General features: G+C 59.7%; 55 protein-coding genes, 1 other RNA gene and 1 riboswitch (2 of these 57 only partly in view). Of the genes, 39 read left to right on the forward strand and 17 right to left on the reverse strand.

Features of this window, described 5'->3' with window-relative positions; translation table 11 throughout:
• On the forward strand, positions 1–384 hold the end of the coding sequence (gene hemH, locus PMI32_RS23460; RefSeq protein WP_008025889.1) for a ferrochelatase. The gene continues 639 nt to the left of window position 1, outside the view; the window shows 384 of its 1,023 coding nt (coding positions 640–1,023); the start codon falls outside the window, past its left edge; it ends in the stop codon at positions 382–384.
• 109 nt (positions 385–493) lie between these two features.
• Here hemH and PMI32_RS23455 read toward each other — a convergent pair whose 3' ends face one another.
• Positions 494–1,768, reverse strand: coding sequence for a uracil-xanthine permease family protein (locus PMI32_RS23455; protein ID WP_008025891.1), 1,275 nt, complete (start codon positions 1,766–1,768; stop codon positions 494–496).
• Between the two features lie 2 nt (positions 1,769–1,770).
• Positions 1,771–2,409, reverse strand: a complete 639-nt coding sequence (upp, locus tag PMI32_RS23450) for a uracil phosphoribosyltransferase (RefSeq protein ID WP_008025893.1) — start codon at positions 2,407–2,409, stop codon at positions 1,771–1,773.
• Between the two features lie 163 nt (positions 2,410–2,572).
• Between upp and PMI32_RS23445 the strand changes: the two genes are divergently transcribed.
• The 4 genes from PMI32_RS23445 to PMI32_RS23430 all read left to right on the forward strand — a co-directional run bounded on the left by PMI32_RS23445 (position 2,573) and on the right by PMI32_RS23430 (position 4,600).
• A complete protein-coding gene (locus tag PMI32_RS23445; protein ID WP_008025895.1) occupies positions 2,573–3,130 on the forward strand; it encodes a hypoxanthine-guanine phosphoribosyltransferase in 558 nt (185 codons plus the stop codon).
• A gap of 4 nt (positions 3,131–3,134) precedes the next feature.
• Entirely contained in the window at positions 3,135–3,608 is a 474-nt protein-coding gene (locus tag PMI32_RS23440; protein ID WP_008025897.1) for a WbuC family cupin fold metalloprotein, read from the forward strand.
• Between the two features lie 155 nt (positions 3,609–3,763).
• Positions 3,764–4,249: a hypothetical protein gene (locus PMI32_RS23435; RefSeq protein WP_008025899.1), complete on the forward strand. Its 486-nt coding sequence runs from the start codon at positions 3,764–3,766 to the stop codon at positions 4,247–4,249.
• Positions 4,250–4,312: 63 nt separating this feature from the next.
• On the forward strand, positions 4,313–4,600 hold the full coding sequence (locus PMI32_RS23430) for a PA4642 family protein (RefSeq protein WP_008025901.1): 288 nt from the start codon (positions 4,313–4,315) through the stop codon (positions 4,598–4,600).
• Positions 4,601–4,753: 153 nt separating this feature from the next.
• Here PMI32_RS23430 and mqo read toward each other — a convergent pair whose 3' ends face one another.
• Both mqo and PMI32_RS23420 read right to left on the reverse strand, forming a co-directional pair.
• Entirely contained in the window at positions 4,754–6,262 is a 1,509-nt protein-coding gene (mqo, locus tag PMI32_RS23425; RefSeq protein WP_008025902.1) for a malate dehydrogenase (quinone), read from the reverse strand.
• Between the two features lie 737 nt (positions 6,263–6,999).
• Positions 7,000–7,233, reverse strand: a complete 234-nt coding sequence (locus PMI32_RS23420; protein WP_008025904.1) for a hypothetical protein — start codon at positions 7,231–7,233, stop codon at positions 7,000–7,002.
• Positions 7,234–7,435: 202 nt separating this feature from the next.
• Between PMI32_RS23420 and PMI32_RS23415 the strand changes: the two genes are divergently transcribed.
• On the forward strand, positions 7,436–8,020 hold the full coding sequence (locus PMI32_RS23415) for a YajG family lipoprotein (RefSeq protein ID WP_008025906.1): 585 nt from the start codon (positions 7,436–7,438) through the stop codon (positions 8,018–8,020).
• Between the two features lie 193 nt (positions 8,021–8,213).
• Here the strand turns inward: PMI32_RS23415 and PMI32_RS23410 are convergent, their stop codons facing one another.
• Entirely contained in the window at positions 8,214–8,420 is a 207-nt protein-coding gene (locus PMI32_RS23410) for a hypothetical protein (RefSeq protein WP_008025908.1), read from the reverse strand.
• A 195-nt stretch (positions 8,421–8,615) separates the two neighbouring features.
• On the opposite strand from PMI32_RS23410, the gene PMI32_RS23405 reads away from it, so the two are divergent.
• Positions 8,616–8,900 (forward strand): hypothetical protein, encoded by a 285-nt coding sequence (locus tag PMI32_RS23405; RefSeq protein ID WP_008025909.1) that lies wholly within the window; start codon positions 8,616–8,618, stop codon positions 8,898–8,900.
• 137 nt (positions 8,901–9,037) lie between these two features.
• Here PMI32_RS23405 and PMI32_RS23400 read toward each other — a convergent pair whose 3' ends face one another.
• Positions 9,038–10,204, reverse strand: a complete 1,167-nt coding sequence (locus PMI32_RS23400; protein ID WP_032828604.1) for a 1-acyl-sn-glycerol-3-phosphate acyltransferase — start codon at positions 10,202–10,204, stop codon at positions 9,038–9,040.
• Positions 10,205–10,343: 139 nt separating this feature from the next.
• Between PMI32_RS23400 and PMI32_RS23395 the strand changes: the two genes are divergently transcribed.
• The 3 genes from PMI32_RS23395 to PMI32_RS23385 are packed head-to-tail and all read left to right on the forward strand — an operon-like array spanning position 10,344 to position 11,454.
• On the forward strand, positions 10,344–10,526 hold the full coding sequence (locus PMI32_RS23395) for a CPXCG motif-containing cysteine-rich protein (protein WP_008025913.1): 183 nt from the start codon (positions 10,344–10,346) through the stop codon (positions 10,524–10,526).
• Between the two features lie 8 nt (positions 10,527–10,534).
• Positions 10,535–10,795: a putative signal transducing protein gene (locus tag PMI32_RS23390; RefSeq protein ID WP_008025915.1), complete on the forward strand. Its 261-nt coding sequence runs from the start codon at positions 10,535–10,537 to the stop codon at positions 10,793–10,795.
• Between the two features lie 35 nt (positions 10,796–10,830).
• Entirely contained in the window at positions 10,831–11,454 is a 624-nt protein-coding gene (locus PMI32_RS23385; protein ID WP_008025916.1) for an SOS response-associated peptidase, read from the forward strand.
• Between the two features lie 141 nt (positions 11,455–11,595).
• Here the strand turns inward: PMI32_RS23385 and PMI32_RS23380 are convergent, their stop codons facing one another.
• A complete protein-coding gene (locus tag PMI32_RS23380; RefSeq protein ID WP_008025918.1) occupies positions 11,596–13,737 on the reverse strand; it encodes a methyl-accepting chemotaxis protein in 2,142 nt (713 codons plus the stop codon).
• 274 nt (positions 13,738–14,011) lie between these two features.
• Between PMI32_RS23380 and PMI32_RS23375 the strand changes: the two genes are divergently transcribed.
• Positions 14,012–14,830: a M48 family metallopeptidase gene (locus PMI32_RS23375; protein ID WP_032828605.1), complete on the forward strand. Its 819-nt coding sequence runs from the start codon at positions 14,012–14,014 to the stop codon at positions 14,828–14,830.
• Positions 14,831–14,953: 123 nt separating this feature from the next.
• Here the strand turns inward: PMI32_RS23375 and PMI32_RS23370 are convergent, their stop codons facing one another.
• From PMI32_RS23370 to PMI32_RS23360, 3 genes are all read right to left on the reverse strand, one after another.
• Positions 14,954–15,538 (reverse strand): TMEM165/GDT1 family protein, encoded by a 585-nt coding sequence (locus PMI32_RS23370; RefSeq protein ID WP_008025922.1) that lies wholly within the window; start codon positions 15,536–15,538, stop codon positions 14,954–14,956.
• 88 nt (positions 15,539–15,626) lie between these two features.
• Positions 15,627–15,752: riboswitch (yybP-ykoY riboswitch) on the reverse strand.
• A 39-nt stretch (positions 15,753–15,791) separates the two neighbouring features.
• Positions 15,792–16,790, reverse strand: coding sequence for a methyltransferase (locus PMI32_RS23365; protein ID WP_008025924.1), 999 nt, complete (start codon positions 16,788–16,790; stop codon positions 15,792–15,794).
• Positions 16,791–16,823: 33 nt separating this feature from the next.
• Complete coding sequence (locus PMI32_RS23360) at positions 16,824–17,789, reverse strand: 2-hydroxyacid dehydrogenase (RefSeq protein WP_008025925.1); 966 nt, start codon at positions 17,787–17,789, stop codon at positions 16,824–16,826.
• Positions 17,790–18,032: 243 nt separating this feature from the next.
• On the opposite strand from PMI32_RS23360, the gene PMI32_RS23355 reads away from it, so the two are divergent.
• From PMI32_RS23355 to PMI32_RS23325, 7 genes are all read left to right on the forward strand, one after another.
• Positions 18,033–18,662, forward strand: coding sequence for a LysE family translocator (locus tag PMI32_RS23355; RefSeq protein ID WP_008025927.1), 630 nt, complete (start codon positions 18,033–18,035; stop codon positions 18,660–18,662).
• 262 nt (positions 18,663–18,924) lie between these two features.
• On the forward strand, positions 18,925–20,607 hold the full coding sequence (locus tag PMI32_RS23350) for a fatty acid--CoA ligase (protein WP_008025929.1): 1,683 nt from the start codon (positions 18,925–18,927) through the stop codon (positions 20,605–20,607).
• Positions 20,608–20,944: 337 nt separating this feature from the next.
• A complete protein-coding gene (locus PMI32_RS23345) occupies positions 20,945–22,882 on the forward strand; it encodes a DUF1302 domain-containing protein (protein WP_008025930.1) in 1,938 nt (645 codons plus the stop codon).
• A gap of 28 nt (positions 22,883–22,910) precedes the next feature.
• A complete protein-coding gene (locus PMI32_RS23340; protein WP_008025932.1) occupies positions 22,911–24,275 on the forward strand; it encodes a DUF1329 domain-containing protein in 1,365 nt (454 codons plus the stop codon).
• A 174-nt stretch (positions 24,276–24,449) separates the two neighbouring features.
• Positions 24,450–27,188 carry a winged helix-turn-helix domain-containing protein gene (locus PMI32_RS23335; RefSeq protein ID WP_008025934.1) on the forward strand — a complete coding sequence of 913 codons (2,739 nt, stop codon included), beginning with the start codon at positions 24,450–24,452 and terminating at the stop codon, positions 27,186–27,188.
• An 87-nt stretch (positions 27,189–27,275) separates the two neighbouring features.
• Positions 27,276–27,917 (forward strand): MBL fold metallo-hydrolase, encoded by a 642-nt coding sequence (locus PMI32_RS23330; RefSeq protein ID WP_008025937.1) that lies wholly within the window; start codon positions 27,276–27,278, stop codon positions 27,915–27,917.
• Between the two features lie 102 nt (positions 27,918–28,019).
• Complete coding sequence (locus tag PMI32_RS23325) at positions 28,020–28,724, forward strand: YiaD family glycine zipper/OmpA-like lipoprotein (protein WP_008025938.1); 705 nt, start codon at positions 28,020–28,022, stop codon at positions 28,722–28,724.
• Positions 28,725–29,000: 276 nt separating this feature from the next.
• Here PMI32_RS23325 and PMI32_RS23320 read toward each other — a convergent pair whose 3' ends face one another.
• Positions 29,001–29,435 (reverse strand): Z-ring associated ZapG family protein, encoded by a 435-nt coding sequence (locus PMI32_RS23320; RefSeq protein ID WP_008025941.1) that lies wholly within the window; start codon positions 29,433–29,435, stop codon positions 29,001–29,003.
• A 144-nt stretch (positions 29,436–29,579) separates the two neighbouring features.
• On the opposite strand from PMI32_RS23320, the gene PMI32_RS23315 reads away from it, so the two are divergent.
• The 3 genes from PMI32_RS23315 to zapE all read left to right on the forward strand — a co-directional run bounded on the left by PMI32_RS23315 (position 29,580) and on the right by zapE (position 32,774).
• Positions 29,580–30,209, forward strand: coding sequence for an alpha/beta hydrolase (locus tag PMI32_RS23315; RefSeq protein ID WP_032828606.1), 630 nt, complete (start codon positions 29,580–29,582; stop codon positions 30,207–30,209).
• Between the two features lie 24 nt (positions 30,210–30,233).
• Positions 30,234–31,589 carry a tryptophan--tRNA ligase gene (locus tag PMI32_RS23310; RefSeq protein WP_008025945.1) on the forward strand — a complete coding sequence of 452 codons (1,356 nt, stop codon included), beginning with the start codon at positions 30,234–30,236 and terminating at the stop codon, positions 31,587–31,589.
• Between the two features lie 90 nt (positions 31,590–31,679).
• Positions 31,680–32,774, forward strand: a complete 1,095-nt coding sequence (gene zapE, locus PMI32_RS23305) for a cell division protein ZapE (RefSeq protein WP_008025947.1) — start codon at positions 31,680–31,682, stop codon at positions 32,772–32,774.
• A gap of 183 nt (positions 32,775–32,957) precedes the next feature.
• Here the strand turns inward: zapE and PMI32_RS23300 are convergent, their stop codons facing one another.
• Positions 32,958–33,854 carry a GlxA family transcriptional regulator gene (locus PMI32_RS23300; RefSeq protein ID WP_177318159.1) on the reverse strand — a complete coding sequence of 299 codons (897 nt, stop codon included), beginning with the start codon at positions 33,852–33,854 and terminating at the stop codon, positions 32,958–32,960.
• Positions 33,855–34,098: 244 nt separating this feature from the next.
• On the opposite strand from PMI32_RS23300, the gene PMI32_RS23295 reads away from it, so the two are divergent.
• Positions 34,099–35,235 (forward strand): acyl-CoA dehydrogenase family protein, encoded by a 1,137-nt coding sequence (locus PMI32_RS23295; protein ID WP_008025951.1) that lies wholly within the window; start codon positions 34,099–34,101, stop codon positions 35,233–35,235.
• Between the two features lie 103 nt (positions 35,236–35,338).
• Here PMI32_RS23295 and PMI32_RS23290 read toward each other — a convergent pair whose 3' ends face one another.
• Positions 35,339–36,379: an NADP(H)-dependent aldo-keto reductase gene (locus PMI32_RS23290; protein WP_008025952.1), complete on the reverse strand. Its 1,041-nt coding sequence runs from the start codon at positions 36,377–36,379 to the stop codon at positions 35,339–35,341.
• Positions 36,380–36,624: 245 nt separating this feature from the next.
• Here PMI32_RS23290 and rplM point away from each other — a divergent pair, with 245 nt between their 5' ends.
• The 7 genes from rplM (at position 36,625) to PMI32_RS23255 (ending at position 41,513) form a co-directional block, all read left to right on the forward strand.
• Positions 36,625–37,053 (forward strand): 50S ribosomal protein L13, encoded by a 429-nt coding sequence (rplM, locus tag PMI32_RS23285; protein WP_007905295.1) that lies wholly within the window; start codon positions 36,625–36,627, stop codon positions 37,051–37,053.
• A 14-nt stretch (positions 37,054–37,067) separates the two neighbouring features.
• Positions 37,068–37,460: a 30S ribosomal protein S9 gene (gene rpsI, locus PMI32_RS23280; RefSeq protein ID WP_003228056.1), complete on the forward strand. Its 393-nt coding sequence runs from the start codon at positions 37,068–37,070 to the stop codon at positions 37,458–37,460.
• A 267-nt stretch (positions 37,461–37,727) separates the two neighbouring features.
• The gene (petA, locus tag PMI32_RS23275; RefSeq protein ID WP_008025954.1) at positions 37,728–38,321 is read left to right on the forward strand and encodes a ubiquinol-cytochrome c reductase iron-sulfur subunit; all 594 of its coding nucleotides are present in this window, start codon (positions 37,728–37,730) and stop codon (positions 38,319–38,321) included.
• Positions 38,321–39,532: a cytochrome b gene (locus tag PMI32_RS23270; RefSeq protein WP_007943720.1), complete on the forward strand. Its 1,212-nt coding sequence runs from the start codon at positions 38,321–38,323 to the stop codon at positions 39,530–39,532. The genes petA and PMI32_RS23270 overlap by 1 nt, the downstream gene beginning before the upstream one ends.
• Positions 39,532–40,314, forward strand: coding sequence for a cytochrome c1 (locus PMI32_RS23265; protein WP_008025956.1), 783 nt, complete (start codon positions 39,532–39,534; stop codon positions 40,312–40,314). Before PMI32_RS23270 ends, PMI32_RS23265 begins: the two co-directional genes overlap by 1 nt.
• A gap of 151 nt (positions 40,315–40,465) precedes the next feature.
• The gene (locus PMI32_RS23260; RefSeq protein ID WP_007905304.1) at positions 40,466–41,083 is read left to right on the forward strand and encodes a glutathione S-transferase N-terminal domain-containing protein; all 618 of its coding nucleotides are present in this window, start codon (positions 40,466–40,468) and stop codon (positions 41,081–41,083) included.
• A gap of 16 nt (positions 41,084–41,099) precedes the next feature.
• Positions 41,100–41,513, forward strand: coding sequence for a ClpXP protease specificity-enhancing factor (locus tag PMI32_RS23255; protein ID WP_008025958.1), 414 nt, complete (start codon positions 41,100–41,102; stop codon positions 41,511–41,513).
• 148 nt (positions 41,514–41,661) lie between these two features.
• On the opposite strand, the gene PMI32_RS23250 is transcribed toward PMI32_RS23255, so the two are convergent.
• The 4 genes from PMI32_RS23250 to PMI32_RS23235 form a co-directional block, all read right to left on the reverse strand.
• Positions 41,662–42,240 carry a BON domain-containing protein gene (locus PMI32_RS23250; RefSeq protein ID WP_008025960.1) on the reverse strand — a complete coding sequence of 193 codons (579 nt, stop codon included), beginning with the start codon at positions 42,238–42,240 and terminating at the stop codon, positions 41,662–41,664.
• A complete protein-coding gene (locus PMI32_RS23245) occupies positions 42,237–42,830 on the reverse strand; it encodes a phosphoheptose isomerase (protein ID WP_008025961.1) in 594 nt (197 codons plus the stop codon). The genes PMI32_RS23250 and PMI32_RS23245 overlap by 4 nt, the downstream gene beginning before the upstream one ends.
• Before the next feature lie 104 nt (positions 42,831–42,934).
• On the reverse strand, positions 42,935–43,297 hold the full coding sequence (locus PMI32_RS23240) for a YraN family protein (protein WP_008025963.1): 363 nt from the start codon (positions 43,295–43,297) through the stop codon (positions 42,935–42,937).
• Entirely contained in the window at positions 43,297–45,108 is a 1,812-nt protein-coding gene (locus PMI32_RS23235; protein WP_008025964.1) for a penicillin-binding protein activator, read from the reverse strand. The genes PMI32_RS23240 and PMI32_RS23235 overlap by 1 nt, the downstream gene beginning before the upstream one ends.
• Before the next feature lie 176 nt (positions 45,109–45,284).
• On the opposite strand from PMI32_RS23235, the gene rsmI reads away from it, so the two are divergent.
• The 10 genes from rsmI to murD form a co-directional block, all read left to right on the forward strand.
• Positions 45,285–46,190 (forward strand): 16S rRNA (cytidine(1402)-2'-O)-methyltransferase, encoded by a 906-nt coding sequence (gene rsmI / locus PMI32_RS23230; protein ID WP_162130705.1) that lies wholly within the window; start codon positions 45,285–45,287, stop codon positions 46,188–46,190.
• Positions 46,191–46,265: 75 nt separating this feature from the next.
• Positions 46,266–46,619: RNase P RNA component class A (gene rnpB / locus PMI32_RS29355), an RNA gene on the forward strand.
• A gap of 353 nt (positions 46,620–46,972) precedes the next feature.
• Positions 46,973–47,428, forward strand: coding sequence for a division/cell wall cluster transcriptional repressor MraZ (gene mraZ / locus PMI32_RS23225; RefSeq protein ID WP_008025967.1), 456 nt, complete (start codon positions 46,973–46,975; stop codon positions 47,426–47,428).
• Positions 47,425–48,372 carry a 16S rRNA (cytosine(1402)-N(4))-methyltransferase RsmH gene (gene rsmH, locus PMI32_RS23220; RefSeq protein ID WP_008025969.1) on the forward strand — a complete coding sequence of 316 codons (948 nt, stop codon included), beginning with the start codon at positions 47,425–47,427 and terminating at the stop codon, positions 48,370–48,372. The genes mraZ and rsmH overlap by 4 nt, the downstream gene beginning before the upstream one ends.
• A complete protein-coding gene (gene ftsL / locus PMI32_RS23215; RefSeq protein ID WP_032828607.1) occupies positions 48,369–48,662 on the forward strand; it encodes a cell division protein FtsL in 294 nt (97 codons plus the stop codon). The genes rsmH and ftsL overlap by 4 nt, the downstream gene beginning before the upstream one ends.
• The gene (locus PMI32_RS23210; protein WP_177318160.1) at positions 48,662–50,401 is read left to right on the forward strand and encodes a peptidoglycan D,D-transpeptidase FtsI family protein; all 1,740 of its coding nucleotides are present in this window, start codon (positions 48,662–48,664) and stop codon (positions 50,399–50,401) included. The genes ftsL and PMI32_RS23210 overlap by 1 nt, the downstream gene beginning before the upstream one ends.
• Positions 50,401–51,864: a UDP-N-acetylmuramoyl-L-alanyl-D-glutamate--2,6-diaminopimelate ligase gene (locus PMI32_RS23205; RefSeq protein ID WP_008025973.1), complete on the forward strand. Its 1,464-nt coding sequence runs from the start codon at positions 50,401–50,403 to the stop codon at positions 51,862–51,864. The genes PMI32_RS23210 and PMI32_RS23205 overlap by 1 nt, the downstream gene beginning before the upstream one ends.
• On the forward strand, positions 51,857–53,224 hold the full coding sequence (locus tag PMI32_RS23200; RefSeq protein WP_008025974.1) for a UDP-N-acetylmuramoyl-tripeptide--D-alanyl-D-alanine ligase: 1,368 nt from the start codon (positions 51,857–51,859) through the stop codon (positions 53,222–53,224). Before PMI32_RS23205 ends, PMI32_RS23200 begins: the two co-directional genes overlap by 8 nt.
• Positions 53,224–54,306, forward strand: a complete 1,083-nt coding sequence (gene mraY, locus PMI32_RS23195) for a phospho-N-acetylmuramoyl-pentapeptide-transferase (RefSeq protein WP_008025976.1) — start codon at positions 53,224–53,226, stop codon at positions 54,304–54,306. The genes PMI32_RS23200 and mraY overlap by 1 nt, the downstream gene beginning before the upstream one ends.
• A gap of 6 nt (positions 54,307–54,312) precedes the next feature.
• A protein-coding gene (gene murD, locus PMI32_RS23190; protein ID WP_008025978.1) for a UDP-N-acetylmuramoyl-L-alanine--D-glutamate ligase crosses the window boundary here: on the forward strand, positions 54,313–55,497 show its 5' portion. It continues 162 nt past the right edge of the window; the window shows 1,185 of its 1,347 coding nt (coding positions 1–1,185); it begins with the start codon at positions 54,313–54,315; its stop codon lies beyond the right edge, outside the window.

The raw sequence follows: 55,497 nt of genomic DNA on the forward strand, positions 1-55,497 counted from the left end.
GGTGCGCCACCGGAAGTCGTCGCGACCTGTTATCGCGGCCAGTGCCTGCGCACCGCAGCGGAATTCGCCAAACGCATGGGCCTGCCGGACGGCAAATGGTCGGTGTCGTTTCAGTCGCGGCTGGGTCGGGCGAAATGGATCGAACCCTACACCGAAGCGCGCCTTGATGAGTTGGCGGGAATGGGCGTGAGGAAGGTGCTGGTGATGTGCCCGGCGTTCGTTGCCGATTGCATCGAGACGCTGGAAGAAATCGGTGATCGCGGGAAAGAACAGTTCCGCGAAGCGGGGGGGGAGGAGTTGGTGCTGGTGCCGTGCCTCAACGATGATCCGCAGTGGGCGAAGGCGTTGAACGCATTGTGCGAGCGAGCGCCGTTGGCGCTTTAAAAAGCATCGCCGGCAAGCCGGCTCCTACACAGGTCGCGTGAACAACACAAAACCTGTAGGAGGCGGCTTGCCGGCGATAGCGTCCTGAACCGCGACAAAAATCTACGGTTTACAACAAAGGCTCATCCGCCTTCTTGTGCTTCCAGCTGTCATTCCCCGGCAGCAACAGGTTCAGCGCAATCGCCACCACCGCGCACAGCGCGATGCCTTTGAGGCCGAAGTCGTCCGGGCCGGTGCCGGTGCCCACCAGCACGCCGCCAATCCCGAACACCAGCGTGACCGACACGATCACCAGGTTGCGCGCCTCGCCCAGGTCGATCTTGTGGCGAATCAGCGTGTTCATCCCCACCGCTGCAATCGAACCGAACAACAGGCACAGAATCCCGCCCATTACCGGCACTGGAATGCTTTGTAGCAACGCGCCGAACTTGCCGATGAACGCCAGGCTGATGGCGAAGATCGCCGCCCAGGTCATGATTTTCGGGTTGTAGTTCTTGGTCAGCATCACCGCGCCGGTCACTTCGGCGTACGTGGTGTTGGGCGGGCCGCCAAACAGGCCGGCAGCGGTGGTGGCGATGCCATCGCCAAGCAGCGTGCGATGCAGGCCTGGCTTCTTCAGGTAGTCGCGGCCGGTCACGCTGCCCACGGCGATCACGCCACCGATGTGCTCGATGGCCGGGGCCAATGCCACCGGAACGATGAACAGAATCGCTTGCCAGTTGAATTCCGGCGCAGTGAAGTTCGGGATCGCGAACCACGGTGCAGCGGCAATCTTCGCGGTATCAACCACGCCGAAATAGAACGCCATCGCAAAACCGACCAGCACGCCGGAGATGATCGGTACCAGGCGGAAAATGCCTTTGCCGAACACCGCAACGATCAGCGTGGTCAGCAGCGCGGGCATCGAGATCAGCATGGCTGTCTGGTAATGAATCAGCTCGGAGCCATCGCCAGCCTTGCCCATCGCCATGTTGGCGGCGATTGGCGCCATGGCCAGGCCGATGGAAATGATTACCGGACCAATCACCACCGGTGGCAGCAAACGGTCGATGAAACCGGTGCCTTTGATCTTCACGGCGAGGCCGAGGAAGGTGTAGACAAAACCCGCCGCCATCACGCCGCCCATGGTCGCTGCGAGGCCGAACTGGCCTTTGGCGAGAATGATCGGGGTGATGAAGGCGAAGCTCGACGCCAGGAACACCGGCACCTGACGCCCGGTGACGATCTGGAACAGAATCGTCCCCAAACCGGCGGTGAACAGCGCCACGTTCGGGTCGAGGCCGGTAATCAGCGGCATCAATACCAGCGCGCCAAAGGCCACGAACAGCATCTGTGCACCCGACAGCACCGTGCGCCAGAGCGGATCGTTGAACTCTTGCTGCATGCTCAAGCGTCCTTCTGCTTGGTGCCGAAGATCTTGTCGCCGGCATCGCCCAGGCCCGGGATGATGTAACCGTGTTCGTTGAGTTTCTCGTCAATGGATGCGGTGTAGATGGTCACGTCCGGGTGAGCCTTCTCCACAGCGGCGATGCCTTCCGGCGCGGCGACCAGCACCATGGCGCGGATGTCGCGGCAACCGGCTTTTTTCAACAGGTCGATGGTGGCAACCATGGAACTGCCGGTGGCGAGCATCGGGTCGATGATCATTGCCAGGCGTTCGTTGATTTCCGGAACCAGTTTTTCCAGATACGTGTGGGCTTGCAGCGTCTGTTCGTTGCGGGCCACGCCCACGGCGCTGACTTTGGCGCCCGGGATCAGGCTCAGCACGCCTTCGAGCATGCCGATGCCGGCGCGCAGGATTGGCACTACGGTAATTTTCTTGCCGGCGATTTTCTCGACCGACACGGTGCCGCACCAACCTTCGATGTCGTAGGATTCCAGCGGCAGGTCTTTGGTGGCTTCATAGGTCAAAAGGGCACCGACTTCCTGAGCGAGCTCGCGGAAATTCTTGGTGCTGATGTCTGCGCGGCGCATCAGGCCGAGTTTGTGACGGATCAGCGGATGGCGGATCTCGAGGATGGGCATGGGAAAGGCTCCGGCGGCGGGCAAAAAAACCGGCCTAGATTAATCTATCCGAGGGTGTTGTCCTATAGACAATAGAGTACGTTAGTCCACAAACGCTTGATCTGGCCGTGCGGGATGCGTACCTTTGCCCGCTTTTCCTGAATGCCACCCCTTGGAGAGCGCCATGTCCGCTGATCTCGAGCATATCCGTCAAATCATGCGAGAGGCTGACTGCCTGTACACCGAAGCTGAAGTCGAGGCGGCCATCGCCCGCGTTGGTGCACATATCAACGAACAAATGGCTGACACTAACCCGGTGGTGTTCTGCGTGATGAACGGCGGCCTGATCTTCGCCGGCAAGCTGCTCACCCATCTGCAATTCCCGCTGGAAGCGTCCTACCTGCACGCCACCCGTTATCGCAACGAAACCAGCGGCGGCGACCTGTTCTGGAAAGCCAAGCCTGAAGTGTCGTTTATCGACCGTGACGTGCTGATCATCGACGACATCCTCGACGAAGGTCACACCCTGGGCGCGATCATCGACTTCTGCAAACACGCCGGCGCGCGCAAAGTGCACACCGCCGTGCTGATCGACAAGGACCACGACCGCAAGGCTCGTCCGGACCTGAAAGCCGATTTCGTCGGTTTGCCGTGCATCGACCGCTACATCTTCGGTTACGGCATGGACTACAAAGGCTACTGGCGTAACGCCAACGGGATTTTTGCCGTTAAAGGGATGTAAGCACATGGCCGCGCCGAGCTTTCTTGATCAAGCCCTGTTCACTGAGTTGGCCGATAAAGCAGCAGCCAATCCGCGTGGACGCCAGCACCACAACTTTCATCAGATGGAAGACGCTTGCCATCGCATGGCGGTGGGTTTGCAGCCGGGCACGTACATCCCGCCTCATCGGCATCTGGGGGAGAACAAGGCTGAAACCTTGCTGGTCCTCAAGGGACGGCTTGGCGTGTTGATCTTCGACGAGTCCGGCGCGGTGGTGCGCAAGCAAGTCCTGCAGGCCGGTGGCGACTGCGTCGGCGTGGACCTGCCAACCGGTGTGTTTCATGGCCTGGTGGTGCTGGAAGCCGACAGCCTGATGTTCGAGTGCAAGGCTGGTCCTTATCGTCCTGTGGGTGAAGGTGAGCTGGCTGATTGGGCGCCGCGTGAAGGCGAGCCGGGCGTGGCCGAGTATCAGGCCTGGATGCGCGCGCAGTTCGATTGATACCCGGCCCTTGTAGGAGCGAGGCTTGCCCGCGAAGGCGGTGTGTCAGTCCCTTAGTTATCGACTGACACACCGCCTTCGCGGGCAAGCCACGCTCCTACAGGGACGGTGTGTACCCATGATAAAGTGCCCGGCCCCGCCTTTCGGAGCCCGTCATGAGCCTTTTGATCCGCAGCTGCGCCGCCCTGTTGCTGACCCTCAGCCTGCCGCTGGCCGCCGCGCCGGCGCTGATGCACGGGCAGTTTCTGCCGCCTGACGACCTGACGCTGCGTGATGCCGAACCGGAGCAGCAACAATTGCTGCAGGTCACCGAGTATTCGGTGGTGGTCGGCAGCCAACGGCAGTCCACCCAACAGCCGATCCCGGTAACGTCTCCGCTGCTGATCCGCCTCAAGGGCAAATCCTTGAACAAGGGCGCGACCATCAATCAGGTGCTGGTCAACTTCGATGGCGAAAGCAAAAGCCTGAAAAAGCCGATCTACGACGACAAGAGCAAAACCCTGACGCTGTTTTACCCGATGGCGCAATACCGCGTGGTGATCGACTTGCTGCGCAATGACACGGTGTATTGCCAGTTCCTCAGCTACGCCAACGGTCATGTCTGGGCCGATCTGCACACCGGGGCCGTTCGTCCGCGTTGAGCCCAGCGGCCAGTGAGGGGTAAACTGCCCGCCCCGTGAAATGTCTGCGAGCTGGAGTCGGCAATGCGTAAAGATAAGAAACAAGTGATTGGTGACGAGATCGGCGACGAGCAGATCAAGTTGTTTCTCGATTTCGAACCGGTCGACGCCACTTCGCCGTCCCTGCACAAACTGATCAAGGCCTACCGTGGCCTGCGTATCGACGACTTCGAGCGTTTTCTGACGTTCTTCGTCGAGGCGGGATATGACGTGAATGGCAAGGATGAGCACGGCAATGACTTCATTGCCCTGATCAAGGATCAGCGCAACGCGCCGGACTACATGGAACTGATCGAAAAAGCCCGCGGCTAAACCCGCTTTTGTAGGAGCCGGCTTGCTGGCGATGGCATCAATTCGGTGGACCTGACAGACCGAGGTGATGCCATCGCCAGCAAGCCGGCTCCTACAGGGGGGGAGATGGGCAAAAAAAAACGCCCCGACGGGGCGTTTTTTTATGGGGCCGAATCAAGCGAAGCTTGGTGTCTCGCTGCTTTCTTCAACCAGTTCCAGCGCGATGTTGTTCTGCGCGTTGATCTTGCGATACAGCGCAGCATCGGTTTCCAGAACCTTTTCCCGGGCCGGGAAGATTTCCGCCAGTTTGGCTGCCCACTCGCCGGACGCTTGGGCCGGGAAGCATTTTTCGATCAGTTCCAACATGATCGAAACAGTCACCGACGCGCCTGGCGAAGCACCCAGCAGGGCAGCAAGGGAACCGTCCTTGGCCGCGACCAGTTCGGTACCGAACTGCAGAACGCCGCCCTTTTTCGGGTCTTTCTTGATGATCTGCACCCGTTGGCCGGCCACTTCCAGGCGCCAGTCTTCGGCTTTCGCTTCAGGGTAGAAGCGGCGCAGGGAATCCAGACGCTGCTCCATCGACTGCATCACTTCGCTGACCAGGTACTTGGTCAGGTCCATGTTGTTTTTCGCCACGGCCAGCATCGGGCCGATGTTGCCGGCGCGAACCGACATCGGCAGGTCCATGAAGGAGCCGTGCTTGAGGAACTTGGTGGTGAAACCGGCGTAAGGTCCGAACAGCAGGGACTTCTTGCCATCGACCACGCGAGTGTCCAGGTGCGGCACCGACATCGGTGGCGAACCCACGGCAGCCTGGCTGTACACCTTGGCCTGGTGATGCTTGACCACTTCCGGGTTGTCGCAACGCAGCCACTGGCCGCTGATCGGGAAGCCGCCGAAGCCTTTGCTTTCTTCGATGCCCGAGGCCTGCAACAGCGGCAATGCCGCGCCGCCCGCGCCGAGGAACACGAATTTGGCGTCGACTTCGCGGGTGTTACCGCTGTTGACGTCCTTGATGCTGACGGTCCAGCCGCCGTTGTTGCGCTTCAGGCCGGTCACGCGCTTGCAGTACTTGACCTGGGCATCGGGTGCGCTGGTCAGGTGCTTGAGCAACTGGTTGGTCAGCGCGCCGAAGTTGACGTCGGTGCCATTGATCACACGGGTGGCGGCGAGGGTTTCGCCAGCGTCACGCCCCGGCATCATCAATGGCATCCAGTCGGCCATTTTTGCCTTGTCTTCGGTGTATTCCATGTCCGCGAAGGCGTGGTGCTTGCTCAGCACCTTGAAGCGTTCCTTGAGGAAGGACACGCCGCTGTCGCCCTGGACGAAGCTCAGGTGCGGCACCGGGCTGATGAAGGTCTTGCACGAGCCGAAGGTGCCTTTTTTGGTCAAGTAGGACCAGAACTGCTTCGACACTTCAAACTGAGTGTTGATGTGCACGGCTTTCTTGATGTCGACGGTGCCGTCGGCGGCCTGCGGCGTGTAATTGAGCTCACACAGCCCGGCGTGACCGGTACCGGCGTTGTTCCACGGGTTGGAACTCTCCGCGGCACCGGAATCCATCAGCTCGACGACTTCCAGCTTGATCGCAGGGTCGAGCTCTTTGAGCAGTACAGCGAGGGTGGCACTCATGATGCCGGCCCCAACCAGTACTACGTCGACTGCTTCGTTATGCGCCATTTAACGCGTCTCCAAAATCTGCAGCACCAAATTGTCGGCATGGCTGCCAGGCGTTCAGGGCGTGTCAGTGATGCCCCAGGTACCCATGGCAGTGTCGCCATGTCCGAATCTTCGCAATTTATCGCAACTTCGACGGACGCTACCGGCCGGGTTTATGAGGTCAATGAACTCATTTCAACGCGCGACTGGCAATTCGACTTATGGTCGAGACATCCGTTTGTGCAACCAAATCCGTAGCGGACAGGCTTCAGGCTCCGGTGTTCGAGGAATACTCGGTCCTGTGTCGTTGGGCTGTTTCAGACGCTAATGGTGCATGTTCAGACGCAAAACTATTCATTTGCTCGCCACACTCTTGTGAAGTTGTGAAAACCCGTTTTTTTCACGCTCTTTTGAAGACGTGAACCTCAAAAAAGGGCTGTCCCAGCCTGGCACCGTGCCCGGATGGATCGCCGCCATGGAATACATGACAGGCAAAACGGGCAAACAGCTCAGTGACCGAGCGTAATGACAGCTCTGCAGATTCGCGAAAAGTGGGGTTTTTGCTCAAGGAACAGCAAGCGCGCCAGCTTCACTCGATCTGTGTGGGCGGCTCTCTGTGGGCGGTGCGGGGTGCCAATACCGAAGCATTGACGATTGCTGCGAGGCCCGATCAGGAGACGTCCTTATAATCGGGGGGAGATTGTATCTAAGAAACGCGGGGAAATGGACGTGTTTAATGACTTTTATTAGGCGTCTGGTCAGGTCGCCAGCAGTTGTTGAGCGCGAGCGCGGGGTTGGCGCTGGTTGACACGGGCGCTGGCGGGCAGGGGATGGTGCAGCCAGTTGAGGCGGATTTCTTCGATTTCGACCCAGCCATCGCCCATCGGCTGGAGGCTGCACTGCTTGAATGCCTGGCAATGGCCGTTGCGGTCGAGCAGGGCGAAGCAGCGATGCAACGGGCGCGGTGTGAACAGGGAGACGAGAAGGCGCATGGGAAATACCTCGAGGGATTTACCGCATACGTTGTCAGCAAGTCGTGACGTGCCGGTGAAAGGAGGGTGAACGATGTGTGACAGGAACCGCGGTCCACGGGGTTTGTCTGAGATTCTGGTATTCGTTGCATGACGCTAGTTACCCGCAGTGGCGCACCGCTATACTGCCGGCCTGTTTGTGCCTGATTCTGGAGAGAAGAGCATGTTGCAACGCTTGTTGTTCGGTTTGATCACTGTGACCAGTTTGACCCTGGTCGGCTGCGCCCACAGCCCGCAACAACTGAGTCCGGAGCCGAAGCTGACCACTCAGCTGGCCCCGGTCGGCCATGGCCAGCCAGTCGTGGTGCGTGTGGTGGACGGTCGTCCGTCGCCAACCCTGGGCACCCGTGGCGGTCTGTATCCGGAGACCAGCGCGATCACGGTGCAGGGCGCGCAGATTCTGCCGAAGCTGCAGGCCCAGGCCGAAGCGGCCGTGCGCTTGCTCGGCTTCACCCCGACATCCAATGCAATGAATGCCCCACAACTGACCGTGACCCTGACCGAGCTGAAGTATCAGTCGCCTAAAGAAGGCATGTATGTGACCGAGGCAACCATCGGCGCGACCTTCCGCTCTGACGTGCAGAACGCCAACCGCCGCTACAGCGGTCGTTACGGTGCATCCCTGGACCAGCGTTTCGGCATGGCGCCGAACCAGGAAACCAACACCAAGCTGGTCAGCGATGTGTTGAGCGATGCGTTGACGCGCCTGTTCAAGGACCCGACCGTGGGTCAGATTCTCGGCGAATAAGTTTTCGCTGAAATCAAAAAGCCCGGCGCCAGCAATGGCCCCGGGCTTTTTTGTGCCTGCTTATATCTCGAATTCACCTAGCCCTCTGTAGGAGCGAGGCTTGCCCGCGAAGACGGTGTGTCAGGCGACATCAATGTTGAATGAGAGGCCGCCTTCGCGGGCAAGCCTCGCTCCTACAAGGGGGGCGTTGGTGTCAGGCGGCTTGCGAGTAAAACTCCAGCACACTCACCCCTGTCAGCAAATCCGCCTCCGGCAGGTCCGCATGTTGATGCCCGCCCAGCGCGCAATACACCAGCCAATGGCGATCCTGAACGTTGAAGGCAAGGCTGCCGACCAAAGTTTGTTGTTCGTCGCTTTGAGCAATGAGGTAGAGGCGATCCTGGTTTTCAGCGTGCAGCATGACGGTGTCCATGTCAGTTTTGGTGGGGCGAGAGATTGGCGCATTCAGATGACGAAGCCGTGACGCAGGGCAGGAATCTGCCAAATGGTGAGTTATTTATCGTATAGCGGCGGGCAGGAGGGACGGCTTTCGGTAGAATCCGCGCCGCGGTCGTCGATCTGGCTTCCGCCACACCAGTTTTGTCCGAGGTTCGTGATGTCGCTGCACTTGATGACGCTGTTTACCGCCCATCCCGCCAAATTGATCAACCTGCTCGCCTTGCTGCTGGCCTTTCCGGGCAGCTGGCTGCTGCACGCCACGCGTCGTCGCGAACAACGCGCGTTGGCCAGCCTCGAAGCGCAGAGCCAGAGCCGTCGCATCGATGAGCCGATGTTGACGCTGGATGGCGCGACCTTGCGCATGAACCGGTTTTTCTATCGCTTCGGTTTCGCCTGCCTGGGGTTGGCGCTGCTGGTGTCATGGATCAGCACGCGCGTTTGAACACACCGTAACCCCCTGTAGGAGTGAGCCTGCTCGCGATGGACGTCAACGATAACGCGTGCAGTCTGAATAAACGCGGTGTCTGAACGTTTTTCGCGAGCAGGCTCGCTCCTACAGAATGCGTGCCCAGGCCACTGCTAGAGTGGCAACCCAGCCTTCACACGGTACTGATTACGCACCGGCGTGGCGTATTGCAGCACCAGGAACGGACGATGTTCTTCCGGGCAAGCGTCCAGGCGCTGTTGCCATTCTTCCTGGGCTTTCGCCAGTTCGTCGGCAGCAAACACATCAGACGCTTTCGGCACCTGCAACTGCGGGTCGGCATCCTTCCATTGCGCGTAAGCCAGGTAGTGCACCGGGAACAAGCGGTAGCCGCCGAGAATCTGTTTGTCCATTTCGACCGCCAATTGCTTGGTGTCTTCGAACAGCTCGGTGATCGGCGCGGCGAAATTCACGTGGACACGGCCCTTGTAGCCGGTAATGCCCTTGGCGATGCTCACATCGTCCTCGCCTGGCGCCTTGGTGTAGGTGCCGGTGGTGGCGCGGATGTAGAGTTCGCGGGCCTTGGCCTGGTCGCACGGGTCATATTCGTAGCTGATCGACACCGGGGTGACGTTCAGCGAGCGGATGACTTCGCCGAACGGCTCGTCCTTGCGGCTCATGTGGAACATTTTGAGGATCGCCGATTCGGTGCGGTCGTCGCCGTCCTTGGCCCGGCCTTCGGCCTGCGCGATCCAGATCGAGGCGCAATCGTTGCGGATTGAGTGGTTGATGTACGCCGACAACAGCTGATAAGCCGCCATTTTCTCGCGGCGACCGGTGATCGAACGGTGCACGATGAAGCTCTTGTTCAGGCGCATCAGGTCGCTGACGAAGGGCTTTTGCAGCAGGTTGTCGCCAATCGCGATGCGCGGCGTCGGCAGGCCTGCGTGGTACACGGCATAGTTGACGAAGGCCGGGTCCATCACGATGTCGCGGTGGTTGGCGATGAACAGGTAGGCGCTGCCGGATTTGAATTGCTCGACGCCAGTGTACGTGACACCGTCCGTGGCGCGCTCGATGGTGTGGTCGACGTAATACTCGACTTTGTCCTGCAGCGTGGCCACCGAATCGATGCCGGCGAACTCACGGCGCAGCCGATGAGCTATAAGAGGTTTGAGCATCCAGCCGAAGGCACCGGCAAAACGCGGGAAGCGGAAGTGGGTGAGGATATCTAGAAACGCCTTGTCGCCGAGCAAGCGTGCCAGCACCGCTGGGACTTCGCTGTCGTCGTAAGGTCGGATGGCATCGAATTCGCCCATCATGCTCTCTTGTTAGAAACGGCTAGGGTAAGTAAAGGTTTTGATCGAAAACCAACGGGGCACGGTCTGAAAAGTTAGCCAGACAAAAATAGCCCTGCAAATAGACCGGCGATTATACGCACAAGTCACTTGGGAGACCGCGATGCTGGAAGCTGCAGTGTATGAATGTCCGTATTGTGGTGAAGAGGTCGAGACGACTGTGGATTTGTCGGCGGGCGATCAGACCTATATCGAGGACTGTCAGGTGTGTTGTCGGCCAATTACGTTTGTGTTGCAGGTTCATGGAGAGGAGTGGCATCTCGAAGTGTTCAGCGAGAACGAGTGAGGGCATCCATGCAGCGAATCTACGAACCGGAAAACCTGATGGAAGGCGAGTTGCTGCAAAGCATGTTGGCCAGCGAGGGCGTCGAGGCGCATCTGGTCGGCCGCGATTTGCTCGGCGGCACCGGCGAATTGCCGATCTTCGGCCTGCTGGGCTTGTCGGTGGATAACGACCAAGCCGAATACGCCCGGGAGTTGATCACCGCGTACAATGCCGCGCTGCCGATGCCCGGCGATGAACCGGAAAGCTTTCCCGGCACGCTGGTCTGTTAGGCTGACGTTCGTTTGATCAAGAGTCGTGCTGCCCCATGTGTGGACGTTATGCCCTGTTTCGCTGGAATCCCGCCTTCGCGGCCCTGCCTGGCTTCCCCGCCGATCAGCAGGCCCAGTGGAATATTTCTCCCAATGATTCGGTGTTGATGCTGCGTGCCGGCGCCGACGGCGAGCGTGAATTGGCCCGCGCCCGCTGGGGTTTGACGCCGCCGTGGCTCACCGATCTGTCCCGCACGCCGGCCCATGCCCGCGCCGAAACCGTGGCCGAGCAACCGATGTTTCGCCAAGCCCTGCGCGAGCGCCGCTGCCTGTTGCCGGCCAACGGTTTTTACGAATGGCGCGGCGGCACCCGCAAGCGTCCGTATTGGCTGACGCCGGGGGAGGGCTCGACGCTGTTTTTCGCGGCGATCTGGGAGGCGTATCCGGTGCAGGAGCAGGTGTGGCTGAGCACGGCCGTGATCACGCAACCGGCGGCGAGTCAGCGTCGGCCGTTGATCCTGGATGCGGCGGGGCAGGAGGCGTGGCTCGATCCCGAGACGCCGTTGCATGTATTGCAGGGATTACTGGCCAGTGAACCCGCGGCGTTGCGCGAGCGGGTGTTGGCGAATCTGGTGAATGATCCGAAGTTGAATGGGCCGGAGTGTTTGACCCCCGGCTGATGCGTTGTCTGGGCTGGCCCCATCGCGAGCAGGCTCGCTCCCACAGGAGATCTGGGTGGTACACAAATTTTGTGTCCACTGAAGATCAACTGTGGGAGCGAGCCTGCTCGCGATAAGGTCCGCAGGACCTTCCGGCAATCCTTAAACCTTGAACTGATTGATCAACCGCCGCTGCTGCTCGGCCAGCTTGGTCAACCCCGCACTCGCCGCACTTGATTCATCCGCACCGCCCGCCACTTCATTGGCCACTTGCCCAATGTTGATTACGTTCCGGTTGATGTCATCCGCCACCGCACTCTGTTCCTCGGCCGCGCTGGCAATCTGCGTGTTCATGTCGTTGATCACCGACACCGCCTGAGTGATCGCATCCAGCGCTTCGGCCGCTTTCGCCGCATGCTGCACGCTTTCGTCGGTGCGGTTCTGGCTGTCTTCCATGACCCGTACCACATCGCGCGTGCCTTGTTGCAGCTGCTGGATCATGGTCTGGATTTCTTCGGTGGCCTTCTGGGTTTTCTGCGCGAGGTTGCGCACCTCATCGGCCACCACCGCAAAGCCACGGCCCTGCTCGCCGGCGCGTGCCGCTTCGATGGCGGCGTTCAAGGCCAGCAGGTTGGTCTGCTCGGCGATGCCGCGAATGGCGGTGAGGATCGCGTTGATGTTCTCGCTGTCCTTGGCCAGGTTTTGCACCACACCGACAGCCTTGCCGATTTCCACGGCCAGCACACCGATCGAGTTCGACGTATCCCGCACGATCTGTTTGCCTTGAGAGGCCGCCTGATCCGCATGGCTGGCCGCTTGCGCCGCCTGGGTCGCGTTGCGCGCCACGTCCTGGGCGGTAGCGGTCATTTCATGCACCGCCGTGGCGACCTGATCGATCTCGACCATTTGTTTCTGCACGCCAATGTTGGTGCGGATGGCGATGTCAGCGGTGTGTTCCGACGAATCGCTGACGCTCTGCACCGACGTCACCACTTGGGTGATCATCGCCTGCAACTTGGCGAGGAAAGTGTTGAAGCCTTTGGCGATCGAGCCCAGTTCGTCGGCGCGATCACTGGTCAGACGGCGCGTCAGGTCGCCTTCACCTTTGGCAATGTCGTCGAGCATGGCCACCATTTGTTTCAGCGGGCGAGCAATGCCGTGGCCCACTAGCCAGATCACCAGCAAGCCGACGCTGGCGATCAGCAGACCCACCATGGCCATGCCGAAGGTGTCGGATTTGCGCTGGGTGTTCAGGTCAGCCTGGAGTTTTTGCAGGTCGGCCATCACCGCGTTCAGCGGCAGTTGCAGCATCAGCGTCCAGCGAGCGTCGGTCTGGCCGATGCCGAACGGCAGGTACAACTCGATCCGGCCCTGGGCCTTGTCGACGGTGTAGGTGACTTCGCCGCGCTTCAGATTGGCCATGTTGGCGATCTGCTGGCTGTCGAGGATGTCACTGACCTTCTCGCCGAATTTGCTCGGGTCCTTGGTGTAGGCAACGATCCGGCCATTACCGCCGATCAGCGCCATGACGCCCGAGCCGTTGTACAACTTCTGGTTCGCGCCCAGGAGCATTTCCTGGATGAAGTTCACCGAGAGGTCGGCGCCGACGATGCCCTGGAACGCACCGTTGAGCATGATCGGTTCAATAAAGGACGCGAGCATGACGATTTTGTCGCCGACCTTGTAGGGCGCCGGATCGATCACGCAGGATTTTTTGTTTTCTTTCGAGCACAGGTAGTACTCGCTGGCGCGCACGCCGGTAGACAGGGTTTTCTGGTCGTCGACGTCCACCAGTTTGTCCAGGCCCAGGCTGCCGTCTTCATTGCGGAACCACCACGGCAGGAAGCGCCCGTTGCTGGCGTCGATGCCGATGACCTTGGTGTCGACGTACGCTGCGTCGTTGTGGTCGAGGGCGTTTTTTTCCCAACCGATGTAGGTGCCGAGAATCTTCGGGTTTTTGGCGACGTTTTCCTTGATCAGACTGATCAATTGCTCGCGGCTCAGGTTCAGTTGCGGCTGGCCATCGGCGCCTGGCGTGCCGATCAGGGCGTTGACCCGCACCAGTCCGCCGGCAATCAGCAGCGGCGCTTCGAGTTCACGCTGGATCTGGCTGACCTGGGTTTGCGCCAGGGACGTCAGGCGCTGCTCGATGACTTGCTCGAATTGCGCCTGGGTCCGATCCTGAACCATGTCTTGCGTCCGTGCGCCGGAAAACAGCGCGTACAGCACCAGGGCTGCCACGACACTTAATACGATGGCGCCAGCGAGGGCCGCCACGGAAAACTGGATGGACTTGAATTTCATGGGTGCTCCGCACGCAAGAGGACTTCTGCGGTGCTGTATCGGCAGGGGGCTCGAGGGCCATGAGTGAGGTGCGACGAAATGGCTGTTTTGGAGCCGTCGATGTCGCAAATGAATCATTGCCGGCCGTGACTGGCCGTGGCGGGTGGCGGTATGTGAATTTTTTCCTACCGTTGATGAGAGCTTTGTCCGAAATCCGCGTCTGTATGTCTGTTGTATCTGGCGCCGATACAAATCGACGCCTAGGATACGCGGCATGTTTCGAGGGAGTTTTGTGATGAACAAGCGATTGGTTTTGTGTGCTCTGAGCGCGGGTCTGCTGCTCGCGGGTTGTCAGTCGGTCAACACCACCAGCGGCGGTGCCGTGGGCGTGGAGCGCAAGCAGTACATGTTCAGCATGTTGTCCTCGGATGAGGTCAACCAGATGTACGCCCAGTCTTATCAAAAGACCGTTGGCGAGGCGACCAACAAAGGTGTGCTGGACAAGACCAGCAACGATGCCAAGCGCATCCAGGTGATCGCCGATCGGCTGATCGCCCAGGCGCCGATTTTCCGTCCGGATTCGGCCCAGTGGAAATGGGAAGTCAACCTGATCAAGAGTGACGAGCTCAACGCCAACTGCGGGCCTGGCGGCAAGATCATTTTCTACACCGGGCTGATCGACAGCCTGCAACTGACCGACGATGAAATCGCCGCGATCATGGGCCATGAAATCGCCCACGCCCTGCGTGAGCACGGTCGTGAAGCGATGTCCAAGGCGTACGGCATCGAAATGGCCAAGCAGGGCGCGGGCGCCTTGCTCGGTCTGGGCCAGGACAGCCTGGCTCTGGCGGACACCGTGGCCAACTACGGCATGACGCTGCCCAACAGTCGCGCCAATGAAAACGAAGCGGACCTGATCGGCCTGGAACTGGCGGCCCGTGCCGGTTACAACCCGAACGCCGCGATCACCCTGTGGAACAAGATGAGCAAGGCCTCGGAAAGTTCTCCACCGGAGTTCATGAGCACTCACCCGGCATCGTCCAGTCGGATTGCTTCGTTGCAGGCGGCGATTCCGAAGGTGATGCCGTTGTACGAGAACGCGCGGAAGTCCTGATCGATATGCGTTGATGCCGCTGACGCCTTCGCGGGCAAGCCTCGCTCCTACAGGTCAGTAAAAATCCTGTAGGAGCGAGGCTCGCCCGCGAAGAACGATAACGCGGTCTAACGACCTACGACGTCAAACCCACCCACTGCTCTGCATCGCCTTGTACACCGCGACAATCGCCAGGACGAAGAACGCCGACGCCGCCAGTCGACGAATCAGGGTCAATGGCAATTTGTCCGCCGCAAAGTTACCCGCCAAAACCACCGGCACGTTGGCAATCAACATGCCCAGGGTGGTGCCGATAATCACCAGCCACAGTTCCGGGTATTGCGCGGCCAGCATCACGGTCGCGATCTGGGTCTTGTCACCGATTTCCGCAAGGAAGAACGCGATCAATGTCGTCAGGAACGGCCCGAATTTGCGGGCGGTGCTGGCTTCATCGTCATCCATTTTGTCCGGCACCAGGGTCCACAATGCCGTCGCAGCGAAGCTCGCGGCGAGGATCCAGTGCAACACCGCATCCGAGAAGAAACTGCCGACCCAGGCACCTACCGCACCGGCTGCCGCGTGGTTGGCCAGGGTGGCGGCGACGATGCCGGCGATGATTGGCCACGGTTTGCGAAAGCGGGCAGCAAGGATGAGCGCGAGCAGTTGCGTCTTGTCGCCGATTTCGGCCAAGGCAACGATTGCGGTGGGAACGAGAAGTGAATCCAGCATCAGGGTTTTCCTAAGGGGCGGGTCGACACGGCTATGACACGTACAGCCTTCCCGCCCCGGGTAAGGTGTTCGTGTCATAGGTCTTGTCAAACCCTGGCGATCCGTCTGATGCGGACGCTTGGGTCGCATACGCCATGGTCTGAGGACCAAGTATGTTGACGTATGCCGGACGAGCATGGCGCTCGTGGGAGACTACTCCCCTAGGACGGAGCGGATTCTGCCTAGGCAAATCCGATAGGGCAAGTACAAATTGCTAACCGCGTTTGGCCCGGTAGATTCGGAAACCCTGACCTTCGGCCTTGATTGCGCACACGCCGAGGTGCTCTTCGATCAGCGGTTGGTACTTCAGGAAGCTGTTCGCGACCAGCCGCAGTTCGCCACCGTTTTTCAGATGTTTGGCAGCTTTTCGCAACAAGTTCTCTGTGGCGAAGTAATCGGTGTGCACGCCGACATGGAACGGCGGGTTGCTCAGAATCGCACTCAAACCCATCGGTGCAGCATCGATTCCGTCACCGGTAATGACGTCCGCTTCCAGACCATTGGCAGCCAGGGTCAAACGACTGCTGGCGGCGGCAAACGCATCCACGTCGAGCAGCGTGACCTGATTGTGCGGATAACGACGCTTGACCGCCGCGCCCAAAACACCGGCGCCGCAACCGAAGTCCAGCAAATGGCCGCTTGGCAATTTGTCCAGGTGCTCCAGCAACAACGCGCTACCGCGATCCAGCCGACCATGGCTGAACACGCCAGGCAGGCTGATGACTTTCAGTGGCCCTTCGGCCAGCGGCAATTCGTAGGTCTGGGCCAGGCTTTCCAGGGATTTGGCTTGCGGCGCATCGGCCACGGTGACCAGCCACAGCTGGCAATGACGCGCACTGTCGAGCTTGCGCGGTTTGCCAAATGGGTTCAGTTGCTTGGCCGCGCCTTCGATGCCGCTGCGTTTTTCACCCACCAGGTACAACTCGCGTCCGGCCAGGCGCGAGGCGAGGGCGTTGAGGATGTAATCGGTGAGGTCCTTGGATTTGGGCAGAAACACCACGGCGGTGTCGAATTCGCGCTCGGGCGCGGTCACGCCAAAATGGCTGCGCTCGGTGAAGCGGGCATCCAGCGCGGCCTGATCGCCGGCGTGCCAGCACCAGCCGTGGGCGTCGGGCAGGCGCCCGAGCAAATCATCGGCGGGCAAACCGGCCAGCAGCACCGAACCCTGGAATAACTCGGCCTGACGAAGCAGTACTTCACTGCGCGGATCCATACTCTGCTCCTTGAAAAAAAGTGCCGCAGTTTATCAACTGACGACCCGCAGCGCCTTACCGCTGAAGTATCCCTGCGCGTTTTCGGTCAATTGGCCAACGATCCGCTGCCGCGCCTCGCGACTGCCCCAGGCGTTGTGCGGCGTAACGATCAGGCGTGGAATGTCGGCGGCGAGCAACGGGTTGCCGGCGCTCGGCGGTTCGACGCTCAACACGTCGGTGGCCGCACCGCCGAGGTGGCCGCTACGCAAGGCGTCGGCCAGCGCCTGTTCATCAATCAGGCCGCCACGAGCGGTGTTGACCACGAAAGCGCCGGGTTTCATCGAGGCCAGTTCGCGGGCACCGATGAAGTGGCGAGTGTGTTCGTTGAGCGGGCAGTGCAGCGTCAGCGCGTCGATTTGCGGCAGCAGTTCATCCAGCGGCAAACGGTCCGGTCGGGCGGGGCGCCCCGGAATCTGCCCGAGCAGCACGCGCATGCCGAAGGCTTCGGCCAGTCGTGCGACCGCGCCGCCCAGTTCGCCATGACCGAGCAAGCCGAGGGTTTTGCCTTCCAGTTCGACGATCGGGTAGTCCAGCAGGCAGAACTGTTTCGCCTGTTGCCAGCGACCTTCACCGACGGCTTTCTGATAATCGGCGAGGCGCGTTGCCAGGTTCAGCAGCAGCATGATCGTGTGCTGCGCCACCGATGGCGTGCCGTAACCCTGGCAGTTGCAGACGGTCACGCCATGGGCGCGGGCGGCGGCGAGATCAACGTTATTGGTGCCGGTGGCGGTGATCAGGATCAGCTTCAGCTCGGGGCTGGCGGCGATGGCGGCGGCGTCGATCAGGATTTTGTTGCTGATGGCGACGGTGGCGCCCTTGAGGCGTTCGATTACTTGATCCTGCGTGGTCTGCGCAAACAGTTGCAAATCATCGAAGCAGGCGCGCAATGGACTGAGGTCGAGATCGCCGAGGTCCAGCGATGGATGGTCGAGGAAAACGGCGCGGCGAGAGTTCGTCATCAACTGTACCTTTTGTGCATTGAACTGAAGGCGTAATCTGCCGAGCCTACCAGATGAAACAAATCGTTACGCAATGCCAGGCCTACGCCGAACCTTGTGGGAGCGGGCTTGCTCGCGAAGGCGTTGTGTCAGTCGACATTGATGTTGTCTGACACAACGCCTTCGCGAGCAAGCCCGCTCCCACAGGGACGATGTCAGTCTGCACGTGTTAATTCGACCAATTTGCCCCCCAGAGGAGCCCCCATGTACTGGACAGAGTTCTTGACCGTTGCCCTGATTCACCTGCTGGCCGTCGCCAGCCCCGGCCCGGATTTCGCCGTGGTGGTGCGTGAGAGCGTGACCCACGGTCGTCGCGCCGGCACCTGGACGGCGATGGGTGTCGGTACGGCGATTTTCCTGCACGTCGGTTATTCGCTGCTCGGTATCGGCCTGATCGTGTCCCAGTCGATCGTGCTGTTCAACGCCTTGAAATGGGCGGCGGCCGCGTATCTGCTGTACATCGGTTTCAAGGCCCTGCGCGCGCAACCGGCCAAGCCGGTGACTGACGATCTGCACAAGGAAGCGGGTGAGCGCACCGCTCGCGGCGCCTTCACCTCGGGTTTCGTGACCAACGGTCTGAACCCGAAAGCCACGCTGTTCTTCCTGTCGTTGTTCACCGTGGTGATCAATCCGCATACGCCATTGGCGGTGCAGGCCGGTTACGGGGTTTACCTGGCGGCGGCGACGGCTTTCTGGTTCTGCCTGGTGGCGATGCTGTTCAGCCAGCAGCGTGTACGCGCCGGTTTCGCCCGCATGGGCCACTGGTTCGACCGGACCATGGGCGCCGTGCTGATCGCCATCGGCGTGAAACTCGCGTTTACCGAGATGCACTGATCGACGAACACCACCCTTTGTAGGAGCCGGCTTGCTGGCGATGGTCTTTAACGATGACGCATCTATTCTGGAAAGGATGCGGCGCCTGCAAGACCATCGCCAGCAAGCCGGCTCCTACAGGTCTGGATAGCTGTTAAATGCTGGCGCAACGCTAGCATTTGCTGAATGTTGCAAATCATTCCTTCGGCTGATTTGGTTGTCATGGAAGGGCACTAGAGTGCTTACTTTCAGCCACGACCGTGCAGTCAGAAAAGGGATTCTTATGTTGCAGACTCGCGTTATCCCCCCAGCCGAAGGCGCTTACCAGTATCCGCTGCTGATCAAACGGCTGCTGATGTCCGGCGCGCGCTATGAGAAAACCCGCGAGATCATTTACCGCGATCAATTGCGCTACAGCTATCCGACCCTGATCGAACGGGTCGCACGCCTGGCCAACGTGCTGACGGCGGCCGGCGTCAAGGCCGGCGATACCGTGGCGGTGATGGACTGGGACAGCCATCGTTATCTGGAATGCATGTTTGCCATTCCGATGATCGGCGCGGTGATCCACACCATCAACGTGCGCCTGTCGCCGGAACAGATCCTCTACACCATGAATCACGCCGAGGACCGCTTCGTGCTGGTCAACAGCGAATTCGTCGGGCTGTACAACGCGATTGCCGGGCACCTGACCACGGTCGAGAAAACCCTGCTGCTGACCGACCTGCCGGAAAAAACCGCCGACCTGCCGAACCTCGTCGGTGAATACGAGCAGTTGCTGGCGGCCGCGAGCACGCAGTACGACTTCCAGGATTTCGACGAAAATTCGGTCGCGACCACCTTCTATACCACCGGCACCACCGGCAATCCCAAAGGCGTGTACTTCACTCATCGGCAACTGGTGCTGCACACCATGGGCGTGTCGACCATCATGGGCGCCATCGACAGCGTGCGGCTGTTGGGCACCAACGACGTGTACATGCCGATCACCCCGATGTTCCATGTGCACGCCTGGGGCTTGCCGTATGTGGCGACCATGCTCGGGCTCAAGCAGGTTTATCCGGGGCGCTACGATCCCGAATACCTGGTGGAGCTGTGGCGCAAGGAAAAGGTCACCTTCTCGCATTGCGTACCGACCATCCTGCAGATGGTTCTCAACGCCAAGGCAGCGCAAGGCACCGACTTCGGCGGCTGGAAAATCGTCATCGGCGGCAGTGCATTGAATCGTGCGTTGTACGAAGCCGCCAAAGCCAAAGGCATTCAGCTGACCGCCGCGTACGGCATGTCGGAAACCGGCCCGCTGGTTTCCTGTGCGCACCTCAACGATGAGCTGATGGCGGGCACCGAAGACGAACGCACCACGTACCGGATCAAGGCCGGCGTGCCGGGGCCTTTGGTGGAAGCGGCCATTGTCGACACCGACGGTAACTTCCTGCCCGCCGATGGCGAGACCCAGGGTGAACTGGTGCTGCGTGCGCCGTGGCTCACCGAAGGCTATTTCAATGAACCGCAGAAGGGCGCCGAGCTCTGGGCCGGTGGCTGGCTGCACACCGGGGACGTGGCGACGCTGGACAGCATGGGCGTGATCGACATTCGCGACCGGATCAAGGATGTGATCAAGACCGGCGGCGAATGGATTTCCTCCCTGGACCTGGAAGACCTGATCAGTCGCCATGCAGCGGTACGCGAAGTAGCAGTGGTGGGCATTGCCGATCCGCAGTGGGGCGAACGCCCGTTTGCCTTGCTGGTGATCCGCGAGGGCCATGTAATCGGGGCCAGGGAACTCAAGGAGCACCTCAAGCCATTTGTGGAACTGGGGCACCTGAGCAAGTGGGCCATCCCGAGCCAGATCGCCCTTGTTACTGAAATTCCCAAGACCAGTGTCGGCAAACTCGACAAGAAGCGGATCCGCCTCGACATCACTGAGTGGCAGGCCAACAACAGCACCTTCCTTTCGACGCTTTAAGCGTCTTCCGGCGTGCCCGAAATGGCACGCCAGCCCCACCAAGCAAGCGCTTGGCTTGTGAAATCAGAATTTTCAGCCATCCTTGCCGTGCCGACAGGTGTCGGCCTGGCGAAAGGACTGTTCCAGAGTGGCCGGCAGCTGCAAATCACACTTTAGAGGGATCAAGCAGTACTACCTGCTGGCTATAGTCCGCTCAAGGATTTTTAAGAACGGGGCACACGCACAAAACGGGGCGATGCAACTTTGGAGTGAATTCGGAATGCCTTGGCTTCCGGTCAACCACAGCGTTTTTAAAAGTACTCAATGCCATAACAATAATGCACATGGAGTAGCGTCGATGACATCAGTAAACCAGTTCTGGCGCCGGGCAAAACTGCCTCTGGCTGTCAGTCTTGCCTCTACGCTCGCCGGGCCCGCATTCGGCGTCAGTTTCAACGTTGGTGAAATCGAAGGTCAATTCGACTCATCCCTGTCGATTGGTGCCAGTTGGTCTACCGAGAGTGCCAACAAGAACCTCATCGGCGTCAACAACGGTGGCCGTGGCCTGTCCCAGACCTCCGATGACGGCCACTTGAACTTCAAGAGCGGGGAAACTTTCTCGAAGATCTTCAAAGGCATCCATGACCTTGAATTGAAATACGGCGACACCGGTATCTTCGTCCGGGGCAAATACTGGTATGACTTCGAACTCAAGGACGAAGACCGTCCGTTCAAGGACATCAGCGACAACAACCGCAAGGAAGGCGCCAAGTCCTCCGGCGGGCAAATTCTCGACGCCTTCGTCTACCACAACTACTCGGTTGCCGATCAGCCGGGTTCCGTGCGTCTGGGCAAGCAAGTGGTCAGCTGGGGCGAGAGTACGTTCATCGGTGGCGGCATCAACTCGATCAACCCGATCGACGTTTCCGCGTTCCGCCGTCCAGGTGCCGAGATCAAGGAAGGCCTGATCCCGGTCAACATGTTCTACGTGTCCCAGAGCCTGACCGAGAACCTTTCGACCGAAGCGTTCTATCAAATCGAGTGGGACCAGACCGTTGCCGACAACTGCGGCACATTCTTCTCGCAACCGGACGTGATTGCGGATGGCTGCGACCAAAACCTGGCCGTGCTGCGTACCCGTAACGGCCTCAATAGCGCACTGGCGGGCGCGGGACTGCCGGCCGGGTTGCGTAATGCCGCCATCAACACCCTGGCTGCCCGTGGTGTGTCCTGGGGTAACCCGGATGAAGGTGTCATCGTTCGTCGCGGCCCGGATCGCGATGCACGTGACAGCGGCCAGTTCGGCGTGTCCTTCAAGTACATGTTCGATCCACTGGACACCGAATTCGGTGCCTATTTCATGAACTACCACAGCCGTGCGCCGATTTTCAGCGGCAAGGGTGCCCCGGCGAGCGCTTACAGCGCGGCGGGCCTGGTGGGCTCCCTGGTTGGCGCGGGTGTTCCGTTAGGTGTCGCGGCTGGCCTGGCTCCGACCTTGCTGCCGTTGCAAGTGGCGGGTAACTCCAGCTACTTCGTCGAATACCCGGAAGACATTCGCCTGTATGGCCTGAGCTTCTCCACCACGTTGCCTACGGGTACCGCCTGGAGTGGTGAGTTCAGCTACCGTCCGAACGCACCGGTTCAGCTCAACACCACCGACATTCTCTTTTCCGGCCTGACGCCACTGAACCCTAACGTTTCCGTACTTCAAGGGCGTCCAGGGGAAGATCAACATGGTTATCGCCGCAAGGAAGTGAGCCAGCTGCAAACGACCTTCACGCACTTCTTCGATCAGGTGATGGGCGCTGAGCGACTGACGCTGGTGGGCGAGGTGGGCTGGACTCACGTCGGCGGCCTGGAAAGCACATCGAAAGCACGTTACGGGCGTGACCCGAGCTACGGCCCTGGCCCATTGCCAGGTGGGCAGTGCCAGGCATTGAACGCTTCGACTCTGGCGGGTGGACCACAAAACAACGTCAGTCGTTACTGTGAAAACGATGGCTTCACCACCACAGATTCCTGGGGCTATCGCGCTCGTGCGATCTGGGAATACAACGACGTGATCGCCGGTGTGAACTTCAAGCCGAACATCGCCTGGTCCCATGACGTCGACGGTTACTCGCCTGGCCCTGGCGGCAACTTCGAGGAAGGTCGCAAAGCGGTCAGCCTGGGTCTCGATGCCGAGTACCAGAACACCTACACCGCGTCCCTGGCCTACACCAACTTCTTTGACGGCAAGTACACCACCGTGGATGACCGCGACTTCGTTGCGCTCAGCTTCGGCGTGAACTTCTAAGCACTGCATTTTCAGGACGAACACACCTATGAAAACAACAAAGAGTCTGTTCCACGCCGGATTTCTGGGGCTTACGCTGCTGGCGACCAGCGTGATGGCAGCGGTCCCAGCGGCCGAAGCGGACAAGCTGGGCAAGAGCCTGACGCCAATGGGCGCCGAGATGGCGGGTAATGCCGATGGTTCGATTCCAGCCTGGAAGCCGATGGCGAAAAACGCCGGCACCGCCGACGCCAAAGGTTTCCTGTCCGACCCGTTCGCCAGTGAAAAACCGCTGTTCACCATCACGGCGCAGAACGTCGACCAGTACAAGGACAAGCTCGCTCCGGGCCAGTACGCGATGTTCAAGCGTTACCCGGAAACCTTCAAGATGCCGGTTTACCCGTCCCATCGCGGCGCTACCGTGCCGGATGACGTGTTCGCTGCCATCAAGAAAAACGCCACCGCCACTGAGCTGGTGTCCGGCGGCAACGGGCTGAAAAACTTCGAAACCGCGGTACCGTTTCCGATTCCGAAAACCGGTGTCGAAGTCATCTGGAACCACATCACCCGCTATCGCGGTGGCAGCGTGACCCGTCTGGTGACCCAGGCCACTCCGCAGCCGAATGGCTCGTACAGCCTGGTCTACTTTCAGGACCAGTTCGTATTCCGCGACAAGATGAAGGATTTCGATCCGGCGAACCCGGGCAACATCCTGTTCTACTTCAAGCAGGAAGTGACCGCGCCGGCGCGTCTGGCCGGTGGTGTGCTGCTGGTGCACGAAACCCTCGATCAGGTGGCGGAACCACGTTCGGCGTGGGTCTACAACGCCGGTCAGCGTCGTGTGCGTCGTGCACCGCAAGTGTCCTATGACGGGCCGGGTACCGCGGCGGACGGCCTGCGTACCTCCGACAACCTGGACATGTACAACGGTGCGCCGGATCGTTACGACTGGAAGCTCGAAGGCAAGAAAGAGATGTACATCGCCTCCGACAGCTACAAGCTCGACGATCCGAAGCTGAAGTACGCCGACATCATCAAGGCTGGTCACATTAACCAGGACCTGGCTCGTTACGAGCTGCGTCGGGTCTGGCATGTGGTTGCAACCCTGAAGGAAGGTCAGCGTCACATCTACGCCAAGCGTGACTTCTACATCGACGAAGACACCTGGCAAGCTGCGGTCATCGATCACTACGACGGTCGCAATCAACTCTGGCGTGTAGCGGAAGCTCACTCCCAGAACTACTACAACGTTCAAGTGCCGTGGTACACCCTGGAAGCTCTGTACGACCTGCAGTCCGGCCGTTACCTGGCACTGGGCATGAAGAACGAAGAGAAGTCGGCATACAACTTCGGTTTCACTGCCACCACCAGCGACTTCACGCCTGCGGCATTGCGTCAGACCGGGGTTCGTTAACCTGAACTGAACTGAGGCCGCATCCTCGAAAGAAGCCCCGACTGGTTCGGGGCTTTTTTTTGTTCGTAGACTTTTTGTAGCCATTTGTAGCAATAACCTTCATTACCTCTTCGTTTACCGCTAGTCTGCGGACATCTGCAACGCCGCCAACAGCATTTCAAACAAGAGCCGGCCATGACTGATCTGTCCCCACTCCCGGGCCCTGCAAGCGTTACCGTCGCGACATTGGACGGGCGTTTTTATCGGCCTCCGCTGCCCGACGGCCATGTGCTGCGGCCTCGTTTATGCGAGCGCCTCAGTGCCGGTCTCGGCGGCAGGCTGCTGCTGGTCAGCGCGCCGGCGGGGTTTGGCAAGAGCTCATTGGCTGTGGAGTTCTGCCAGGGGCTGCCGGCGCATTGGCAAAGTCTCTGGCTGGGGTTGAGTCCGCGGGACAACGATCCAGGCCGTTTTCTGGAGCGATTGCTCGAAGGTCTTCAGGACTTTTTTCCGCAGTTGGGCCGCCAGTCTCTGGGGCTGTTGAAAATGCGTCAGCGGCATCAGCCGTTTGCTTTTGAAGAATGGCTGGACGGTTTGCTCGATGAGTTGGCCGTGCACCTGTTGCCGACGGCGCCATTGCTACTGGTCCTCGATGACTATCATCTGGCCCAGGGGCCGGTGCTCGATCGTTGCCTGCAGTTTTTCCTCAATCACCTTCCCGACGGCTTGCTGGTGATGGTCACCAGCCGCCAGCGTCCGGACTGGCATCTGGCACGGCTGCGGTTGTCGCGACAACTGCTCGAGTTGAATGAGCAGGATCTGCGCCTGACCCACGATGAAGCCTTGACCCTGCTCGATCGGCACAGCAGTTCGTTGCGCGGCGAAGCACTGGAAAACCTGATCCAGCGCAGTGAAGGCTGGGTTGCCGGCTTGCGTTTCTGGTTGCTGGCTGCTTCCGAAGCGGGCTCTGACGGTGCGTTACCCCAGTCCCTGCACGGTGGGGAAGGGTTGATTCGCGATTACCTGCTCGAAGAAGTCATCGATTGTCTGCCCGCCGAGGTGCAGTCGTTCCTTTATGACACGGCCCCTCAAGAGCGTTTTTGCAGCGAGCTGTGCGATGCCGTTCGCGAAGCGCATGACAGCGCCGAGATCCTGCGTTTTCTGCTTGCGCACCAAGTGTTCCTCGTACCGCTGGACGAGCATGGCCACTGGTACCGCTATCACCATCTGTTTTCCGACCTGCTGCGTACCCGGCCAACCTCACAGGCGATGGTGCCGGCAGCCAGCCTGCATCTGCGCGCGTGTCGCTGGTTCAATGCCCAGGGCCTGCTCGATGAGGCGGTGGAGCAGGCGTTGCGCGCCGGGCATCTGGATGTCGCGGCCAACCTGGTGCAGAACCTTTCGGAAGAGCAATTGCTGGCGGAACAGAATGTCGGCATGTTGTTGCGCTGGAAAATGGACTTGCCCGACAGCCTGCTGATCAGCACGCCACGCTTGATCGTGCTTTACAGCTGGGCCTTGGGGCTGGCCTGTCAGCTCGACGCCGCCGAAGAGTTGGCCAATCATCTGAGCCGCTTCCTGCCGGCACCGTCGGCCACTGCGCAGAAATCCATGCTGGCGCAATGGTTGGCCTTGAGCGGGATCATTGCCCGCGGGCGCGGCAACCGCGAATTGACGCTGCTGTATTGCACCGAAGCGCTGGAAAGCCTGCCATCGAAACGCTACGGCCAGCGCCTGATGTGTCTCTCGACCCTTTCCAACCTGGCCATTGCCGACGGCGACTTGTGGCGTGCCCGTGGCTTGAACCGCGACTCTCTTGAACTGGCGCAACGGGTGGGTAATCCGTTGTTCGAAGCGCTGGCCCATTACGACCGGGCGCGCGTGTTGCAGGCGCGAGGGGAAATTCTGCGCTCGCTGGACGAAGTCCGTCAGGGGCTGCAACGCCTGCAAGGGTTGTCGCCGCAGCGGCTGTATGCCGTGCGCGCTCGATTGACCTTGTACGAAGGATTTCTTCTGGCCCTGCGTCTGCAACCTCAGACCGCGCGGCTGCGTTTACAGGCCGGTTTGACTGAGGCCCGCGCCTGTCGCGACATCAGTGTTTTGATCGGCCATTGCGTGATCGCCCGGCTCGAAGGCAGCAGCGGTGAGTTCGCCAAGGCCTTTGCCGAACTCGCCGAAGCCGAACGGCTGATGCATATCTGGGACGTCCCGCCGATTTACTATCTGGCGATGATTACCCTGGTCAAATGCGAACTCTGGCTGGCCCAGGGACGCACCGATCTGGCGGAAGCCTGGCTCGCACGACTGGGCCAGACCTACAACGGCGAAACGCCTGCGGCACCTCCGGAATTCCATCCGCAACTGCCACTGCATATCGAGTTGCAGCAGGCCTTGCTTGAGGTCATTCAGGCGCAGCCGATGCTGGCCGAAGGGCGATTGAATGCGTTACTCGAGCATGGTCAGCAAACCGGTCGGCAGTTGCTCAGTGTGATGGCGCTGACACAAAAAACCGAACTGCTCCTTGCGCACAACCGCGAGCCTGAAGCCCGGCAGTCCTTCGCTCAGGCCCTTGAAGCGGCCAGTGGTGGCGCGCTGCAGCCTTTTGATGGCTTGCTGACCAAATGCCCTGACTGGCTTCGCGAGCAACTGCAGAACTGCGCGAAAGCGACGGTATCGCAGAGCCTGTCGGAGCGACTCCCCGTTACCGCTGCACGCCTTGCTCCGGAGCACTCACAAGCCTGTGAGCAACTCAGTTCCCGCGAACTGTCGGTTCTGAAACTCATTGCCCAAGGCTGCTCGAACCAGGAAATCAGCGATCAACTGTTCATTTCCCTGCACACGGTGAAAACCCACGCCAGCCACATCAACAGCAAACTCGGGGTTGAACGGCGCACGCAAGCGGTGGCACGGGCCAAGGCATTGGGGGTGTTGGGCTGACGTAGTGTGACGATACACAGGCGGTCAATGGCTGGACGCAATTGTGTGCGAAAATCCCTCGTCCCCGTTTTTATCGAGCATGCCCCGATGTCCCAACAACCAACCCTCATCCGCGAAACCTTCCCCGTCGGCCCTTTGCAGTGCAACTGCACGATCATCGGCGATCCGGTGACGAAGAAGGCCATCGTGGTCGATCCGGGCGGCAATCACGAATTGATCCTCGCACGGCTCGATGCCCTGGGTCTGAAGGTTGTCAGCATCATCCATACCCATGCGCACCTCGATCACTTCCTGGCCTCCGGTCAGTTGAAGGAGAAAACCGGCGCGACCCTGCACTTGCACAAAGAGGATCAGTTCCTCTGGGACAATCTGGAGATGCAATGCCAGATGTTCGGTGTGCCGTACACGCCGGTTCCATCGCCGGATCGCTGGTTGGCCGACGATGAAGAACTCGCCTGCGGTTGCGGCGTGGCGTTGCACACGCCAGGTCATACGCCGGGTTCCATGAGCTTTTGGTTTTCAGAGGCTAAGCTGCTGATTGCCGGTGACACGTTGTTTCGTCGCGGGGTAGGGCGCACGGATTTGTGGGGTGGCGATCAGGCGACCATCGTGCGGTCGATCAAACAGCGCCTGTACACCCTTGATGAGGACGCAACGGTGGTGACCGGTCATGGTCCGGATACGCGTCTGGGTGATGAAATGCGCGACAACCCTTTTGTGCGGGCTTAAGGGGGGCTACGGAATTTTCTGCGCCCGAAATGATCCAACGCCCGCAAAGAACCAATGCCTAAGTCCCGTTGCATCCCAGAATGCAAAAAGTAGGAGCTCTTCATGTTCACCAAGCAGCGTTTGATTATTGTCGCTACGGCTGTGGCCTTGCTGTCAGGCTGCGCCTCGCCCAACCCATATGACAGCAGCCAGGGGCAGGCCGACGGTGGTTCCACGGGCATGAGCAAAACCGCCAAGTACGGCGGCCTCGGCGCTCTGGCGGGTGCGTTGGCCGGTGCCGCCATCAGCCACGATAACCGTGGCAAGGGTGCGCTGATCGGCGCCGCCGTAGTGGGTGCTTCGGCTGCCGGTTACGGTTACTACGCCGACCAGCAAGAGAAAAAGCTGCGCGCCAGCATGGCCAACACCGGTGTTGAAGTGCAGCGCCAGGGCGATCAGATCAAGCTGATCATGCCGGGCAACATCACGTTCGCCACCGATTCGGCGAACATCGCTTCCAGCTTCTATCAGCCACTGAACAACCTGGCCGGTTCGCTCAAAGAGTTCAACCAGAACCAGATCGAAATCGTTGGCTACACCGACAGCACCGGCAGCCGTCAGCACAACATGGACCTGTCCCAGCGTCGTGCGCAGAGCGTGGCGACTTACCTGACGTCCCAAGGTGTCAGTGGTGCCAACCTGTCGGCACGTGGCGCCGGCCCGGATAGCCCGGTTGCCAGCAATGCCGATGCCAATGGCCGGGCACAGAACCGTCGCGTCGAGGTCAACCTCAAGGCGATTCCGGGTCAAGAGTATCCACAGCAGTAAACGCAGCCCCTTTACCCACCTGACTGAACCCCAGGCGTAAAAAAAACTGCCCGATCCTAAACAGATCGGGCGGTTTTTTTTGTGTCGAAAGTTCTGGCCCCTTCGCGGGCAAGCCCGCTCCCACAGTGACCGAGTCGCTTGATAGGTACGCGATCCCTGTGGGAGCGGGCTTGCCCGCGAAGGGGCCGAGTCGGCACCAAAGGTATTGGATCAGCAACAAAAAAGCCCCCGGACAATCACTCGTCCGAGGGCTTTTGTGTATCGCGCGAAACCTGATTACTTCTTCAGGCCGTAATGCTCATCAAGCATGCCCGGCGCATTCGGGGCTTTGGGGGCGTAGTCGCGAGGCGGCTCCTGATTGCGCGGTGGCGTCAGGCGTTCCCGTGGGGCCGCTGCCGCGTCGGCGTGCAGCGAAGCCAGCAGGCGTTGGCGGGTCTGCTCGTCCAGGGCCAGGCGGTTGGCACCCTCGGCGAGGTGATCCTGCACTTCCTGATAGCTCTGAGTCAGTTTCTTGACCAGGTTTGCAGTGCTGTTGAAGTGGGTAACCACCTCGTTCTGATAACTGTCAAAACGTTCCTGAATGTCATCCAGCTGACGTTGGGTACTGCTCGGCGCGGCGTTCGGCACCAGGCGAGCGATCAGGAATCCAATGGCGACACCCACAACCAGGGCAAGAGTCGGCAACAACCAAACTAAGAGCGAGTGTTCCACGAGTCCTTCCTCTATAAACGGCTTTGCTTTACGTTAACGGCTCGAACCTGCGCTGTATACCGCGATTCACTCGCAATACATCGGCACAGACAATTTGCTAGACGAGTCGACCCGATTCGAGGTCACGGAGTTCCTTCCTTGCTTATGCGCGAAACCCCTGTAGTGATTGACGGCCCGGTCGGGCAATTGGAAGCACTTTACCTGGATATCGAGCAGCCGCGCGGCATCGCGCTGATCTGCCACCCGAACCCGGTGCAGGGCGGCACCATGCTCAACAAAGTGGTTTCGACCCTGCAGCGCACCGCGCGCGATGCCGGTTTGATTACCTTGCGCTTCAACTACCGTGGCGTCGGTGCCAGCGAAGGCTCGCACGACATGGGAACCGGCGAAGTCGACGATGCCCAGGCAGCAGCAGCATGGTTGCGGGCGAAACATCCTGATTTGCCGCTGACGTTGTTCGGTTTTTCCTTCGGCGGTTTTGTTGCAGCAAGTCTCGGCGGACGACTGGAGGCCAAGGGCGAACAGCTCAAGCATTTGTTCATGGTGGCCGCCGCTGTCACCCGGCTCAATGGTTACGACCTGCTGCCGGTGAACTGCCCGCTGACCCTGATCCAGCCGGAAACCGATGAAGTCATTGCCCCGCAAGCCGTCTACGACTGGTCCGAGAAACTCGATCGTCCCCATGAGCTGCTGAAAGTGGCAGAATGCGGACACTTTTTTCATGGCAAGCTGACCGATCTCAAGGATCTGATCCTGCCGCGTCTTTCGAATTGATTGCAGTCTGACAAGCGATTACCCATGACGACTCGTACCCGTATCCTCACCGGCATCACCACCACCGGCACGCCGCACCTGGGCAACTACGCCGGCGCCATCCGCCCGGCGATCCTTGCCAGCCGCGACAGCAATGCCGATTCGTTCTACTTCCTGGCCGACTACCACGCCCTGATCAAATGCGATGACCCGCTGCGCATCCAGCGCTCGCGTCTGGAAATCGCCGCGACCTGGCTGGCCGGTGGCCTGGATGTGGATCGCGTGACGTTCTATCGCCAGTCCGACATCCCGGAAATCCCGGAGCTGACCTGGCTGCTGACCTGCGTTGCCGCCAAGGGGCTGCTCAACCGCGCCCACGCCTACAAGGCTTCGGTGGACAAGAACGTCGAAACCGGCGAAGACCCGGATGCCGGTATCACCATGGGTCTGTACAGCTATCCGGTGCTGATGGCCGCGGACATTCTGATGTTCAACGCACACAAGGTGCCGGTCGGTCGTGACCAGATCCAGCACGTGGAAATGGCCCGGGATATCGGTCAGCGCTTCAACCATCTGTTTGGCCAGGGCAAAGAGTTCTTCACCATGCCCGAGGCGCTGATCGAAGAAAGCGTCGCGACGCTGCCTGGCCTCGACGGTCGCAAGATGTCGAAGAGCTACGACAACACCATTCCGTTGTTCAGCAGCGCTAAAGAGATGAAAGACGCGATTTCGCGGATCGTCACTGACTCCCGCGCGCCGGGTGAAGCCAAAGATCCAGACAATTCGCACCTGTTCACGCTGTTCCAGGCCTTTGCCACCCCGGCACAGTCCGACGAATTCCGCAGCGAATTGTTGCAGGGCCTGGGTTGGGGAGAAGCGAAGAATCGTCTGTTCCAGCTGCTCGACAGCGAACTGGGCGAGTCCCGCGAGCGTTATCACCAACTGATCGAACGCCCGGCTGATCTGGAAGACATCCTGCAAATCGGTGCGAAAAAGGCCCGTGCCGTAGCGACGCCTTTCCTTAACGAATTGCGCGAAGCGGTCGGCTTGCGTTCTTTCGTGGCCCAGACGCAAGTCGCGGCGACCACCAAGAAGAAAGCCGCGAAAGCTGCACGTTTTGTCAGCTTCCGCGAAGACGACGGCAGTTTCCGCTTCCGCCTGCTGGCGGCCGATGGCGAGCAACTGCTGTTGTCGCGCAACTTCGCCGACGGTAAAACCGCTGGTCAGGTGACCAAGCAACTGCAAGCGGGCCAGCCTCTGGACGTGCGCAATGAAGACCTGAGCTTCAGCGTCTGGCTGGAAGGCGAGTGCGTGGCCGATAGCCCGGCGTTCGCCGACACGGCGGCCCGTGACGTTGCCATCGGCGCTCTGCGGATTGCGCTGACGCCGGTTCAGGAATAATCAACGGCTCGGTCCGACCAAGGGCCGATTGCCATTCCCACGGGCCATCGCTACAGTGACGGCCCGTTTTTGTTGCCTTGCTAACGAATTATGACGCCCCTAGAACGATACCAAGCTGATCTGAAACGCCCGGAATTCTTCCATGACGCCGCGCAGGAAACCGCCGTGCGCCATTTGCAGCGCCTGTACGACGATCTGGTCGCGGCCTCGCAGAACAAACCGGGCCTGCTCGGCAAACTGTTTGGCAAGAAAGAACAGGCGCCGGTCAAGGGCCTGTATTTCTGGGGCGGCGTAGGCCGTGGCAAGACTTACCTGGTCGACACCTTCTTCGAAGCGCTGCCGTTCAAGGAAAAGACCCGGACTCACTTCCACCGCTTCATGAAGCGTGTGCACGAAGAGATGAAGACCCTCGGCGGCGAGAAAAACCCGCTGACCATCATCGCCAAGCGTTTCTCCGACGAGTCGCGAGTGATCTGTTTCGATGAATTCTTCGTCTCCGACATCACCGACGCGATGATCCTCGGCACGCTGATGGAAGAGCTGTTCAAGAACGGCGTGACCCTGGTTGCCACTTCGAACATCGTCCCGGACGGTTTGTACAAGGATGGCTTGCAGCGTGCGCGCTTCCTGCCGGCCATCGCGCTGATCAAGCAGAACACCGAGATCGTCAACGTCGACAGCGGCGTCGATTATCGTCTGCGTCACCTCGAGCAAGCGGAACTGTTCCACTTCCCGCTTGATGAGGCGTCTCACGAAAGCCTGCGCAAGAGCTTCCGTGCGCTGACGCCGGAATGCACGGCGGCCATCGAGAACGATGTGCTGATCATCGAGAACCGCGAAATCCGTGCCTTGCGCACCTGCGATGACGTGGCCTGGTTTGACTTCCGCGAACTCTGCGACGGCCCACGCAGCCAGAACGATTACATCGAACTGGGCAAGATCTTCCACGCCGTGCTGCTCAGCGGTGTCGAGCAGATGAGCGTCACCACCGACGACATCGCCCGACGCTTTATCAACATGGTCGACGAGTTCTACGACCGTAACGTGAAGCTGATCATTTCCGCCGAAGTCGAGCTCAAAGACCTCTACACCGGCGGTCGCCTGAACTTCGAATTCCAGCGCACCCTCAGCCGTCTGCTGGAAATGCAATCCCACGAATTCCTGTCCCGGGCTCACAAGCCGTAGGAAATTTCGGAAAATGAAAAAGGCCTGCAATTGCAGGCCTTTTTTATGCGCCCAAGATCCCATGTAGGAGCGAGCTTGCTCGCGATGAACCCGAGGTCGCCGCGGGGCGTCAGATTTTACGCGTCATCGTTGACGACCATCGCGAGCAGGCTCGCTCCCACATTGGATTTGTGTGCCTCGTCCTTACGCCGCTTGCTGAAACTGCTGGCGATACTGGTTCGGCGACAACTCGGTGTGCTGGCGGAACAGCCGCGCGAAGAAGCTCGCATCGTCGTAACCGACTTCATAACTGATGGTCTTGATGCTCTTGCGACTGCCGGACAGCAAGCCCTTTGCCGTTTCAATGCGCAGGCGTTGCAGGTAATGCAGCGGCTTGTCGCCGGTGGCGGTCTGGAAGCGGCGCATGAAGTTGCGGATGCTCATGCCGTGCTCGCGTGCAACGTCCTCGAAGCGGAACTTGTCGGCGAAGTGCTCTTCGAGCCAGTGCTGGATCTGCAGGATGATCACGTCCTGGTGCAGCTTCTGGCCACCGAAACCGATGCGTCCCGGGGAGTAGCTGCGCTGCACTTCATAGAGAATATCGCGGGCCACGGCCTGGGCCACGTTGGCGCCGCAGAAGCGCTCGATCAGGTAGATATAGAGGTCGCACGCCGACGTGGTGCCGCCAGCACAATACAGGTTGTCGGCGTCGGTCAGGTGCTTGTCCTGATTGAGATAAACCCTCGGGAAACGCTCGGCAAACGCGTTGAAGAAGCGCCAGTAAGTGGTCGCTTCCTTGCCGTCGAGCAACCCGGCTTCGGCGAGCCAGAACACCCCGGTGGCCTCGCCGCACAGTACCGCGCCGCGCGCATGCTGCTGGCGCAACCACGGCAGGATTTGTGGGTAACGTTGGCAAAGGGTTTCGAAATCGTCCCAGAACGCCGGGAGGATGATGACGTCAGCGTTTTCCAGGCCGCCGTCCACCGGCATGATCACGTCGCTGAAGCTGTTGACCGGTTTGCCGTCTGGGCTGACCAGGCGCGTTTCGAACGCCGGTGTCAGGCCCTGGCCCAGTTGTTTGCCGTAACGCAGGCTGGCCAGGTGGAAGAAATCCTTGGCTTGCATGAGGGTGGAAGCGAAAACCCGGTCGATAGCCAGGATGCTGACGCGCCGCAAGGGCGTGGAGACTTGGTTAGACATAATTCAACTTTATTCTTATAGGGGAAAGTGGTCACCAGACGGCTGGATCGTCTTATTTTTTGTCGGATGTGTCCAGTGTCCTGTATCGGAAGCGAGGCTTAGTCTCTGAAGGTCTATTCCTTCTAACAATAACGACAGGTGCCGCATGATCCCCAGAACCTTGTTCAGTTCCGAGCACGAACTTTTTCGCGACAGCGTGCGAACCTTCCTCGAAAAAGAGGCCGTGCCGTTTCATGGGCAATGGGAAAAACAAGGCTATATCGACCGCCAACTCTGGAACAAGGCAGGGGAGGCGGGGATGCTCTGTTCGCACCTGCCGGAAGAGTACGGCGGGCTGGGAGCGGATTTTCTCTACAGTGCGGTGGTGATCGAAGAGGTGGGTCGTCTGGGGCTGACCGGGATCGGTTTTTCCCTGCATTCCGACATCGTCGCGCCGTACATCCTGCATTACGGCAGCGAAACGCTGAAACACAAATACCTGCCAAAACTGGTGTCCGGCGAAATGGTCACCGCGATTGCCATGACCGAGCCGGGTGCCGGTTCCGACCTGCAAGGGGTGAAAACCACGGCGGTGCTCGATGGCGATGAATATGTGATCAACGGTTCGAAGACGTTCATCACCAACGGCTATCTCGCGGACCTGGTGATTGTCGTGGCCAAGACCGATCCGAAGGCAGGCGCGAAAGGCACCAGCCTGTTTCTGGTCGAGGCCGACACGCCGGGCTTTGCCAAGGGCAAGCGCCTGGAAAAAGTCGGCATGAAAGCGCAGGACACCTCGGAGCTGTTCTTCCAGGATGTTCGCGTGCCGAAAGAAAACCTGCTGGGCCAGGCCGGGATGGGCTTCGCGTATCTGATGCAGGAATTGCCGCAAGAGCGTCTGACGGTTGCTGTTGGCGGACTGGCGTCGGCTGAGGCTGCGCTGCAATGGACGCTGGAATACACCCGCGAGCGCAAGGCGTTCGGCAAGGCGATTGCCGACTTCCAGAACACCCGTTTCAAGCTGGCGGAGATGGCGACCGAGATCCAGATTGGCCGGGTCTTCGTCGATCGCTGCCTGGAGTTGCACCTGCAAGGCAAGCTCGATGTGCCGACGGCGGCGATGGCCAAGTATTGGGGCACGGACCTGCAATGCAAGGTGCTCGACGAGTGCGTGCAGTTGCATGGCGGCTACGGGTTCATGTGGGAATACCCGATCGCCCGGGCGTGGGCGGATGCGCGGGTGCAGCGGATTTATGCCGGCACCAACGAAATCATGAAGGAGATTATTGCCAGATCCTTGTAGGAGCGAGCTTGCTCGCGATGAATTTGAGGACGACACGTCTTTCCAGGTTGCACGCGTTATCGTTCACGTCCATCGCGAGCAAGCTCGCTCCTGCATGTGCGAGTTACGGTGCTGGATTCGGGTGATCCTTGTGGATCGCCTCGATCCCCGCCAGCACTTCATCGGAAAGTTTCAGCTCGAAGCTGGCAATGTTGCTGTCCAGCTGTTCCAGCGTCGTCGCGCCGATGATGTTGCTGGTCACGAACGGCTGCTGCGTCACAAACGCCAAGGCCATTTGCGCCGGGTCCAGACCGTGCTCGCGGGCCAGCGCCACATAACGGCTGCAGGCGGCTTCCGACTGTGGATTGAAATAGCGGCTGAAGCGGCTGTAGAGGCTCAGGCGACCTTTCGGCGGACGCGCGCCACCTTCGTACTTGCCCGACAGGAAACCGAACGCCAGCGGCGAATAGGCCAGCAAGCCGCACTGTTCGCGGATGGCGATTTCCGCCAGGCCGACTTCGAAGCTGCGGTTGAGCAGGTTGTACGGGTTCTGGATCGACACTGCACGCGGCCAGCCACGGGCTTCGGCCAGTGCCAGGAAACGCATCGTGCCCCACGGCGTTTCGTTGGACAGGCCGATGTGGCGGATCTTGCCGGCCTTGACCTGTTCGTCCAGCGCTTCGAGGGTGTCCTCCAGCGGGGTCAGGTTCGCTTCGCTCTTGTGTTTGTAGCCAAGTTGACCGAAGAAGTTGGTGCTGCGCTCCGGCCAGTGCAATTGATAGAGGTCGATATAGTCGGTCTGCAGGCGCTTGAGGCTCGCATCCACGGCTTCGGTGATGTGCTGGCGGTTGTGGCGCAGGTTTTTGTCACGGATGTAGTCGATGGTGTTGCCGGGGCCGGCGATCTTGCTGGCCAGGATCCAGTCGGCACGATCACCGCGGCTTTTGAAGTAATTGCCGATGTAGCGCTCGGTGGTGGCATAGGTTTCAGCTTTCGGTGGTACCGGGTACATCTCGGCGGTGTCGATGAAATTGATCCCGGCGCTTTTGGCCCGTTCAATCTGTGCGAAGGCTTCAGCTTCACTGTTTTGCTCGCCCCAGGTCATGGTTCCGAGGCAGATGGCGCTCACGTTCAGATTGGTTCGGCCTAGCTGTCGATAATCCATCAGGTGCTCCTTGGGCAAAACAATCATAAAAGCAGGTTGAAATATTTTTCGCAATCTGCATAATTGCGCACCTCTTTCTGCAGTGGAAGTGATGCGCCGCCGCCGAAGAATCTTGCCGTTGAACGGACGCGCCGACCCGAGCCCCCGAAAGCGTCTGTATCCGGCTGCCTTTGACTTGTCAAAGTACGCACTATTCAGTAAGATCCGCCGTCTAATTTACAGGGCGGCCCCTGAGGCTATAAAGAATGAAAACTTTTACTGCTAAACCGGAAACAGTACAGCGCGACTGGTTTGTCGTCGACGCTGCAGGTCAGACCCTGGGTCGTCTGGCCACCGAAATCGCGAGCCGTCTGCGTGGCAAGCATAAAGCTGAGTACACTCCTCACGTTGACACCGGCGATTACATCGTCGTTATCAATGCCGAGCAGATTCGTGTAACCGGTGCTAAAACCACCGACAAAATCTACTACTCCCACTCCGGTTTCCCGGGCGGCATCAAGTCGATCAACTTCGAAAAGCTGATCGCTAAAGCCCCTGAGCGCGTGATCGAGACCGCGGTCAAAGGCATGCTGCCTAAGAACCCGCTGGGTCGCGACATGTATCGTAAGCTGAAAGTCTATGCGGGCGCTGTACACCCTCATACTGCTCAGCAGCCCCAAGAACTGAAGTTTTAACGGAATAGTTCATTATGTCGGCGACTCAAAATTACGGCACTGGCCGTCGCAAGACCGCAACCGCACGCGTTTTCCTGCGTCCGGGTACTGGTAACATCTCCATCAACAACCGTTCGCTGGATAATTTCTTCGGCCGCGAAACTGCCCGCATGGTAGTTCGTCAGCCGCTGGAATTGACTGAGACTGTCGAGAAGTTCGACATCTACGTCACCGTGATCGGCGGTGGTGTAAGTGGTCAAGCTGGCGCAATCCGCCACGGCATCACTCGCGCTCTGATGGACTACGACGAAACCCTGCGTAGCGCTCTGCGCAAAGCTGGCTTCGTTACCCGCGACGCCCGTGAAGTTGAACGTAAGAAAGTCGGTCTGCGTAAAGCGCGTAAGCGTCCGCAGTACTCGAAGCGTTAATTCGCTTTCACGTTCAAAAAGAACGCCCAGTTTCCTCACGGAGCTGGGCGTTTTTTTATGGGTGCGATTTATCAAAGAATTGCTCTGTGACAACTTGCCACATCCGCAGAGCCCCTATACTACAAGGCTTGGCAGTGGAGCCCTTCGGTAATTACCTTGTCAGAATTGGGGCTTTTCATTACCATTCGGCAAAATTTTTATAAGTACATAGTTTTACTTAGTAGATGCCTGATTTAACAGGCCACAAAGCTGATGGGAGAGGACTGAATGAGCAATGACGGCGTGAATGCAGGCCGGCGTCGCTTCTTGGTAGCAGCCACATCCGTGGTGGGTGCTGCAGGAGCGGTGGGGGCTGCGGTCCCGTTCGTGGGGTCATGGTTTCCCAGTGCCAAGGCGAAAGCCGCAGGTGCACCGGTGAAAGTGAATGTCAGCAAAATCGAGCCAGGCCAGCAGATGATTGCTGAGTGGCGCGGTCAGCCGGTGTTCATTGTCCGCCGTACCGAGGAAATCCTGGGGAATCTGAAAAAGATCGAGGGCCAGCTGGCTGACCCGACCTCCAAGAACTCGACACAACCGACCTATGTCGACCCGGTAACGCGTTCGATCAAGCCAGAGGTTCTGCTGCTGATCGGTATCTGTACGCACCTGGGGTGCTCGCCGACCTTCCGTCCCGAAGTGGCACCTGCTGATCTGGGCAAGGACTGGGTAGGCGGCTATTTCTGCCCGTGCCACGGTTCCCACTACGATCTGGCTGGCCGCGTCTACAAGTCGCAACCTGCGCCTTTGAACCTGCCAGTTCCCCCGCATTCCTATGAGACCAATGAGATTATTGTCATTGGCGTCGATACGGAGAAAGCGTGATGAGCAAGTTCATGGATTGGGTTGATGCGCGCTTTCCCGCGACCAAAATGTGGGAAGACCATCTCAGCAAGTACTACGCCCCGAAGAACTTCAACTTCTTCTACTTCTTTGGTTCCCTGGCGCTGCTCGTTCTGGTCAACCAGATCGTTACCGGTGTCTGGCTGACCATGAGCTACACCCCGTCGGCGGAAGAAGCGTTTGCTTCCGTCGAATACATCATGCGCGACGTCGAGTACGGCTCGATCCTGCGTCTGCTGCACTCCACCGGCGCTTCGGCGTTCTTCATTGTGGTTTATCTGCACATGTTCCGTGGCTTGCTCTACGGTTCGTACCAGAAGCCGCGTGAGCTGGTGTGGGTCTTCGGCATGCTGATCTACCTGGCGCTGATGGCGGAAGCCTTCATGGGTTACCTGCTGCCGTGGGGCCAGATGTCCTACTGGGGTGCCCAGGTGATCATCTCGCTGTTCGGTGCGATCCCGGTTATCGGTAACGACCTGACTCAGTGGATCCGTGGTGACTACCTGATTTCCGGTATCACGCTGAACCGCTTCTTCGCCCTGCACGTTGTTGCCCTGCCGATCGTGATTCTCGGTCTGGTGGTGCTGCACGTTCTGGCGCTGCACGAAGTCGGCTCGAACAACCCGGACGGCGTGGACATCAAGAAATACAAAGACGAAAACGGCGTACCGCTGGACGGCATTGCCTTCCACCCGTACTACACCGTGAAAGATATCGTCGGCGTGGTGGTGTTCCTGTTCATCTTCTGCTCGATCGTGTTCTTCTTCCCGGAAATGGGCGGCTACTTCCTCGAGAAGCCGAACTTTGAAGTGGCGAACGCGTTCAAGACCCCAGAGCACATTGCTCCGGTCTGGTACTTCACACCGTTCTACGCGATTCTGCGGGCGGTTCCGGACAAGCTCCTGGGCGTTATCGCCATGGGTGCGGCCATCGCTGTACTGTTCGTCCTGCCATGGCTGGACCGTAGCCCGGTCAAGTCGATGCGCTACAAAGGCTGGTTGAGCAAAATCTGGCTCTGGGTGTTCTGCATCTCGTTCGTGATTCTGGGCGTGCTGGGTGTTCTGGCGCCGACTCCAGGCCGTACGTTGCTGTCGCAGGTGTGTACTTTCCTGTACTTCGCCTACTTCATTCTGATGCCTTTCTACACCAGGCTCGAGAAGACCAAACCGGTTCCGGAAAGGGTGACTGGCTGATGAAAAAGCTATTTGCTGTACTGATTCTTGCTGCTTTGCCTGTACTGTCCTTCGCTGCCGAGCACGGTGGTCCTGAGTTGGAAAAGGTCGACATCGACGTTTCCGACAAGGCCGCCATGCAAGATGGCGCGCGTACATTCGCCAACTACTGCATGGGCTGCCACAGCGCCAAGTTCCAGCGCTACGAGCGTGTTGCCGACGATCTGGGCATTCCTCACGATCTGATGCTGTCGAAGCTGGTGTTCACTGGCGCCAAGATCGGCGACCACATGAGCATCGGCATGCAGCCGGCTGACGCCAAGACCTGGTTCGGTGCTGCACCGCCTGACCTGACCCTGGTGGCTCGTGTTCGCGGTACGGACTGGCTCTACGGCTACCTGAAGTCGTTCTACGAAGATCCGTCGCGTCCTTGGGGCGTGAACAACAAGGTCTTCCCGAACGTGGGCATGCCGAACGTCCTGGTGGGCCTGCAAGGTCGTCAGGTCGTCGGTTGCAAACAGGTCCAGATCGTCGAAGACGGCAAGAAGCAATATGATCCGCTGACCGGTACCGCGCTGACTCATGAAGCGTGCGATCAGCTGACCATCGTGCCGAAGAGCGGTGCTCTGACCGAAGAGCAGTTCGATGAGAAGGTCAAGAATCTGGTAACCTTCCTCGCTTACTCGGCTAACCCGGTTAAGCTGCAGCATCAGCGCATTGGTACCTACGTCTTGCTGTACCTGGCGTTCTTCTTCGTATTCGCCTACTTGCTCAAGCGCGAATACTGGAAAGATGTGCACTGATAAAGTTTCAAGCAATTGCTGTTAATCGCGCGCGCCCAAGGGCGTCTCTGAAGGTGTAACGAGTCTGGTTTATCCAGGCGTTACGGGAGACGCCCTCTGGGCGCGCTCGTTTTTCCGCTTCCGATAATTTCAACAAGCGAGGAGGACCGCCATGGGCGTGACCAATCGGTTGGCCTGTTACTCCGACCCCGCCGACCACTATTCCCACCGAGTGCGCATCGTACTTGCAGAGAAGGGTGTCAGCGCCGAGATCATTTACGTGGAAGCTGGCCGCCAGCCGCCTAAACTGATTGAGGTGAACCCTTACGGAAGCCTGCCCACCCTGGTCGATCGTGACCTGGCGTTGTGGGAGTCGACCGTGGTGATGGAATATCTGGATGAGCGTTACCCGCATCCGCCTTTGCTGCCGGTTTATCCAGTGGCGCGTGCCAACAGCCGTTTGCTGATTCATCGTATTCAGCGTGACTGGTGTGGTCTGGTGGATCTGATTCTGGATTCGCGGACCAAGGAAGCTGCCCGTGTCGTTGCTCGTAAAGAGCTGCGCGAAAGCCTGACTGGCGTGTCGCCGCTGTTCGCCGACAAGCCGTTTTTCCTCAGCGAGGAACAAAGTCTGGTGGATTGCTGCCTACTACCAATACTCTGGCGTTTGCCGATTTTGGGTATTGAACTGCCACGGCCCGCCAAGCCGTTGCTTGATTATATGGAGCGCTCGTTTGCGCGTGAGGCTTTCCAGGCAAGTCTGTCTGGCGTCGAACGCGATATGCGCTAAGGCTTAAGGAGCCGCTATGAACTCCAGTCGACCTTATCTGGTCCGCGCGCTCTACGAGTGGATTGTGGACAACGATTGCACCCCGCACATGCTGGTCAATTCCGAGTATCCGTCGGTGCAGGTGCCTCAGGGTTTTGCCAGTGACGGACAGATTGTCCTGAACGTGTCACCGGCCGCCGTGCGTCATCTGCACATGGACAACGAAGCGGTCAGCTTCGAAGGGCGCTTCGGTGGCGTGCCGCACACTCTGTACGTGCCTATCGCAGCGATCCTGGGTATTTACGCCCGGGAGAACGGTCAGGGCATGGTGTTCGATCTGGAATCGCCTATGGAAGACGAGGAAGAGATCGAGCCGGATGATGATCTTCCGCCGCCGGACAGTGAGCCGCCGCGCCCAAGCGGTCGGCCAAGTTTGAAAGTGGTGAAGTAATAAAAAAGGCGATCCGAATGGATCGCCTTTTTTATTACCTGTAGGAGCCGGCTTGCCGGCGATGGCGATTTCGAGGACGCCATCGCCGGCAAGCCGGCTCCTACAGGGTGATGGCGTTTTAAAGAGAGCCGTCACCAATCAACAGGTATCAGTCGATGTACTCAAACAGCTTCACAATCTTCTGTACCCCGGAAACACCCTGCACCAGATTGGTCGCCTGGGCGGCTTCCTGCTTGGTCAGCAGACCCAGCAAATAGACGATGCCGTTTTCAGTGACAACCTTGATGCGCGAGCCCGGGATGTTCGGATCGGTGAGCATCTGGGTCTTGATCTTGGAGGTCAGCCAGGTGTCGTTCTGGCGGGCGAGGAAACCGGAAGGCGGCAGCACCTGCAGTTCGTTGTGCACCGTTTTCACGCGCTGCACGGCGGCAGCGGCCTGTTCGGCCTTGGCCTTGAGGTCGGCGCGTGGCGTTTGCCCGGCGAGCAGTACGACGCCGTTGAAGCTGGTGACGACGATGTGCGAATCGTTGTCCAGGGCTGGATCGGCCTTGGCGATGTTCACACCGACTTTGGTGTCGATCAGAGAGTCGTCGATCTTGCTGCCTAAGGTGCGTGTGCCGCGATCATCATCGATCGGCGCTTCACGGCTGGCATTCACCACCGAGGTGCAGCCGCTGATGCCGAGGCACAGGGTCAAGGCCAGAAGGCCTAGGCGATTAGGGGTCATTCTTCACTCCCGAACAGTTGGCTGTCGATCAAGTCGCAAAGGCAATGGATCGCCAGCAGGTGGACTTCCTGAATACGTGCGGTGACGTTGGCCGGTACGCGAATCTCGACGTCCTCGGGCAATAGCAGCGACGCCATGCCGCCGCCATCGCGACCGGTCAATGCTACGACAATCATTTCGCGATCATGTGCGGCCTGGATCGCTTGAATAATGTTCGCCGAGTTGCCGCTGGTGGAAATCGCCAGCAGTACGTCGCCCGGCTGGCCGAGCGCGCGGATCTGCTTGGAGAAGATTTCGTTGTAGCTGTAGTCGTTGGCGATCGAGGTGATCGTCGAACTGTCGGTGGTCAGCGCGATGGCCGGCAGGCTCGGACGCTCACGTTCAAAGCGGTTGAGCAGCTCGGACGAGAAATGCTGGGCATCGCCCGCAGAACCGCCGTTGCCGCAGGAGAGCATTTTGCCCTCGTTGAGCAGGGCGTTGACCATCACTTGGCTGGCTTGCTCGATGTGCGGTGCAAGTACGTCCATCGCCATTTGCTTGGTGTCGATACTGGCCTGAAAAAGCTGGCGAATTCGGGATTGCATGTCCATCTGTGTGACCTTAATTAGCGCGGCTACTCGGCACATGAATGTGCAGCCCGCAAAGCAAAGAGCAAAATTGTCGGGTGAAAGTGTCCGGTTCGGGACGCACGCGATCAGCTGTCGAAGGCATTCTGCAGCCAGTTCAACTGATCGAGGCTGCTGTCGATGGCAACCACGTCGAAACGGCAAGGGGAATTGGCCCAACGCGACTCGCGCTGAAGAAAATACTGCGCGGCAAAAATCAGTTTCTGCCGTTTGCGCTCATCGATGCTATCGAGCGCGCCACCCCATTGAGTGTTTTTTCTGTAGCGAACTTCAACGAATACTACTGTATCGCCATCAAGCATGACCAGATCAAGCTCGCCGCGTTTACACAACCAGTTCTGCGCCAGCAGGCGCAGCCCCTGTTGTTGCAGATGCTCGAGCGCATGGCGCTCGGCATCTTTACCGCTTTGCTGGCGTGACCGGTCAGGCATCAGCGCGGGGTGTCCGGCAGGCGTTGAACCTGGCCGTTGGCGAACTGTGCCCACGGCAACTGGCGCACGACGCGCTGGTTCTGAGTCATGCCCAGGCTACCCGATTGACCTTCGATGCGGCTGTCCGGCAGCGCCTTGAGTTGCCCCAGGCGCGGAGCCAGGCGGTAGGCGTCGACGCCCATCGCATACAAACGACCCAGGCTGCCGGCGGCTTGTGGCCATTGTGTGGTCACTTGCTTGCGCAGCGGGTCGTTGGCGTCCAGCAACCATGGGGTTTCGCAGAAGCGAATGCCGTTCATGTCGTTGTACTGGTTCACGTCGCCGCTGGCACTGAATACGTGGGACGTGGCGTAAACCGGCACATCGCCTGCGTATTGGAAGTTCAGGGTCGGTTTGATCTGCTGGGCTTGCTGAGGTGTGGCGGCCAGGAAGATGAACTCGATGTCCTGGCGGCGCGAAGGCTGGGCGGCAACCTGCGAACCGACGGTGCTTTGCAGGCTCTTGGCACGACCTTCGCTCTGGCGCAGCTGGAACATGTCGGCAATCTGCTGGGCCAGTTGCACTGGCTGATCAACGCGCTCGGTGGCAACGATGCTGCCGCCGTTTGCCTGCCAGTCCTGGCTGAACGCCCGGAGTACGCGGTCGCCCCATTCGCCTTTCGGCACCATGATCGCGGCGCGATGCAGGCCATCGGCGCGAGCGCGACGGGACACTTCGCGGGCTTCGTCTTCAGCGGCAAGACCGAACTGGAACAACTGGGCCGGGCCTTGTTCGCCTTCGCTGTAGTTCAGCGCCAGGGTCGTGATCGGCAGTTGTGGGCGAGTGCTGAGCTGTTTGACCAGTGGTTTTTCCAGCGGGCCGACAACCAGTTGCACGCCATCGGCCTGAGCCTTGCGATAGAACTCGTCAAGGGAAGTCAGGCGTGAGCTGTCATAGAACTCGATGGCAGGCGGCTTCTGGCCGGCCTGTTGAGCCTGGTAGTGCGCTGCCATGAAACCTTCGCGAAGCGCTTTGCCGACCGATGCCAGCGGGCCGTCTTGCGGCAGCAGCAGGGCGATCTTGCTCAGAGGCTGGCTGGCCAGTTCCTTGAGTTTGGTCAGTGACAGCGGCAACTGAATGGCGGCCGGGTGTTTAGGGTTCTGGGCGCGCCAGTTGTCGATTGCAGCTTGTTGCTGCTCAAGCGTGCCGGCCGTTTTAACCGCCAGCGCCAGGCCCATCCAGCCACCGAGGTCGTCCTTGGTGGCTGGCTGCAATTGGTCGGTTGGCAGCGAAGCGATCAGGGTCCAGATCGCTTCGTGGTTTTTGCCTGCCGCTTCACCGCTCAACATCGGCGCGATGAAAATACGCTCCCGTGCTGCGGCGAGGGTCTGGCCATCGGCCTCAAGGGCGCGAGCGTGCACGGTGCCGGTGCGAATCTGTTGTTCCTCCGGCAATTCACCCAGGCGTTGCAGGCTTGGATGGCTCAAAGCGGTCAGCGCCGCTTTCGGCTGATTGCGGGTCATGGCCAGTTCAGCCGCCAGCGTGTTGGCGAAGACCTGTTGGCCTGGCTTGAGTTGCTCGACCGGCACTTGTTGCAGGATTTGCGCGGACTGGCCGGCATTGCCCTGGCGATAAGCGAGGTCGGCCGCGCTCAGGCGAAACAGCGCGGCTTGTTCCGGCGTTTTGCTTTTGGCGGCCTGATCGAGCAGTTGCTCGATACTGGCATCCGGGGTCCGTGGAAGTTCGCCAAGGCTGGAAGAGGGCGAGCTGGCGCAAGCCGCCAGCAAGGCAGCGAGGCAGAGGGCAGTGAACAGCCGCAGGCAAGCGATCATGTAGTGTTCCTGATACTCGATCAAATAAGCGTGGAATTGTACCCAAGCACTGGCCGGGGCGCGATGTTACTGGCGTGAATCGATCAATTTAGCTCGTACAAATGTTGCAGCACTGCACCGTAGCCTGAAAAACCCGGGGTTGCTTGCGCGTATCGCAATCGTCGCTACGCGCTACAATGGCGGCTTTTACCGATCATGAGGTGTGCGCTTTGACTGCTCCAGGTGCTTTGAATTCCGCTGCTGGCTCGCTTTATGTGGTGGCGACGCCCATCGGCAACCTGGACGACATCAGTGCGCGTGCGCTGAAGATCCTGCGCGAAGTGGCACTGATCGCTGCCGAAGACACCCGTCACTCTCAGCGGTTGATGCAGCATTTCGGCATCCCCACGCCGCTGGCGGCTTGCCACGAGCACAACGAGCGGGATGAAGGTAGTCGCTTTATTACCCGCCTGCTTGCCGGTGACGATGTGGCGCTGATCTCCGACGCCGGGACGCCGCTGATCTCTGATCCGGGTTATCACCTGGTGCGTCAGGCTCGTGCGGCCGGAATCAATGTCGTGCCGGTCCCGGGGGCTTGTGCATTGATTGCGGCGCTGTCGGCGGCGGGTTTGCCGTCGGACCGTTTTATCTTCGAAGGCTTCCTGCCGGCCAAGGCGGTCGGTCGTCGGGCTCGTCTGGAGTTGGTAAAGGAAGAGCCGCGCACGCTGATTTTCTACGAGGCCCCGCACCGGATCCTGGAATGCCTGCAAGACATGGAGCTGGTCTTCGGTGGCGAGCGTCTGGCGTTGCTGGCGCGCGAACTGACCAAAACCTTCGAAACCCTGAAAGGCCTGCCATTGGCCGAGCTGCGCGAGTTTGTCGAGTCGGACAGCAATCAGCAGCGCGGTGAGTGTGTGGTGTTGGTGGCGGGCTGGTCCGCCCCCGAGACGGAAGATGCCGTCAGCAGTGAAGCCATGCGCATCCTCAATCTGTTGCTCGAAGAAATGCCACTCAAGCGGGCCGCAGCATTGGCCGCGCAAATTACCGGCGAGCGCAAGAACGTCCTGTATCAGGTCGCGCTGGATAAGCAGAAGGGCGAGTAAAACCCGACGTGCAGGCGTGGCTGATGGCGTTTAACGCTTGTTCTTCGGCCGCTCTGCCGTTAACCTTCGCGGCGGAGAGTCGATCGGACAGTCGCTGCCCTCTATGAAAATTAGGGGGGGGAGGAAAGTCCGGGCTCCATAGGGCGAAGTGCCAGGTAATGCCTGGGAGGCGTGAGCCTACGGAAAGTGCCACAGAAAATAACCGCCTAAGCGCTTCGGCGCCGGTAAGGGTGAAAAGGTGCGGTAAGAGCGCACCGCACGTCTGGCAACAGTTCGTGGCTAGGTAAACCCCACTTGGAGCAAGACCAAATAGGGTCCCAAGGCGTGGCCCGCGCTGGGACCGGGTAGGTTGCTAAAGATGTCCAGTGATGGCCATCGTAGACGAATGACTGTTCAAGACAGAACCCGGCTTACAGATCGACTCTCCACCTTTTTCCCCCCCTGTTTGAATCGTTGAGCAGGGCGCTCGTAATGGCAATTTCCCTCCTGCACAATCAATCGCATAACCTCTTTTGTAATACCGAAAAAATCTTACTCTTAACAAACTACTTTAACTTCTGAACGCAGCCTTCTGTGCTGATTCAAGTTATCGAGCAAATTCATCCGCCAGATTGCCGTTACCCCTCCCAATACGCTCCTAAATCTCAGTTCTGTAAGGGTTTTCCTTTAATCCGCGCCTTGACGGTGCGGTGGCCGCATTCCTATAGTGTGCGCAAGTGGTGGAAAGTGGCATGAAGTGGGTTTTTTGAACGCAAAACGCTAATATTTGGAGAAACGCTGACGTGTTTCGCGGAGCTAACGCTATCAGTCTCGACGCAAAGGGCCGTCTCGCCATGCCGAGCCGGTACCGTGACGAGCTCGTTTCGCGTAGTTCCGGTCAGTTAATCGTCACAATTGATGCCGTTGATCCGTGTTTGTGTGTTTACCCCCTCGATGAGTGGGAAATTATTGAAACCAAACTGCGCGCACTGCCTTCGCTTCGCGAAGAGAACCGCCGCCTGCAACGTTTACTGATTGGTAATGCCGTCGACCTCGAGCTCGATGGCAGTGGTCGTTTCCTGGTTCCGCCGCGTCTTCGTGAATATGCCCGGCTGGATAAGCGCGCGATGCTGGTAGGCCAACTGAACAAGTTCCAATTGTGGGACGAGGATGCCTGGGATGCGGTTTCTGCCGCTGACCTGGCTGCTATTCAACAACCGGGCGCCATGCCTGATGAACTGCGTGATTTGATCCTGTGACTATTGATAGCGGCTTTAACCACATCACCGTACTGCTTGACGAAGCCGTCGAGGCTCTCGCCGTACGTCTTGATGGCTGCTATCTGGACGGCACGTTCGGGCGCGGTGGACACAGCCGGTTGATCCTCAGCCAGCTCGGTCCCGAGGGTCGGTTGCTGGGATTCGACAAGGATCCTCAAGCGATTGCCACCGGGCAGACGCTAGCGGCCGAAGACGGCCGCTTTGTCGTTGTGCAGCGCAGCTTTGCCGAGCTCGGTTCGGAAGTCGCCGAACGCGGTCTGGCCGGCAAGGTCAGCGGCGTTCTGCTTGACCTGGGCGTGTCTTCGCCACAGCTCGACGACCCTGAGCGCGGTTTCAGTTTCCTCAATGATGGCCCGCTGGACATGCGCATGGACCCGTCCCGCGGGATCAGCGCTGCCGAATTCGTCAACACCGCGCCGGTGGAAGAAATCGCCCGGGTGTTCAAGGAGTACGGCGAAGAACGTTTCTCCGGGCGCATGGCTCGTGCCGTGGCCGAGCGTCGCGACATCAAGCCATTCGAACGCACCGGCGATCTGGCTGAAGTCCTGAAAGTCGCCAACCCGGCATGGGAAAAGGGCAAGAACCCTGCGACCCGTGCATTCCAGGGTCTGCGTATTCACGTCAACAACGAGCTGGGTGATCTGGAAGCCGGTCTTGAAGCCGCGCTGGAATCCCTGGAAATCGGTGGCCGCCTGGTGGTCATCAGTTTTCACTCGCTGGAAGACCGCATCGTCAAACTGTTCATGCGCAAGCTGGTAAAAGGCGAAGCCGACAACCTGCCGCGCAACCTGCCGGTACGTCACGTCGCGTTCGAACCGAAAATCAAAATCCATGGCAAAGCGCAGTCCGCCTCCGAGGCCGAACTCAAAGCCAACCCACGTTCCCGTAGCGCCGTCATGCGCGTGGCGGAGAAGCTGCGGTGAGCAAGCTTTTCGCCAAGCCACTTCCCGGCGGAAGCTTTTTCATGCTGCTGCTGTTTGTTGGCGTGCTCGTGTCGGCCATCGGCGTGTCGTACAGCGCCCACTGGAACCGTCAGCTGTTGAACTCGCTTTACAACGAGTTGAGCGTGCGCGACAAGGCGCAGGCGGAATGGGGCCGGTTGATTCTCGAGCAGAGCACCTGGACTGCGCACAGCCGCATCGAAGTCCTGGCCACCGAGCAACTGAAGATGCACATTCCTGGCGCCGCTGACGTGCAGATGGTGGCGCCATGATGAAACTCGAAGGCGCACTTTTTCCATGGCGGTTTCGCCTGGTGGTGGGTTTGCTCGGCGTCATGGTCGCGGCAATTTGCTGGCGCATCATTGACCTGCAAGTGGTCGACCGTGCCTTCCTGAAAGGCCAAGGCGACGCGCGCAGCGTTCGTCACATTCCGATTCCGGCTCACCGTGGTCTGATCACCGACCGTAACGGCGAGCCTTTGGCTGTCAGTACCCCGGTCACCACGCTGTGGGCCAACGCCAAGGAAATGCAAACGGCCAAAGAGAAGTGGCCAGCATTGGCGGCCGCGTTGGGTCAGGATCCGAAAGCCCTCGCCGAACGTCTCGAAGCGCAGGCTAATAAAGAATTTATCTATCTGGTGCGCGGGCTGACGCCTGAGCAAGGCCAGTCCGTGCTCGACCTGAAAGTGCCGGGCGTCTACGGCATCGAAGAATTCCGCCGTTTCTACCCGGCCGGTGAAGTGACTGCTCATATGGTCGGCTTTACAGACATTGATGACCACGGTCGTGAAGGTGTCGAGTTGGCCTATGACGAATGGCTCGCCGGTGTCCCTGGCAAGCGGCAGGTCATCAAGGACCGGCGCGGTCGACTTATCAAAGATGTTCAGGTGACCAAAAACGCCAAGGCCGGTAAGCCCTTGGCGTTGTCCATTGACCTGCGTCTGCAATACCTGGCCAACCGCGAACTGCGCAACGCGATCATCGAGAACGGCGCGAAAGCCGGCAGCCTGGTGATCATGGACGTGAAGACCGGCGAGATCCTCGCCATGGTCAACCAGCCGACCTACAACCCGAACAACCGTCGCAACCTGCAACCGGCGATGATGCGTAACCGCGCAATGATCGACGTGTTCGAACCGGGTTCGACCATGAAAGCGATCTCCATGAGTGCCGCGATCGAAACCGGCCGCTGGAAACCGACCGACACCGTCGAGGTGTACCCGGGCAGTCTGCAGATTGGCAAGTACACCATCAAGGACGTATCCAAGACTGAAGGTCCGGTACTCGACCTGACCGGCATTCTGATCAACTCCAGTAACGTCGGCATGAGTAAGGTCGCGTTCGATATCGGCGGCGAAACCATTTTCCGTCTGGCGCAGAAAGTCGGCCTCGGCCAGGACACCGGCCTCGGCTTCCCGGGCGAGCGCGTGGGCAACCTGCCGAACTACCGCGAATGGCGCAAGGCTGAAACCGCCACGCTGTCCTATGGCTACGGTATTTCCGTGACTGCGATCCAGTTGGTCCACGCCTTCTCGGCCCTGGCCAACAACGGTCGCCTCGCGCCACTGACCCTGATTAAAACCGACAAGGCGCCGCAAACCACGCAAGTGCTGCCGGAAGCCGTGGCGAAAACCATGCAGACCATGCTGCAACAAGTGATCGAAGCACCGCGCGGTGTATTCCGTGCGCAAGTGCCGGCGTATCACGTCGGCGGCAAGTCCGGTACGGCGCGTAAAACGTCGGTCGGCACCAAAGGCTATGCCGAGAATTCCTACCGCTCGCTGTTCGCAGGCTTCGGCCCGATGAGTGATCCGCGATACGCCATCGTGGTGGTGATCGATGAACCGACCAAAGCCGGCTATTTCGGTGGCCTGGTATCGGCGCCGGTGTTCAGCAAAGTGATGTCCGGGACCCTGCGCCTGATGAACGTCACGCCGGACAACCTGCCGCCGGTGCAACAAGCCAACGCAACACCGGTCGTTCCGCTGAAAGCCAATGGAGGGCGCGGCTGATGTCTCTAAGCCTGAACAAGATTTTCGCCCACGCCGGCCGCGATCTGTTGATCCGCGAACTGACACTGGACAGCCGTAATGTACGGGCTGGCGATCTGTTTCTTGCCGTTCCTGGTGGCAAGTTTGACGGTCGCGCGCACATTGCCGACGCCTTGCAGCGCGGTGCTGCAGCCGTGGCGTATGAAGTCGAAGGCGCAACCGTGCTGCCGATCACCGACGTGCCACTGATTCCGGTCAAAGGCCTGGCGGCACAGCTGTCCGATATCGCCGGGCGTTTCTACGGCGAACCGAGCCGCCACCTGAACCTGGTCGGCGTGACCGGCACCAACGGCAAAACCAGCGTGACCCAATTGGTGGCGCAAGCACTGGATTTGCTCGGCCAGCATTGCGGCATTGTCGGGACACTGGGCACCGGTTTCTACGGCGCGCTGGAAAGCGGCCTGCACACCACGCCGAACCCGATCGCCGTGCAAGCGACCCTCGCCGACCTGAAAAAGGCCGGTGCCAAAGCCGTGGCCATGGAAGTGTCTTCCCATGGTCTGGATCAGGGCCGCGTAACGGCATTGGCGTTTGATGTGGCGGTGATGACTAATCTGTCCCGCGATCATCTGGATTACCACGGCACCATGCAGGCCTACGGCGAAGCCAAGGCCAAGCTGTTCGACTGGAACGACCTGAAATGCCGGGTGGTGAACCTCGACGACGATTTCGGCCGGCAACTGGCTGCTGAAAAACGTGAGTCGCGCTTGATCACCTATAGCTTGCTCGACAGCAGCGCCTACCTGTTTTGCCGCGAAGCGCAGTTCGATGACGAAGGCGTGCGCGCCACGTTGGTCACGCCGCAAGGCGAGCATCATCTGCGCAGCACCTTGCTCGGTCGCTTCAACCTGAGCAACGTCCTGGCAGCGGTCGGCGCCTTGCTCGGTCTCGACTACGCGCTGGACGAAATCCTCAAGGTCCTGCCGAAACTCGAAGGCCCGGCCGGCCGCATGCAGCGCCTGGGCGGCGGTACTCAACCGCTGGTGGTGGTCGATTACGCCCACACCCCGGATGCGCTGGAAAAAGTATTGATGGCCCTGCGTCCGCACGCCAAAGGTCGCTTGCTGTGTCTGTTCGGCTGCGGCGGTGATCGCGATCGCGGCAAGCGCCCGCTGATGGCTGAAGTGGTCGAACGTCTTGCTGACGGCGTGCTGGTCACCGATGACAATCCGCGCACCGAAGACCCAGCAGTGATTTTCGATGACATCCGCGCCGGTTTCACCAACGTGGATAAGGTGACGTTCGTCGCCGGTCGTGGTCAGGCCATTGCGCAATTGATCGCCAGTGCTTCGGTGGATGACGTGATTGTCCTGGCCGGTAAAGGTCACGAGGACTATCAGGAAATCAACGGCCAGCGTCATGACTTCTCTGATCTGGTCGAGGCTGATCGCGCACTGACCGCGTGGGAGGTGGCTCATGCTTAAACACTTGAAACTGAGCGAACTGACCGGCGCGCTGAATGGCCGCATGATCATCGCCGATGCCACGTTCGATGGCGTCAGCATCGACAGCCGTGCGATCAAGCCGGGCCAACTGTTTATTGCCTTGACCGGCCCGCGTTTCGACGGCCATGACTATCTGAACGACGTGGCGAACAAAGGCGCGGTGGCTGCCCTGGTCGAGCGCGAAGTGCCTGACAGTGGGCTGCCGCAATTGCTGGTCAAGGACGCCCGTCAGGCCCTTGGGCAACTGGGGGCGATGAACCGTGCTGCGTTTACTCACCCAGTCGCCGCCATCACCGGCTCCAGCGGCAAGACCACGGTCAAGGAAATGCTTGCGAGCATCCTGCGCACACGCGGTCCGGTGTTGGCGACCCGTGGCAACCTGAACAATGACCTCGGCGTACCGCTGACCTTGCTTGAACTCGCGCCGGAACATACCGCCGCCGTGATCGAGCTGGGTGCTTCGCGGCTCGGCGAAATTGCCTACACCGTTGGCATGACCAAGCCCCACGTGGCCGTGCTCAACAACGCCGGGACCGCCCACGTTGGCGAATTCGGCGGGCCGGAAAAAATCGTGGAAGCCAAGGGCGAGATTATTGAAGGGCTGGCGGCTGATGGCATCGCCGTGCTCAATCTTGACGACAAGGCCTTCGACATCTGGAAGACCCGCGCCGCCGGTCGCAAAGTGCTGACCTTTGCCCTGAGCAACGTCAGCGCCGACTTCTACGCCAGCGATCTGGACCGCGATGCGCGCGGTTGCCCGGCGTTCAATCTGCACAGTCCTGACGGTGTGGAGCGCGTTCAACTGAACCTGCTCGGCACCCATAACGTCGCCAATGCCATGGCCGCCGCCGCTGCCGCGCACGCCTTGGGCGTGTCGCTGTCCGGCATCGCCACCGGCCTCGGCGCGGTGCAGCCGGTCAAGGGGCGCACCGTCGCGCAACTGGCCAGCAATGGCATGCGCGTGATCGATGACACTTACAACGCGAACCCCACCTCGATGTGCGCGGCCGTTGATATACTCGCCGGCTTTTCCGGCCGCACCGTTCTGGTGCTCGGGGATATCGGCGAGTTGGGCGATTGGGCGGAGCAGGGGCACCGCGACGTGGGCGAGTATGCCCGTGGCAAGGTTTCTGCGCTTTACGCGGTCGGGCCATTGATGACTCACGCCGTAAACGCTTTTGGCGAGCAGGCTTATCACTTCACCACTCAGGCTGAACTGATCAAGGCCCTCGGCGCCGAGCAAGACACAAACACCACCATTTTGATCAAGGGCTCGCGCAGCGCTGCGATGGAAAACATCGTTGCCGCTTTGTGCGGGTCCAGTCTGGAGAAACATTAATGCTGCTGCTGCTAGCGGAGTATCTGCAACAGTTCTACAAAGGCTTCGCGGTCTTTCAGTACCTGACCCTGCGCGGGATTCTCGGTGTGCTGACCGCGCTGGTTTTGTCGCTGTGCTATGGCCCGTGGATGATCCGCACGTTGCAGAACCGTCAGATCGGTCAATCCGTTCGTAACGACGGCCCGCAATCGCACCTGTCCAAATCCGGCACGCCGACCATGGGTGGCGCGCTGATCCTGTCGTCCATCGGCGTCAGCACCTTGCTCTGGGCTGACCTGAGCAACCGCTATGTGTGGACCGTGTTGCTGGTGACGTTGCTGTTCGGTGCCATCGGATGGGTCGATGACTATCGCAAGGTCATCGAGAAAAACTCCAAAGGCCTGCCGAGCCGCTGGAAGTATTTCTGGCAGTCGGTGTTTGGCCTCGGCGCGGCGATCTTCCTCTATATGACCGCCGCGACGCCGGTCGAAACCACCCTGATCCTGCCAATGCTCAAGGACTACAGCATTCCGCTGGGCGCAGGTTTCATCGTGCTGACTTACTTCGTGATCGTAGGTTCGAGCAACGCGGTCAACCTGACCGACGGCCTCGACGGCCTGGCGATCATGCCGACCGTGATGGTCGGTGGTGGCCTGGGGATCTTCTGCTACCTGTCGGGTAACGTGAAATTCGCCGAATACCTGCTGATCCCGTACGTACCCGGCGCCGGTGAACTGATCGTGTTCTGCGGTGCGTTGATCGGTGCGGGCCTCGGCTTCCTCTGGTTCAACACCTACCCGGCACAAGTCTTCATGGGCGACGTTGGCGCGCTGGCGCTGGGCGCGGCCCTGGGCACCATCGCGGTGATCGTCCGTCAGGAAATCGTCCTGTTCATCATGGGCGGCGTGTTCGTGATGGAGACCCTGTCCGTCGTCATTCAGGTTGCCTCTTTCAAGTTGACCGGTCGCCGCGTATTCCGCATGGCGCCGATTCACCACCACTTTGAACTCAAGGGCTGGCCCGAGCCGCGTGTGATCGTCCGTTTCTGGATCATCACCGTGATTCTCGTGCTGATCGGCCTTGCCACCCTGAAGCTGAGGTAGAAACTCGTGTCTCTGATCGCTTCTGACCACTTCCGCATCGTTGTCGGCCTCGGCAAGAGCGGCATGTCCCTGGTTCGCTTCCTGGCGAACCGGGGCACGTCGTTTGCCGTGGCCGATACGCGGGAAAATCCACCGGAACTGGCCACGCTCAAGCGTGACTATCCGCACGTGGAAGTGCGTTGTGGCGAGCTGGACGTCGAATTCCTGTGCCGCGCCGACGAGCTCTACGTGAGCCCCGGCCTGGCGCTGGCGACCCCGGCCCTGCAGGCGGCCGCCGCTCGTGGCGTGAAGCTGTCCGGCGACATCGAGCTGTTCGCGCGTAACGCGAAGGCGCCGATTGTCGCCATCAGCGGCTCCAATGCGAAAAGCACCGTGACCACGCTGGTGGGCGAGATGGCGGCTGCGGCCGGCAAGCGCGTCGCTGTCGGCGGCAACCTCGGCACGCCGGCGCTGGACCTGCTTCGCGATGACATCGAGTTGTACGTGATGGAACTGTCGAGCTTCCAGCTCGAAACCACCGACCAGCTCAACGCCGAAGTGGCGACCGTGCTCAACGTCAGCGAAGACCACATGGACCGCTACAGCGGTCTGCCGGCCTATCACCTGGCCAAACACCGGATTTTCCGTGGTGCCAGGCAGTTCGTGGTCAACCGTCAGGACGCCCTGAGCCGTCCGTTGATGGGCGAAGGTCAGCCCTGCTGGACCTTCGGTTTGAGCAAACCCGATTTCAAGGCGTTTGGTATCCGCGAAGAAGACGGCGAGAAATACCTCGCCTTCGAATTCCAGAACCTGATGCCGGTGCGCGAGCTGAAAATTCGCGGCGCCCACAATCAGTCCAATGCCCTGGCGGCACTGGCCCTGGGCCACGCGGTTGGCCTGCCGTTCGACGCCATGCTGTCGAGCCTGCGCACGTTCGCCGGTCTCGAACATCGCTGCCAGTGGGTTCGTGACCTGGACGGCGTGAGCTACTACAACGATTCCAAAGCCACCAACGTCGGCGCCGCATTGGCCGCCATCGAAGGGCTGGGCGCGGACATCGACGGCAAGGTCGTGCTGATCGCCGGTGGCGACGGCAAGGGTGCCGAGTTCAATGATCTGCGTGATCCGGTGGCGGCCAACTGCCGCGCCGTGATCCTGATGGGCCGCGACTCCGACAAGATCGGTGAGGCCATTGGCGACGCCGTGCCGCTG

It is taken from the genome of Pseudomonas sp. GM60 (genome assembly GCF_000282415.1).
Classification (GTDB): Bacteria; Pseudomonadota; Gammaproteobacteria; order Pseudomonadales; family Pseudomonadaceae; genus Aquipseudomonas; species Aquipseudomonas migulae.

Excerpts from the sequence above, each read along its gene's own strand:
- PMI32_RS23270 (WP_007943720.1), top strand. The coding sequence starts at position 38,321 with ATGAGCAAGTTCATGGATTGGGTTGATGCGCGCTTTCCCGCGACCAAA.
- PMI32_RS23405 (WP_008025909.1), top strand. The coding sequence starts at position 8,616 with ATGTCGCTGCACTTGATGACGCTGTTTACCGCCCATCCCGCCAAATTG.
- PMI32_RS23200 (WP_008025974.1), top strand. The coding sequence starts at position 51,857 with ATGCTTAAACACTTGAAACTGAGCGAACTGACCGGCGCGCTGAATGGC.
- PMI32_RS23240 (WP_008025963.1), bottom strand. The coding sequence starts at position 43,297 with ATGCCTGACCGGTCACGCCAGCAAAGCGGTAAAGATGCCGAGCGCCAT.
- PMI32_RS23235 (WP_008025964.1), bottom strand. The coding sequence starts at position 45,108 with ATGATCGCTTGCCTGCGGCTGTTCACTGCCCTCTGCCTCGCTGCCTTG.
- PMI32_RS23415 (WP_008025906.1), top strand. The coding sequence starts at position 7,436 with ATGTTGCAACGCTTGTTGTTCGGTTTGATCACTGTGACCAGTTTGACC.
- PMI32_RS23380 (WP_008025918.1), bottom strand. The coding sequence starts at position 13,737 with ATGAAATTCAAGTCCATCCAGTTTTCCGTGGCGGCCCTCGCTGGCGCC.
- PMI32_RS23365 (WP_008025924.1), bottom strand. The coding sequence starts at position 16,790 with ATGGATCCGCGCAGTGAAGTACTGCTTCGTCAGGCCGAGTTATTCCAG.
- PMI32_RS23400 (WP_032828604.1), bottom strand. The coding sequence starts at position 10,204 with ATGATGGGCGAATTCGATGCCATCCGACCTTACGACGACAGCGAAGTC.
- rpsI (WP_003228056.1), top strand. The coding sequence starts at position 37,068 with ATGTCGGCGACTCAAAATTACGGCACTGGCCGTCGCAAGACCGCAACC.
- PMI32_RS23455 (WP_008025891.1), bottom strand. The coding sequence starts at position 1,768 with ATGCAGCAAGAGTTCAACGATCCGCTCTGGCGCACGGTGCTGTCGGGT.
- PMI32_RS23260 (WP_007905304.1), top strand. The coding sequence starts at position 40,466 with ATGGGCGTGACCAATCGGTTGGCCTGTTACTCCGACCCCGCCGACCAC.
- PMI32_RS23335 (WP_008025934.1), top strand. The coding sequence starts at position 24,450 with ATGACTGATCTGTCCCCACTCCCGGGCCCTGCAAGCGTTACCGTCGCG.
- PMI32_RS23310 (WP_008025945.1), top strand. The coding sequence starts at position 30,234 with ATGACGACTCGTACCCGTATCCTCACCGGCATCACCACCACCGGCACG.
- rplM (WP_007905295.1), top strand. The coding sequence starts at position 36,625 with ATGAAAACTTTTACTGCTAAACCGGAAACAGTACAGCGCGACTGGTTT.
- PMI32_RS23340 (WP_008025932.1), top strand. The coding sequence starts at position 22,911 with ATGAAAACAACAAAGAGTCTGTTCCACGCCGGATTTCTGGGGCTTACG.
- PMI32_RS23435 (WP_008025899.1), top strand. The coding sequence starts at position 3,764 with ATGAGCCTTTTGATCCGCAGCTGCGCCGCCCTGTTGCTGACCCTCAGC.
- PMI32_RS23360 (WP_008025925.1), bottom strand. The coding sequence starts at position 17,789 with ATGACGAACTCTCGCCGCGCCGTTTTCCTCGACCATCCATCGCTGGAC.
- PMI32_RS23350 (WP_008025929.1), top strand. The coding sequence starts at position 18,925 with ATGTTGCAGACTCGCGTTATCCCCCCAGCCGAAGGCGCTTACCAGTAT.
- PMI32_RS23330 (WP_008025937.1), top strand. The coding sequence starts at position 27,276 with ATGTCCCAACAACCAACCCTCATCCGCGAAACCTTCCCCGTCGGCCCT.
- PMI32_RS23385 (WP_008025916.1), top strand. The coding sequence starts at position 10,831 with ATGTGTGGACGTTATGCCCTGTTTCGCTGGAATCCCGCCTTCGCGGCC.
- PMI32_RS23395 (WP_008025913.1), top strand. The coding sequence starts at position 10,344 with ATGCTGGAAGCTGCAGTGTATGAATGTCCGTATTGTGGTGAAGAGGTC.
- PMI32_RS23420 (WP_008025904.1), bottom strand. The coding sequence starts at position 7,233 with ATGCGCCTTCTCGTCTCCCTGTTCACACCGCGCCCGTTGCATCGCTGC.
- PMI32_RS23255 (WP_008025958.1), top strand. The coding sequence starts at position 41,100 with ATGAACTCCAGTCGACCTTATCTGGTCCGCGCGCTCTACGAGTGGATT.
- PMI32_RS23295 (WP_008025951.1), top strand. The coding sequence starts at position 34,099 with ATGATCCCCAGAACCTTGTTCAGTTCCGAGCACGAACTTTTTCGCGAC.
- PMI32_RS23375 (WP_032828605.1), top strand. The coding sequence starts at position 14,012 with ATGAACAAGCGATTGGTTTTGTGTGCTCTGAGCGCGGGTCTGCTGCTC.
- PMI32_RS23315 (WP_032828606.1), top strand. The coding sequence starts at position 29,580 with ATGCGCGAAACCCCTGTAGTGATTGACGGCCCGGTCGGGCAATTGGAA.
- PMI32_RS23355 (WP_008025927.1), top strand. The coding sequence starts at position 18,033 with ATGTACTGGACAGAGTTCTTGACCGTTGCCCTGATTCACCTGCTGGCC.
- PMI32_RS23410 (WP_008025908.1), bottom strand. The coding sequence starts at position 8,420 with ATGCTGCACGCTGAAAACCAGGATCGCCTCTACCTCATTGCTCAAAGC.
- zapE (WP_008025947.1), top strand. The coding sequence starts at position 31,680 with ATGACGCCCCTAGAACGATACCAAGCTGATCTGAAACGCCCGGAATTC.
- upp (WP_008025893.1), bottom strand. The coding sequence starts at position 2,409 with ATGCCCATCCTCGAGATCCGCCATCCGCTGATCCGTCACAAACTCGGC.
- PMI32_RS23445 (WP_008025895.1), top strand. The coding sequence starts at position 2,573 with ATGTCCGCTGATCTCGAGCATATCCGTCAAATCATGCGAGAGGCTGAC.
- PMI32_RS23250 (WP_008025960.1), bottom strand. The coding sequence starts at position 42,240 with ATGACCCCTAATCGCCTAGGCCTTCTGGCCTTGACCCTGTGCCTCGGC.
- PMI32_RS23205 (WP_008025973.1), top strand. The coding sequence starts at position 50,401 with ATGTCTCTAAGCCTGAACAAGATTTTCGCCCACGCCGGCCGCGATCTG.
- rsmI (WP_162130705.1), top strand. The coding sequence starts at position 45,285 with ATGGCGGCTTTTACCGATCATGAGGTGTGCGCTTTGACTGCTCCAGGT.
- PMI32_RS23210 (WP_177318160.1), top strand. The coding sequence starts at position 48,662 with ATGAAACTCGAAGGCGCACTTTTTCCATGGCGGTTTCGCCTGGTGGTG.
- PMI32_RS23290 (WP_008025952.1), bottom strand. The coding sequence starts at position 36,379 with ATGGATTATCGACAGCTAGGCCGAACCAATCTGAACGTGAGCGCCATC.
- PMI32_RS23430 (WP_008025901.1), top strand. The coding sequence starts at position 4,313 with ATGCGTAAAGATAAGAAACAAGTGATTGGTGACGAGATCGGCGACGAG.
- PMI32_RS23325 (WP_008025938.1), top strand. The coding sequence starts at position 28,020 with ATGTTCACCAAGCAGCGTTTGATTATTGTCGCTACGGCTGTGGCCTTG.
- PMI32_RS23245 (WP_008025961.1), bottom strand. The coding sequence starts at position 42,830 with ATGGACATGCAATCCCGAATTCGCCAGCTTTTTCAGGCCAGTATCGAC.
- PMI32_RS23345 (WP_008025930.1), top strand. The coding sequence starts at position 20,945 with ATGACATCAGTAAACCAGTTCTGGCGCCGGGCAAAACTGCCTCTGGCT.
- PMI32_RS23265 (WP_008025956.1), top strand. The coding sequence starts at position 39,532 with ATGAAAAAGCTATTTGCTGTACTGATTCTTGCTGCTTTGCCTGTACTG.
- petA (WP_008025954.1), top strand. The coding sequence starts at position 37,728 with ATGAGCAATGACGGCGTGAATGCAGGCCGGCGTCGCTTCTTGGTAGCA.
- PMI32_RS23370 (WP_008025922.1), bottom strand. The coding sequence starts at position 15,538 with ATGCTGGATTCACTTCTCGTTCCCACCGCAATCGTTGCCTTGGCCGAA.
- mraY (WP_008025976.1), top strand. The coding sequence starts at position 53,224 with ATGCTGCTGCTGCTAGCGGAGTATCTGCAACAGTTCTACAAAGGCTTC.
- mqo (WP_008025902.1), bottom strand. The coding sequence starts at position 6,262 with ATGGCGCATAACGAAGCAGTCGACGTAGTACTGGTTGGGGCCGGCATC.
- PMI32_RS23390 (WP_008025915.1), top strand. The coding sequence starts at position 10,535 with ATGCAGCGAATCTACGAACCGGAAAACCTGATGGAAGGCGAGTTGCTG.
- PMI32_RS23440 (WP_008025897.1), top strand. The coding sequence starts at position 3,135 with ATGGCCGCGCCGAGCTTTCTTGATCAAGCCCTGTTCACTGAGTTGGCC.